We start from the raw sequence: 57,671 nt of genomic DNA on the forward strand, positions 1-57,671 counted from the left end.
GTAATAATCGGAATAGGAATAGCTACCACAGTGATATTGATACCGCGGATAGCAGCAGCAGGTACGGGACAATATCTGTCAACACCTTTTACCGTAAACGAATGGGGCTGGGTGCGGGCGGCTGCAACTGGGGGGGTCCAACAGAATTTAAAGCTGTCTGCTTTAGGGCCCTGAATACCGCGTTGGGCCAATACATAATTACGCACCCAGGTGGAATTAGCCATCACAGGACTGAACTGACCCGGATTATTCCATGTTAAATCGGTGCTATCAGCTAAGATAGGGGCGGGTGTGGCCAGTAAGTTTGCCTGGTCTTCAGCTACAATGTCCAAACAAATCTGTTGGCCTGCACATACTGAAAAACTTTGACCCGTTTGCAAGGTGCCATTACGGTATACTTTTATTTTGGGCACTAAATTTCCGGTGCATAACATGGTTTGAAACTGCACATCACGTCTGGTGACACCAACAACCACCCAGGTATTACCCACCCGTTTCCACTGGGTTACTTCTATTACTAAATTAGATACCCATACACCCGATGGTCTGAACATCACATCGCCTGTTAAGGGGTCAATACGTATACCGGCAGGATAAGGGGCGTTGGCATTGGGTGCACCTAAATAGGCAAAGGGGTAGCCTGCACTATAAGGTGGATTGTAACTTACGGGAGAACCTGGACTTTGCATAGATTGTCCGAAAGCATAACTCAAGGAGTCTCCATCAGGGTCTATTGCGCCTAAATTATATATAAAATCTACACCCGCACATACTAAGGCTGCCGCATCATTGGTAAAGGTAGGAGCTGAGTTACAAGGGGTCTGGCAACGGTCAATCATAGAACCGCAATAAAAATTGCCCGGCATAAAATTGGTTATGGCCTGATTACGACAACAAAGACTAAAACCCAATGCTACTTTACAGCATGAAGCCGGAATAGCGTTTAAATTAACATTACCCACAAAAGTATAAACCTCAATACCGGGAGCAAAAGTGCCCGCTGTACGCGTATTACAATTTTTACAAATGGTTTTTACAGAAGTACAGGTCTGGATTATATCAAAACCATTGGGCATCGGTTGAGCATCTAATGTAAAAGTACCAAAATTAACACCCATGCAAGAAGGATCAGCTCCCGTAATGGTATTATTGAAACCACAACAAGAGTTAGCAGTAGTACAGCCAGATGTGTTACCATTTGGAACTGGCACATCACAAGTATAACAAAATGGCGCTCCAGCACAATCGCGGTATACTTTTAATAAAATTTTATAGACGCCTGGGGTAGATGTACACTGGTAGCTTAAATCACTTCCCACTATATGATCAGCAAAGGTGGTCTTCGTTCCAAAAAGAAAAAACAAGCTCGTTAATAAAAGGGCAAATTTATAATTACAGAAAAGAGTATATATTTTTTTCATCAGTCTGAAAATTTAATTAAACAAACTTAACATTACGTTTGCTAAAATTTTTCTTAACAAATAAACGAAAAAAAATCTAAATATAATTTTGTCTAAATTTCCTATTGTTGTTACGAATTCCAACTTTTATGAAATTAATTGACCCTGAATCAAAGCAAGAATACAATTGTAACTCACCTATATGGATATCTCCGGCAAATAACCTGTTATCCATTGAGTTTGATGCAGCGTTTAATTTGGATGCTATTAAAAAAAAACAGTCCAATTTATGGCGATATGAAGATGCTATTGCTATTGACCAAAAGCTGGGAATAGTGAGTATGCAGGAAGGATTCACCCCTCTTGAGCCTATTACCATTAATAAAAAAAAAGTATATATTAAACATGAACAATTGTTTAGTACAGGCAGCTATAAGGACCGAGGAGCAACAACGCTTATCAGCAAAGTGAAACAATTGGGTATAGACATGGTAATACAGGATAGCAGCGGCAATGCAGGCTGTGCTATTGCTGCTTATGCGGCTAAAGCCGGAATAAACTGCCATATTTATTTGCCTGAAAATACATCGCCCAATAAAATTGCACAAATGCAGGCTTATGGGGCCACAATAGTGAAAGTACAAGGAAACAGGGAAGATACAGCCAATGCAACATTAAAAGCAGCAGAAAAAACTTACTATGCAAGCCATTCTTACAACCCCTGGTTTTTTGAGGGGACTAAAACATTTGCATTTGAAATATGTGAACAACAAGGATGGAAAGCGCCTGATGCCATTGTGCTTCCTGCGGGAAATGGAACACTTGTTATTGGCTGTTTTATTGGCTTTAATCAACTGGCTAAAGCAGGTATTATTACTAAAATTCCTAAAATTATTGCTATACAAACGCAAGCTTGCAATCCGTTAAGTATTATGTTTCATAAAAATTTACCTGAACTGCCTTCTGTTGAAAGTACGGCTACTTATGCCGAAGGTATTGCCATTGCTAAACCCATAAGAGCAAAACAAATTGTATCATCGGTTAAGGAAACCAAGGGTACATTTATTTCTGTTAACGAAGAAGAAATAAAAACAGCGTGGACAGAGATGGCTCGTATAGGTAACTATATTGAACCAACCAGTGCAGCCACCATTGCAGGTTTAAAACAATATATAAAAAATAATGATGATGAATTGGTCGTATCATTATTTAGCGGACACGGCCTAAAATCAAAACCTCTTTTCTAAACACGGGAAATGGAAATATGAGTTATTGTTATGCTAAAAAAATAGGTTGTCAACAAGTTATAAATTGCTTCTTATATAACTAATTCAACTGGCAATAAAATTGTGTTATCAATTATTTACAAAAAAACGTATCATGCAACTGTAATAATATGTTAAATAAACTAATCAATATATTAAATAATTTAAGCACGGGAACAAGAACGGCTATAAGTTATTTTACCATTATATTCTTTACGCTATTGGCGAGTATTACTGCAATTCTACTACTTCAATACAGTAAAGGTATTGACGAAAAACTATCAAAAAGTTTCAACCCGGCCATTAATGCGGCTGAGGATATACACTCACTGATAGATGAGAGCAACAGGCTTTGTTACTCACTCATTACGCAGCCTAATAAAGACATCAGACTTAAACTGGAAAAAATTATTTCGAAGCAGTACAAATCGAAAAAAATATTTTTATTGGAATTATTTCAAGAGCCGGAACTGCAAAAATCGAAAGTACTTTTTAATACGGCTGATGCCAGTTTTATCAAAATAATTGAAAAGCAAAAACAACTCCTTATAAAAACTAAAGACAGTATTGATATTGAAGGCGCCAAAGCCCTGCAATTAGAAATAAAAGACGATATAGCCGCTTTGCAACCGGTAATAGGAGAAGTAGAATTAAAGGTAATTGATGCCAGTAGAGAAATTCAATTAGAAAAATACGAAAGCTACAGAACCTTGCGGTTTGCATTATTAGCAATGATGGTGGTAGTAGTTATGGTGGCAGCTATTTCACTGTTAATTACCAACGAAACCATTGTAAATCCTGTACGTCAGGTAAGCGAGGTACTTAATGTAATGGGCAAAGGCGATATTGTTAAGTTTGAAGTTACTACCCGAAGAAAAGATGAAATTGGAGACATGATTGAATCAGCTCAAAATTTATCTTTAGGCATGAAAAACAAAGCCGATGTAGCCTATGCAATTGGTAAAGGCAATTATGAAATAGAAGTCCCCTTACAAGGCAAAAACGACAAGCTTGGAAAAGCATTGTTAGAAATGCGTGACAACCTTTTGCAAAGTAAAAAAACAGAAGAGAAAAACTTAAGAGAACTTGAGTTGTATACTAAAAACTTAGAGAAAAAAAATAAAGAACTTGACCAGTTTGCATACGTAACCTCACACGATTTAAAAAGCCCGCTAAGAGGTATAAACAATCTGGCTGAATGGATTGAGGAAGACATGGGAGACACTATGAGTATAGAAAGTAAAAAATACTTTTTAATGCTTAGAGGCCGTGTTCACAGAATGGAATCGCTTATTAACTCACTTTTAAAATATAGTCGTGCAGGAAGATCAAGCAATGAGTTAGAGCTGGTAAGCAGTAAACAAATATTACTCGAAGTACTGAAAAGAATCGCCCCTTCGCCACGTTTTGCTATTTACCACGATGATGCGCTACCCACACTATACGCCAATTACAAAGAAATAGAGGATGTTTTTTTTGAATTGCTAAGTAATGCAGTAAGGTATAATTTTAGTGCAGAACCTGTAATAAACATAACTTATAAAATAGAAAAACCTTTTTATGTTTTTTGTGTGGCTGATAATGGTTCCGGCATTTCACCTGAATACCACAAAAAAATATTTACCATATTCCAAACACTGGAAACACGCGACAAAATAGAAAGTATGGGAGCAGGACTGGCTATTGTAAGTAAAATAGTAGAGGAAAATGGTGGTTATGTATGGGTAGAATCTGATGAAGGATTAGGTGCTAAATTCTACTTTAAATGGCCTATTCCAAAAGAAAGTGTAAGCTAATTACGCAGCACTAAACTTTATTAAATCCATTACCTTTTTAGCTTTCTCTTTCAATAAATCAATGTTATCAGCCATTAAAGTTATATGGCCCATTTTACGCATTGGTTTACTTTCTTTTTTATCGTACAAATGAATATAAACGCCTTCTATAGCATGTATTTCATTTAAATTATCCAATTTATAATTACCACTAAAATCTTTGTCGCCTAATAAGTTTATCATAGCTGCAGGCCTCAGTAAATTGGAGCTCCCCACAGGTAATCCAATTAATATTCTTAACAATTGCTCATACTGCGATGTATAACAAGCCTCAATGGTATGGTGCCCTGAATTATGTGCTCTTGGTGCAATTTCATTCACCAATATTTCATTGTCATCGGTTAAAAACATTTCCACTGCAAACAATCCGGGGCTATTAAATTTTTCAATTGTTTCAATAGCTATTTGTTTAGCTTTATCAGCAATAGTATTGCTAATTTGAGCAGGAGAAAACAAAAACGTAACTAAATTAGCTGTTGGATCAAACTCCATTTCTATGGCATCATATGCTACTGTATTGCCATGTGTGTCTTTAGCAACTATAACAGCTATTTCTTTTTGGCAGGGAATAAACGCTTCTAACACACAAGGGGTATTAAAAGGTATTTTGCTCAAATCAGCTAATATAACTTCGCTTGTTAGTATAGTTACACCTTTACCATCATAACCATCAGTTCTGGTCTTAGCAACAAACTTTGCGGTACCCAATGTTTTAATAGCTGCGGGCCACTCGTCTACATTGTTAACCAATACGTAAGACGATGTAGGAATATTATTGTTGCTATAAAACTGTTTTTGTAATCCTTTATCCTGTATAACCTGAAGCACTTTAGGCGAAGGAATAATAACTTTTCCTGCTGCTTCTAACTTCAACAATGCTGTAGTATTAATATGTTCTATTTCAAAGGTTAAAACATCGCTGTTATTGGCCAGTTCAATAATTTTATTTTCATCGTATAAAGAACCTTCAATAAAAATATCAGCCAAATTATAACAAGGGCAATCGCTTGAATTTTCTAAAATAGCAAAATTAACATTGAGTCTCAATGCCTCTTCTATCATCATTCGCCCTAGCTGCCCTCCTCCTATAATTCCAACTTTTGTTTTAAGTCCATTCATAGCTGCAATAATAAATTAAATACTTTTAGCACTTAAAACTTGTTTATAAAAGTTTTCATAAATAGGAACAATATTATTGATATCAAACTCCAGTGCGCGTTTAAGTGCATTGGCTTTAAATTCCAGCAACCTTTCTTCATTCTCTAAAATATAAATACCTTTCTGAGCCATTGTTTCCACATCGCCAACAGTAGCCATAAATCCGGAAATTCCATCTTGCACCAGTTCTGGTATACCACCTGCTAAACTCGCTATTACGGGAACCTCACATGCCATTGCTTCTAAAGCTGCTAATCCAAAACTTTCCGTTTCACTCGGCATTAAAAATAAATCACAAACACTCAATATTTCTTCTACCGGGTTCTGTTTACCTAAAAACATAGTACTACCACATAAATCTAACTCACGGCACAGTGTTTCTGCATTATGGCGCTCAGGACCATCTCCAACCAACAGTAATTTTGATGGAATATGCTCTCTGATTTTTCCAAATATTTTAACTACATCTTCTACCCTCTTCACTTTTCTAAAATTAGAAGTATGCACTATTAATTTCTCATTCTGCGGAGCAATAGCCATTTTAAAATGCTCTTTTGCCTGTTTTTGAAAACGGGTAACATCTATAAAATTGGGTATTACTTCTATCGGTTTCTTCGTTTTAAAATGCTTGTACGTATCCTGTTTTAAAAAATCAGATACTGAAGTTACGGCATCTGATTGATTGATTGAATACGTTACTACCGGCTCAAAAGCTGCATCTTTACCCACTAAAGTAATATCCGTTCCATGCAAAGTAGTAATAACAGGAATATGAATCCCTTCTGTAGCCAATATATGCTTAGCCATAATAGCAGCAGATGCATGTGGAATAGCATAATGTACATGCAATAAATCCAGTTTTTCAAATTTCACCACATCAACCAATGTACTGGCTAAGGATGTTTCGTAAGGCGGAAAATCAAAAAGTGGGTAAGTACTTACATTTACTTCATGGTAAAAAATATTACTCATAAAGTAATCCAGTCTGGCTGGTTGTTTATATGATATAAAATGAACCTGATGTCCTCTCTGCGCTAAAGCTTTTCCTAATTCTGTTGCCACAACACCGCTTCCACCATAAGTTGGATAGCAAACAATTCCTATTTTCATTAAAATATTTTTCTATTTAAATTAAAAATACAAATGTTGCTTAATTGTTTGGATTTAGAAATTTTTTTTACTGATATAAGTTTTTATTCTATCAAACAGCTCCGGCCATAAACAGACAAAAGCCCCATAAACAGACTGTTTATGGGGCTTTTGTTTTATACTTTCACTCATTACATCACTGCAACTTCTTGTAAATTAAATTTATAACCAATTCCTCTTGATGATTGGAAGAAAACAGGATTTTTAGGATCTTCTTCAAAATACTTACGTAAATTCAGCATAAAATTATCAACCGTACGGGTATTCGGAATTACATTATAATCCCATACTACCTTTAAAATATGCTCTCTGCTTACTACTGTGTTTTTGTTTTCAATCAGTAATTTAATAAGCAGTGTTTCTTTTTTGGTTAAATCAATTTTACCGTCAATTCCTTGTGCCTGATGGCTATCAAAATTAATCCAATTACCTCCAAAATGAAAAATATTAGGTAATGCTCTTTCATTGGCTTGCATCTTGTCTCTTTTGTCAATCAGTTTTTTTATTCTTAACAAAAGTTCCTCTAAATCAAACGGTTTTGTCAAATAGTCGTCTCCACCTTTTTTCAAGCCTTCAATACGTTCAGCAGGAGTATTTTTTGCTGATAAAAATAAAATAGGAATATTTTGATCATGTAATCGAATATTCTCGCATACCATGTAACCATCCATTTCAGGCAACATAATATCAAGAACCACTAGGTCAAACTTACGTTCCCTAAATGTATCAATTGCTTTTTTACCATCTCCAACAGCAATTACATGGTAATTTTCCAACTCTAGGTTAAGCTTTAATGCATGTTGTAAATTTTCTTCGTCTTCTACTAAAAGTATATTGTTCATAATCTAAGGATTTATATTTTTTATAACTTTAATTATATATACGTATTATACGTTAAAAGTTACTTCAAAGTTTGTTCCTTTAGGTTGATTATTTTTTACTTCAATAGTTGCATGGTGTAATCTTAAAAGATTTTTTACTATAAACAGGCCTAGGCCAGTTCCTTTGCTTTTGCGGGTTTGTTCATCACCAACTCTGAAAAATTTTCCGAAAAGTCTCTGTTTATCAACATCTCCAATACCAATACCAAGATCAGATACGGAAAATAATACATGCTTAGAATCAGACTTAAGCAGTACTGTAATGTTTTCGTCAGAATATTTTTCAGCATTAGAAATTAAATTTATTACCACGCTTTCCAATGCAAATTCGTCTCCATTAATATACACTTCCTGTTCAATATTTTTGATAATGCGGTTTTTTAAATTGCGAGGAGTAGCATATTTATCAATAACGGCATTTAAAAACTCACTGAGATTCATCTCTTTAAAAACCGGCTCATATTGCTTAGTTTCCAATTGAGCTGAAAGTAATAAATTGTCAACCAAGTATCTAAGTCTATTTACATCATTAATGGAATTGGTCATGATTGTTTTTTGCTTATCCCTCTCCAAATCATGTTTGAGCAATGTTTCCAGATAGAGCTTAACAGAAGCTAAGGGCGTTTTTAACTCATGGGTAACGGCTAGCAAAAAATTGTTTTGTTGTTTGTTTAATAAAATGCTTTTTTCAAAAGTTTTATAAACCCACATAATGCCCCAAATTAAAAGCACAATCATTACAATACCTTCTGTAACATACATCCACTTTTTTTTGGTTAAAAGCTTAGCAGCAATACTTACTTCTTTTTCTAATTTAATGTAAGCTGATTCTTTAGGCCTTATCATATAGCCATTAAAAGGCGTAATGGTATCAATAAAAACAAGTTCCAACCTTGGAAAAGCCTTTTTAAAATAACCTTGCATTTGCGTGGTATCAATAAAAGCATCTTCCTTTAACTCTTCGCCCATTTCTACTGTTGCTTTGTAGCAAAGTATTTCATCTTTTTCTACTTCTAACTTCGCATTTTTTACCGTTAATGCATTAATTTCTTCGCTGCTGCGTATATGCGCAAAGGCCCACCAGCCAAAAGCAGCAACAATATACACTGATAAAAAAATGAATATTAGGCGAGGCTTATTCATAAGTTAATAAAAAATAAATAATTGAAGATTGATTATAACTCCCAAATGCTTTTACGCTTAGGGTTAAAGTATTTTTTTATATTAAGCCAGAAAGCTAAAATTAAATACACCAAAATAGGCGAAGCAGCAGTAATAAACGAAGTATAAATAAAATACATACGTATAATATTGGAGTTTATACCAAAGCGTTCCCCAAGGTAACTACACACCCCAAATATATTTTTTTCTACGTAAAACTTTATTCTATCCATTTCTTTTTGTACGCTCAATATAATAAGATACAGGCTTTATCTGCAAGCAAATAAAACGTTTTTATTTTAATTTAATATTACTAATTTCTGGTATGCCTCTTCTGTTTTACCTTGGGCTTTTACCTTAACTTTATAAATATATACTCCTTTTCCAATCGGGTCGCCAAAATCATCGCGACCATCCCAGCTTATATCGCTAAAATGACTTGTTGCCGCTATTATATCTCTTTGCATTGATTTAATTAACTTACCTGAAACGGTAAATATCTGAATCAGAACCTGCATATCTTGCCCGGCTTTGTTATGGTCAAAATGGAAAGCTGTATTAGTTGTAAATGGGTTCGGATAATTTAAAACATTAGCCAAAGCCAGTTTATTATCGCTGGCTACTACAAATTCAATTTCTGCCTCTCCTACATTATTAAAAATATCGTACGCCTGAAACTTTATTTTATTTTGGCCAATAGGTAAGTTTTTATAGCTATAATTTACTACACCATTTTGGTAAGTATTTAATTCTGCTCTATAAAAATCGTTCATAATAATGGTATTAGAATTATCCTTATTCATAATAGCATTTAAATCTCTGCCTACACCCCTGCTGGTTGTATTTATTCCATTCTCATCATAAATTTTAGCAATAAACAATGCATTTTGTGGTACAGTTCCACCATTCACAAATTTCTCATCGTTCATGTAAAGTTGTATTTTAGGACCTACATTATCGCTCCAGGCAGTATCATAGGTACCACCTATTAATACTTTTCCTTCATAGCCGCTGGCATCTGTTGTATCATTATTAGCATAATAACTTATTTTTCCAAAACCATATTGATACGAAATATCTTTTGGTACAATGAAGCTAAATGTAAATTTACCATTGCTTACTGTTGCCGCTCCTTTGTATATAATATTGTTTTGTAAATTAAATAACTTAACCGATTTATCAGGGTCGTTATCTATAATAGGGTAAGTAGATTCTTTATCGAAAACTGTAGGATAAACAACTCCGTTAAATGAACTCATTAAATTGTTATTTTGATCCAAAACCTGGCCTGTAATAGTAACTTTACTCAATGCTTTTACGGTATCAGTAAATGTTTCAATTAATTTACCATTTACCGTATTGGTTTTTACCACATATTTAGGCAATGCCAATTGTAACATGGGGTCGCCCAACAGGGTAAAGTTTCTAGTATTATAAAAATTGGCAAAGTTATTTTTAGTCTGCATCATTAAATCGCCAAAAGTTTTAGGATTTAAAATAGCATTAGAGTCCAAGCCAATTTTTGAATTAAACACAGCATTTAATCCGTCATTAGCACCCCAGCCGGCATACACCAACCTAACAGTAGTGAACAATGAAATAGGCCCGCCATTTGGATTAACCAAAGCCAACTCCCCAGCTGCTAATCTTAGTGGGTCATCAAATCTGCTAAACTCGCAAGTAGCTGTCATTAACAAAGGCATATTTTCTTTTACATTCCAACTGTTTATTTCATCAACTGATAATATGCGCCTAGCACTCCAACCCACTTCGCCTCCGTGCCCCACATAATTTAAAACCAAACTACCTTTGTTAACAGCATTGGTTATAGCCGTATTTACTTGCGGAAATCTTTTACCTCCGGCAGTACGTGTTGGCTCAAACGAGTTGGTATATATTTTTTCTATATTAAATTTCTTAATTGGTTTTATATAGGTAGTCGAAAGGGTTTCGCACACCGTTAAAAAATTAATTAAATTGTTATCGTCAAATTCATCATCCGCAACAAACGTTAACCTATTTCTCCAGTCGCCAAAACTACTTTTAGTCTGGTAATAAATTACTTTATCAACCACGGCTTTTGCCTGGTCTGTTTCCTGTACCGGCATCCTTCCTATGCCAATATCCAACAAATCGCCCGCTCCCGGATTAATTAAAAAATTGCCTTCATTATCGTCTAAACATACAAAATAATCATCCGTACAATAAGCACCAGGGTCAGTACTATTAAACTCTTCGTAAGTTGGAATATAATTGGTGTTTACGTAACCTGTTTTAGTTTTAGCCCAATTGTTTTTATAATCATAGCTGGCTCTTCCAAATAAAGTCACATATTTTAGTCTTTCGCTCTCTGCCGTATACTTTTTATAAAACATGCGTAACATATCTCTAATGGCTGTAATATCCTGCGCACCACTTCCAAACTCAGTATATATATCGGCTACATTAATAACATGAATTTTGAACCCATTTTTTTGTGTATGGTAATCAGCTAAACGCTGTGCTTCGTTCATAAATTTTTCATGGGTAATAATTACTCCTTGTGCCGCACTTAATCCGTGTATGTTTTGGTTACGTACTTTGCCTATATATGCAGGCTGTACATAATTACCTCCATCAAAAGCAATAAACTTTCTTAAACTATCAGCCTCCGCACTAAAACTAAACTCCAGATTATTTACATCGAAATTACCCTGTATAGCAAAAACCTGCGTTGGGTTACTTACATCCCAAATGGTTAAATTACGTGATGAGTTAATTTTATAAAGCGCTACTGCATTAGGTGCAATAGCATTCTTATCAGTAAAAACAACCTGTTTACCTGTATTTTTCAGATTAGCTCTTGCATTGACTGTGTAGTAATCAAGCCAACCTGTTGCACCTTGTGCTACAGAACCGTTGTAAGTATAATTAATATCTAACCTGCCTGAAGTAGTTTTAAAAGTAGCTTGCTTACTGCTTAAATCAGCATATACGCCATCGTAACGTAAAGGAATACCGGCACATGATTGCGATAATATAAACTGATTATTAATTTGAACATCGAAGGTTTGGCCTTGCGATGACCTGCCGGCTACTGATGAAGTAAAGGTAATAGCGGTTGAGGTATCAATATCATTTATAATATTGGTAAAGCTTCGTACTGGTTCTTTGTTAAACTCTTCGCCATACCAGTTTCTTCCTGTTTTTACAAAATTAACCAGGTCTTCTTCGTGGTGTTGGTTTACATCGTAAGTGGTAGTGGTATAACTAGGATTTAATGCGGAAGGAATACTGGTAATACGTTTTCCCACACCATTGGCAATTGTTAAATAAAAATAAGTTGTATCGCAATACAGGTTTGGCTTTGCAATAAATGCACCTGTGTTTTTATTAAATGACCAAACATCCTTTTGGTCTTGCCCATAAAACAAAATAAAATCTCCTTGGTTAAATTTACCGTCCGATTCACCTTGTACCAAAATAGCGTTCTCCTGCAAATCATCATACCTGAATACTGAATTTTGCTCAGGTAACATGCCTGCACCGTTGCCATAAATTTTTATATTTCTTGGATCAATACCATCTACGTTAATACCCATACTTTTTAAAAAAGTATAATCTATACGGTGCACAGCATTATTCATGGTAGCTATTCTGTACCAATTTCCTTGTGCTAAAACAGAATTAGCAGCAAAGCCTGCTTTGCCAAAAGCTTTAGGCAATTCCATTTCATCGTTCGTTTCTACCTCAATGGTAAATGAAACAATTTTTTGTAAAGTATTACCTGCTTTTATATACGGAAGTACTTTTACAAATAAGTAGGCTTGCCCTCGCTCAAAACCGATAGAAAATTCCGCTTTAACTTCCGTAATTTTAATGTCATCTAAATGATTATTATGAATAATTTCATTTTCTAAACTCAAAACTGTTATCTTTGAGTTAATAATTTTAGTACCGCATTTTCCTATTCTATCGGCATAAATTGGAACTAGATTTTGACCTCTTTCGTAGACAGCACCAAGGAATTTAGTTTGTGTTTGCCCCTCAATATTAGTTCTGGGGCTTACCCATTCGAGATTTATATTTTTTTTAATTTTTATGGCAAAAGCCTGAATACCAAAAATAAAAACCGCTGCTAACGATAGTAGTACTGTTTTTTTTTTAATTTGATAGAATAAAAATTGCATATAAAATGTGAAATTAATTATACTTGAAAACTTGTAATTGTAAAAAGTAAGGAACGACAAACATACTAAAAAAGTATTTCAAGCATTAAATAATTAATAATTTAACTTAATAATTACCGAGGGTAAAATTAAAAAAATGACCATAAAAAAAACTGTATTGAACAGATTACTTACATTTTTAATACTAACCATATTAGGTGTAAGAGCATTTGCTCAAGATCCACAGTTTTCACAATTTTATGCCAGCCCAATGTATACAAATCCTGCCTTTGCAGGTTCCAGCAATGTAGGTCGACTTGTTTTAAATACCCGTAACCAATGGCCATCTATTACCGGAGCTTTTAGAACCGTAAACGCCAGTTACGATGAACATTTTGATGCGATAAATGGTGGTTTTGGAATACAAGCCCACTATGACGAACAAGGAACAGGAACTTTAAGAACTGTTGGTGCCAATATTACTTATGCCTACCAAATACCAATTACTAGGAGTTTTACATTGAGTCTGGCTTTGCAGGCCGGTTTTATGCAAAAAACGGTTGATTTTACTAAATTTTTATGGTTTGACCAATTGGGTATAAACGGATATAAAGGGTCAACTGCTGAGCAACTGCCAAATGAAGGAACCGCCAATGTAGGGCCTAATTTTGCCGCAGGACTTTTGGGCTATTCAAAAAACTTTTATTTTGGATTTGCTTCCCACAATATAACTGAACCCAGCCAAAGTTTTACGCCAAGCATTAATGCACCTATTTACAGACGTTATACCGGCCACTTGGGTTATGTATATGCCATGCGCGAAAGTATTAACAAAAAGAAATCGTCCTACTTATATCCAAATGTAATTTACATGCAGCAAGGGTTTGCTCAAAACCAATATAGCCAGTTAAATATAGGTTTGTATGCGAGTAAAGGCAGTGTTGTGGGTGGTGTTTACTTACGCCAAACGAGTGTTAATACGGATGCATTAATCTTTATTTTTGGTATAAGAACCGAAAAAGTAAAAATTGGTTTCTCTTATGATGGTACCGTTTCAACGGCAAGAGCAGGTGCTACCAATTCTTATGAAGTTTCTTTAGCATTTGAGTTACGTAAAAATGTAAGAAGAAAAAATCCTAGACCAATGCATTGTCCGGATTTTTAATAAATTTGCTACATGGCTTTTTCGCTACCTAAAATTTTCATTACTTTTTGTTTTTCAATGCTTTTAGTTTCATTAAAAGCGCAGGATCCTCAATTAAGTCAATTTTACGCTTCGCCCATTTACACCAATCCCGCCTTTGCAGGTGCAGCTAAAAAATTACGCATTACATCCAATGCGCGTAACCAATATACCGGTTTAAGCAAAACATACAGAACAGTTGTTGCTTCGCTTGATGCTTATATGCCCAATATGAAAAGTGGTATAGGGCTTTTGGCTTCTGGCGACCAAGCAGGCGATGGTTTTTTAACTACTGTAACTCTAGGTGCTACTTATGCTTATAATTTAGCTATTAGCGGTAGTTGGAGTGCTAATTTTGGTATAATGGGCGAAATAAGACAACGCTCTTATGATTTTAACAAATTTGTTTTTGGCGACCAGTTAGACCCCGTTTTGGGTAATGTCAAATTATCATCAGAAAACCCGGGACAAGAAAAAATTGTTTACCCTAACTTTGGTGCAGGTGTTTTGTTATACAACGAATATTTTTACGGAGGCTTTGCTGTTCATAATTTATTAGAACCAAATCAATCATTTTTTTTAACCAATTCCGATAATACTGCTCTTTTATTGCCAAGGCGTTATACTGCACACACAGGAGCCAACATTGTATTAAAAAAAGCGCGTTACGAAGAAAACAGGGTTATTCTTTCTCCCAATATTTTATTCATGAATCAGCGAGAGTATTACCAGGTTAACTTAGGTACTTATTTAAGAAAACAATCGCTTACCGTTGGCTTATGGTACAGGCAAACCAGCCGAAATGCAGATGCTATTATTTTATTGATGGGTTTGCGCTTAAAAGGGTTTAGAATAGGCTACAGCTACGATATAACTGTTTCAAATGCCAGAACAGCCACAGTAGGCAGCCACGAAATATCAATTGGTATTGACATCAAAACACCTAAAAAAACCAGATCGCGTTACGGTAAACCTTTAAACTGCCCGGATCTTTAGTTTTTACTAAATAAACACCTGCTTTATTTCAAATTTTTTAAAAAACTTCCGTTTACTGCTTAAAATCAAATTGTATTTTTAAATGAAATGTTTGTTTTATGCCAGTAAAAATTATTTTTGCACCACAAAAAAATCGATTTAATCAATAAATTATGTCAAAATCAGGAGTTGTAGCTCAGGTAATCGGACCTGTTGTAGATGTAAGTTTTGCATCAAGCAACGAGTCGTTACCTAAAATTTTAGATGCGCTTTATATTACAAGACCCGATGGTTCGCGTCTTATTTTGGAATGTCAAAGACATTTAGGCGAAAATATGTTACGTGCAATTGCTATGGAAGCCACAGACGGATTAGTTCGTGGTATGGAAGTAGTTCCAATGGGGCAACCTATTTCAATGCCGGTTGGCGAGCAAATTCGTGGTCGTTTATTCAATGTAGTAGGCGAAGCTATTGATGGTATGAATGCAATGGACCAATCAGAAGGAACACGTTCTATTCACCAAAATGCTCCTCGTTTCGAAGATTTATCTACAGCTTCAGAGCCATTATATACAGGTATTAAAGTAATCGACTTAATTGAGCCATATGCAAAAGGTGGTAAAATTGGTTTGTTTGGTGGTGCTGGTGTTGGTAAAACAGTATTAATTCAAGAGTTAATTAATAACATTGCTAAAGCATACGATGGTTTTTCAGTGTTTGCAGGTGTTGGTGAGCGTACCCGTGAAGGAAATGACTTATTACGTGAGATGATTGAATCAGGTATTGTAAAATACGGTGATGAATTTATGCACGGAATGGAAGAAGGCGGATGGCCTTTGGATAAAGTAGATTATACTCAATTAAAAGATTCAAAAGCAACCTTTGTTTTCGGACAAATGAATGAGCCTCCTGGAGCACGTGCACGTGTTGCATTATCAGGTTTATCGGTAGCGGAATATTTCCGTGATGGTGATGAAAAATCAGGTGGACGTGATATATTATTCTTCGTTGATAATATTTTCCGTTTTACGCAAGCAGGTTCTGAAGTATCGGCTTTATTAGGTCGTATGCCTTCAGCAGTAGGTTACCAACCAACATTGGCTTCGGAAATGGGAGCGATGCAAGAGCGTATTACTTCAACTAAACGTGGTTCTATTACTTCAGTTCAAGCGGTATATGTACCTGCTGATGATTTAACTGACCCTGCTCCTGCTACTACATTTGCCCACTTAGATGCTACAACAGTATTAAGTCGTAAAATTTCAGAGTTAGGTATTTATCCTGCGGTTGATCCTTTGGATTCAACTTCACGTATCTTAACTCCTGCTATTGTTGGCGATGAGCATTACAATTGCGCTCAAAGAGTTAAATTAATTTTACAACGTTACAAAGAGTTACAGGATATCATTGCTATTCTTGGTATGGATGAGCTTTCTGAAGACGATAAATTAACCGTTTCAAGAGCAAGACGTGTTCAACGTTTCTTATCTCAACCTTTCCACGTAGCTGAACAATTTACCGGTTTAAAAGGTACTTTAGTTACAATTGAAGAGACTATTAAAGGTTTTAACATGATTATGGATGGTAAATTAGATCATTTACCGGAAGCAGCATTTAACTTAGTAGGTACTATTGAAGATGCGATAGCTAAAGGTGATAAAATGTTAGCTGAGTCAAAATAATTTTAACAGTTTTCGGTTCTTGGTTTTTAGTACTTAGTTTCTGTAACTGGTTTTAAAAACTAAGTACCGGGTACTTAAAACGAATAATTAAAATATATGCAATTAGATATAATTACAGCCGACAAAGTGTTATTTACTGGCGAAGTAGAATCAGTTACTTTACCTGGTAGCGATGGAAAATTTCAAGTATTGAAAGACCATGCTCCCATAATAAGCAGTTTGGATAAAGGCAATATAATTATTACAGGTAAAGAATGTGGCAGACAAGAGTTTGTTATTTATGGCGGTATTGTAGAAGTGTTGGCTAACAAAATTGTTGTTTTAGCTTAACCATTAAAATATAATTGCTCAAAAACCCGATTAGCTTAAAAGTTAATCGGGTTTTTTATTTCATTTTAAATTGAAAATAATGAGGTAAAGCTTGAATAGTAAATTGTTGGGCTACCATGGCTTCCCCATCTAAATGGGCTCTTATTGGTTTATCGGCCTCTATAAAAAACTGTGTAAATGTATTTTGCTTAACAAATACGGGCGCTTTTACAACATGCTTCCCTTTCTCAATATATGGCAGATAAAGAAGTCGTTTAACCAAAGAGGCTTTGGTTACAAGCATTAAGTTTAATAATTTATCGGTAATTAAAGCATTAGGCGTTACATAAAAACCTCCTCCATACCTTTTGCCATTAGCTGCACTTAACATAAACAATGGACCGTTGTAGCTAAAATTATCTGTTGTTATGGATACTTGGGTTTCTTTATATACAAACAACAATGGAATAACGCTGGCCATGTAAGCGAGTTTTCCCTTTAAATATTTTTTTGCATATAAATGATGTGCAACTTCTCCGTCAAAGCCAATACCTACGCCATTTAAAAACAACTTTTCATTGCAAGTACCTGCATCAACTGACTGTATTTTTCCAAAAATGGCTAAATCAATCTGTTCAGTTAAAGGGCTGTTTCCATATAAACAATACGCAAAATCGTTACCTGTTCCGCAGGCGATTAAAGCTATGGGTATGTTAATTTGCTTAAACCAGTTAATGGTATAATTCAAGGTACCATCGCCTCCTAAAATAATTAAATCGGTGAATCCATCTAAGTTTTCGGGTAAATCATTTTCAAAAACGATATATAAAAAGGAATGGGTATTTAAAGTGCTTTTTAGTGCCGACAAAGCAATATATACATGGCCTTTGCCTGATTTAGGATTGATTATAATGGCAAATTTTTTATCCATAAACTATTACTGTTTTACCTGCAACTAACTCTTTATTTGTATTTTTCAAAAATAAACTTACTTTTGAAGCATATTTAAAAGTAATTGAAGAGAGGGCAACAGTCCTCTCTTTTATTTTATATGGACATAATAGAACAAATAAAAACTTGGAGTAATGATTTTTTAGCTGCACATTTATTTGTGGTTGATGTAGAGTGGAAAGTGGGTAGCAAAAAAATTAGTGTTTTTGTTGATGGTGATAATGGAGTAAGTATTGATGAGTGCAGGTTATTAAGTAAACACCTTTCGGGCCACTTAGATGAAATTGATTACAGTGACGGAGCTTATATTTTAGAAGTATCATCGCCAGGGGTTGACAAGCCATTGAATTTTTTAAGACAGTACACAAAACATGTAGGTAGAGAGTTTAAGATAATCTTAAACCAAAACACTGAATTGTTTGGGCGACTTGAAAAAATTGAAGGAGAAACACTTACCTTGCATTTGAAAGACAACAAGAAAGCTTACATAGCAAAAGAACCTATATTTAAGACTATTGAATTTGGCGATATAAAAGAAAGTATTGTTCAAATTAGTTTTAAATAATTTTATAGCAATTAAACAGAAAAAATAAATATACATTATGCATAGTGCAGGACTTATAGACTCGTTTGGCGAGTTTAAGGAATTTAAAAACATTGACCGTGCCACGTTACAACGTGTGTTGGAAGATGTATTTAGAACCATGTTGCGCAAAAAATTTGTTACCGATGATAACTTTGATGTTATTATAAATGACAAAAGTGGTGACTTAGAAATTTGGCAAAACAGAACCATTGTACACGATGGTGAAGTGGAAAATCCACGTACACAAATTGCTTACAGCGATGCTATCAAAATTGAACCTGATTTTGAAATTGGCGAGGATGTAACGGAAGAAGTAGGAATGGCTGTATTCGGAAGAAGAGCTATTTTATCGGCCCGCCAAACATTATTAGGTAAAGTGCTTGAGTTAGAGAAAGACGAATTGTACAAAAAATACAAAGATAAAGTGGGTGAGATTGTTACCGGTGAAGTTTATCAAATCTGGAAAAAAGAAATAATGGTTCTTGACGAAGAAGGCAATGAATTATTACTTCCTAAAACTGAAATGATACCTGCTGACCATTACAAAAAAGGGGAATCAATCAGAGCTATTGTATTAAAAGTAGAAATGCACAATGGCAGCCCTCGTATTATTTTATCAAGAACATCGCCTGTATTCTTAGAGCGTTTATTTGAATTGGAAGTACCTGAAATTATTGATGGTTTAATTAATATCAAGAAAATTGTTCGTGAGCCGGGTAAACGTGCTAAAGTAGCTGTTGAAAGTTACGATGACAGAATTGATCCAGTTGGTGCTTGTGTGGGTATGAAAGGTAGCCGTATTCACGGTATTGTACGCGAATTACGTAATGAAAATATTGATGTAATAAACTACACCAATAATTTACAATTATTAGTTACACGTGCTTTAAGCCCTGCAAAAATTACCAGCATAAAAGTAGAAGAAACTGAAAAACGCGTATCTGTATTTTTGAAACCAGACCAGGTAAGTTTAGCTATTGGTAACGGTGGTAATAATATTAAGCTTGCCGGTAAAATGGTAGGTTACGAAATAGATGTTTACCGTGATAGTGCTGAAGAAGAAGGTGACGATATTGATTTGGATGAATTTACAGATGAAATTGATACCTGGATTATTGACGAACTGAAAAACATTGGGCTTGATACTGCTAAAGCGGTATTGGCTATAAGCAATGAAGATTTAGTACGCAGAACAGAATTAGAAGAAGAAACAGTTGCTGAAGTGAAGAAAATACTTCAAGCTGAATTCGAATAAGCTTTTAATCATAGCTAATTAAAAGAGCCATTAACTTTTACAGTTAATGGCTCTTTTTTTATTCATTAAGTTAGTCAAGTGTATTACTCGTTAAAATATTCTTTCACCAGTTTGGCTTTTGCTGCACCAATAATATTGGTTAATAAATCCATATCAGCTTCCTGAATTTTCTTTACTGATTTAAGCTCTTTTAACAGCATTTTAGCCGTTTCCGGGCCTATTCCTTTTATGTTCTCCAATTCGGTTACAAACGTGTTTTTACTGCGCCTGTTTCTATGGTTGGTTATACCAAACCTGTGTGCCTCATCGCGCAATTGTTGTATAATTTTAAGTGTTTCTGATTTCTTATCAATATACAACGGAAACTCATCTTCGGGATAATACAATTCTTCTAACCTTTTGGCTATGCCTATAACAGGTATTTTGCCGTATAAATTTAGTTTATGTAAGCTTGCAATGGCTGAACTTAACTGCCCTTTTCCCCCGTCTATAATAATTAAATTGGGTAATGGCTGTTCTTCCTCTAACAAACGTTTGTAGCGCCTGTAAATTACTTCCTCCATGGTTGCAAAATCGTTTGGCCCTTCTACTGTTTTTACGTTAAAAATGCGGTAATCCTTTTTACTTGGTTTCGCATCTTTAAATACTACGCATGCCGACACCGGATTTGTTCCCTGTAAGTTACTGTTATCAAAACATTCTATATGGTGTGGCAGGTCTTTTAAACGCAAATCGTTTTTCATTTGTGTTAGTATACGCTCCACTTTTAAATCCGGATTTACCAGTTCATATTTAGCCAGCTTATCCTTTTTGTAATACAATGCATTTTTAAGTGAAAGCTCCAACAGCTTTTTCCTGTCGCCTAACTTAGGAGTGGTTATTTCTATTTTATCATCGCTCCAGTCTAAATCAAACGGAACTATAATTTCTTTGCTGGTACTATGGTATTCATCGCGCACTTCGGCAATAGCCAAACTCAACAGTTCAGCATCGCTTTCCTCCATTTTCTTTTTAACCTCAAACGTTTGGGTTTGAATAATAATACCATTGGAAACTTTCAGGTAATTAATAAAGGCAAACTTCTCATCGCTTACTATGCTGAATACATCTACATCATTTAAAATACCTGTTACTATGGTTGATTTGCTCTGGTAATTTTCTAATACATCTAACTTTCTTTTATAACGTGCGGCCTCTTCAAACTTCAAATCCTTAGCCGCTGATTGCATCAGGTTTTTTAAATGTATTTTTACTTCACTTAAGTTACCACGTAAAATACTTTTTATGTTTTTTATATTTTGGTTGTATTCCTCTTCGCTCATTAAACCCACACAGGGTGCTTTGCAATTACCTATATCAAACTCTAAGCAGGTTTTAAATTTTAACTCTTTAATATTTTTATCGCTTAAGTTTAAGGTGCAATTGCGTAAGGGGTAAATGGTTTTAATTAAATCTAAAATGGTATGCATCATACCGCCCGAAGCATACGGACCAAAATACTCGCTTCCATCTTTTATGGGATTGCGTGTTGGAAAAATCCTGGGGAATCGTTCGCGCTTTACACAAATAAAAGGATATGTTTTATCGTCTTTAAGGTTGATGTTGAACTTAGGCTGAAACTTTTTAATAAGCGAGTTCTCCAGCAACAACGCATCTATTTCTGTTTCAACTAAAGTAAAATGTATATCAACAATACGACCCACCATCACAGCCGTTTTGCGGTTTTCGTAATGGTTTTTATTAAAATAGCTGCTTACTCTTTTTTTAAGACTCTTGGCTTTACCAATGTATATAAGATTGCCTTCTTTATCGAAATACTTATAAATACCTGGTGTTTCGGGAAGCGAACTAATAATATCTTTTAAATGTGGCGTATGCATTACTTAGCACAAATGTACCTTTATTTAAAACAAAAAGCACTTAGCTTTCTATAAAACTAAGTGCTTTTCTGTGTTCATTAACCCAATACAAATGTGTTTATCCATTCATAAACTAATCAGTTACCTGGAACATAATAGGTATAATCATTCTCACTGATACTTTTCTTTTGTTTTGCATACCTGCGCTCCAATCGGGCATACTTTTTATAACACGAATGGCTTCTTCATCGCAACCAAAACCAATACCTTTTAATACAGTTGCATCTTTTACTTTTCCATCTTTATCTACCACAAATGAAACCAATACTTTTCCTTGTACATTGTTTTGCAATGCTACCGGTGGGTAATTAATTTCTTCGCCTAAATACTCATACAAATCGCCATTAAATTCCGGCATTTGCTCCACTCCTTCCATAAAAGTTCCATCTTCGTTACCTTCATTATTACCAGCAAGACTTTTCCCTCCGGTAGGTAAAGCTGAAGAAGGTCCTGAAGGATTACCAATTGGTTCATCTATCAAAGTACTACGCACAAATGAATCCGAAGGAACTATTCTTGCCTCTGCATCGCGCCTTACATGGTAATTTCCATTATCAGCATTTTTTGTAGCCTTTGGTTTATACATTTCTTCTATCTGTTCTTTATCTTTTTTAGCAGGCATCACAATTACAATTACAGTATCACCTGCATTAGCTTTATCAATAGGATTAACAGTAACCACATCACCATGCAACTGGTTGTAGATAATAGAGAACAAAATAATAGCAACAGGGGTAATAAATGTAATAAGAAAGCTACGCTTTAAATTAGAAGGATACTCTTTACGCAACACATAAGCTCCGTAGGCTTTGTTTCTGTTTTCAAACACTAACTCATCTAGGTTATTGTTCGGTTGATTAAGTATGTTCATGGTTACAATTGATTTGTTACTAGCAAGTCAATTATAAAACGTAAAAAGTTGAGCGTATTTTATTACGTGACGGAATTATTACATTGAGGTTTATTTTTTACCTGCAATGCGTTTCATTCCCAGTTGGGCTAATTCGTAATCAGGATTGTATTTTAATACAAACTCATAGTTTAAACGGGCATTTTCGTAATCGTTTAAACCCTCATAGCAAAGCCCGCGCATGTAGTAGGCTGGTAAATAATCGTTAGCCATACGTACACACATATCAAAATTAACAATGGCTTCTTTTAAAAAATTGGTTTCAAAATTTATATAGCCTACGTTATAATAGCATTGAAAATAATCGGGATTATATTTAATTACTTTTTTGTAATCAATTAAAGCCATTTTGTATTCTTTGCGTTGTTGCCAAAAAGTAGCCCTTGCAAAAAAAGCATCAGGTGCATTGGGCCTTATACGCAAAGCTGCATTAATATATTCCAGTGCGGCCTTGTTACCTTGTGCTAACATCAGTGTAGCCAAAATCATGTGGCTATCGTAATCGTTATTATCCAACTCTATGGCTTTTTGAAAATTACTAATGGCTCTGGCTGTATCGCCAAGGTCTTTTAAGTTAATGGCACGTAAATGATAAGCATATCCGTTGTTTTTATCGTTGGCCAATATGCTATTGGCTAGGTTTATTGATTTTTGGTGCTCTTTGGTAATATAATATAAGTCGGCCAGTTTAATTTGTGCATCTACAAAATCCGGTTTTAAGGATATGGCTTTTTCGTAGTTTTTTGCCGCCAGTATGGTCTTATTCAAAGCATAGTTAGCACGTGCTGCCATAAAAAAATACAATGGATTAAGTGAGTCTAAGGTGCAGGCATCGTTAAAATCTAATGCGGCTCTGTCCATTACTTTGGCATTATAGTATTTTGTACCTCGGTCGTAATACAACTCTGCTTTACTGGGATTATTCAATATTTCGTTCGATAAATCCTGTGCCCCTGCTTTTATGGCTATGGAATCAATAGAGCTACTTGTTTGTTTGCTATTGTTATTAGCGCACGAAGCAATGAGCAGTATATTGAGTAAGAAAATAATGGTTTTGTTATGCATAAACTTTTGTTTGGTAATTCAATGAGATACCTCATTTTACAAGTCGCAAAAAAACATAACTTTGTTGCACTAAAAAATAATCTTTTCCATTACCTAAAATTGTAACCCTAAAAACGTCATGCCATTTTACCATAAACAAGGACAAATACCCCCTAAACGTCACACACAATTTAGAAAACCTGACGGCAGTTTATATTCAGAAGAACTTGTTTCAACTGAAGGTTTTAGCAGCTTATACTCGTTGGTATACCATTGCCATCCGCCTACGCTGGTTAAAGAAATTGGCGAAGCATACAGTATTGCACCTAAAGCGGCTATTGAAAAGAACTTACAAAACCGTAGTTTTTTAACTTTTAAAACTGCTCCTGTGGACGATTATTTAAAAAGCCGTGTATATACACTTTTTAATAACGATGTGTATTTGGCTTCGGCTGCGCCACGCAAAAGCATGACTGATTATTTTTTTAAAAATGCGGATGCTGATGAGGTAATATTTATACACGAAGGAACGGGTATTTTAAAAACGGTATACGGGCAAATTCCATTTGAATATGGTGACTATTTGGTAATACCTCGTGGAACTATTTACCAGTTGCATTTTGAAACGGAACAAAACAGGTTATTCATTACGGAGTCTTTCTCTCCTATTTGTCCACCAAAACGTTATTTAAATAAACACGGACAATTACTAGAACATTCACCATACTGCGAGCGTGATATAAAATTACCTGAGCTGAAAGAAACTTTTGACCAAACAGGTGATTTTAAAGTTTTAATTAAAAAACAGGATATGATTTTCCCTTATACCTATGCTACGCATCCTTTTGATGTAATAGGTTGGGATGGTTTCCAATATCCTTATGGTTTTAGTATTCATAATTACGAACCAATAACAGGCCGTGTGCACATGCCACCTCCTATTCACCAAACATTTGAAGGACACAATTTTGTAATTTGTTCTTTTGTGCCTCGTTTATATGATTACCACCCGCTTTCTATTCCTGCGCCTTATAACCACAGTAATGTAGACAGTGATGAGGTATTGTATTATGTGGATGGCGATTTTATGAGCCGTAAACATGTGGAACGTGGAATGATTAGTTTACATCCGAAAGGAATTCCGCATGGCCCGCACCCGGGCACGGTTGAAAAATCGATTGGTAAAACGGAAACGAAAGAACTGGCGGTAATGATTGATCCTTTTTATCCTTTAAAAATAACGGAAGCCGCTATGCAAATGGAAGACCCCGGTTATTATAAAACCTGGGTTGAGTAATAGCACTTACGGTAGGGAATAAACAAACAGTAATGAAACAATAAAATCTTTCGCAATTGTAAATAGCCATTATATTTGCCTGCGAAAAGTGAATAGTTAAATTTAAAACAGACTTATAGTCAATACAATATAAACATGAGTACCGTAGAACAAACAAAAGAAATGTTACCAGAAACCAGCGATTTTCTTCCATTACACGGAACAGATTACGTAGAGTTATATGTAGGCAATGCTAAACAAGCAGCCCATTTTTACAAAACAGCCTTTGGTTTTCAAAGTCTTGCTTATGCCGGACCTGAAACGGGTGTAAAGGATAGAGCCAGTTATGTATTGGTGCAAAATAAAATGCGCTTAATGTTGACTACTCCTTTGCGTTCTGATTCACCTATTGCTGAACACCACAAAAAACATGGTGATGGCGTAAAGGTATTGGCCTTAATGGTTGATGATGCTTACGATGCTTTTGAACAAACTACCAAACGTGGTGGGGTAACTACTTTGGAGCCAAAAACCATTAGCGATGCCAATGGCGAAATACGCATGAGTGGTATAAAAACGTATGGCGAGGTGGAGCATTGGTTTATTGAACGTAAAAACTACAAAGGTGTATTTATGCCGGGTTTTGTTAAATGGGAAAGCGCTTACAACCCTGAGCCAACAGGTTTATTATACGTTGACCATTGTGTAGGCAATGTAGATTGGAACCAAATGAATCCATGGGTTTCGTTTTACGAAAATGTAATGGGCTTTAGAAATATTCTTTCGTTTGACGACAATGATATCAGCACGGAGTACTCTGCTTTAATGAGCAAAGTAATGAGCAATGGAAACGGTTATGTTAAATTCCCTATAAACGAGCCTGCTGAAGGTAAAAAGAAAAGTCAGGTAGAAGAATACTTAGAGTTTTATGAAGGTGAAGGCGTACAACATATTGCCATTGCCACTTTAGATATTGTTTCGACTGTTAAACAATTAATGGCACGTGGTGTTGAATTTTTAAAAGTACCAAGCAGTTATTATGACGATTTGTTGGACCGCGTAGGACCTATTGACGAAGATATTGAATCATTAAAGGGGTTGGGTATTTTGATTGATAAGGACGATGAGGGTTACTTATTACAATTGTTTACCAAACCGGTAGAAGACAGACCTACTATGTTTTTTGAAATTATTCAACGTAAAGGAGCAAAAAGCTTTGGTAAAGGTAATTTTAAAGCTTTGTTTGAAGCCATTGAACGCGAGCAAGCCAATAGAGGCAATTTATAAAACAGCATAAAACATCATAGTTTATACTACAAAAGCCACCTTAAGGGTGGCTTTTTTTATGTAGATTAAAGCCATTTAATCTACTAAATAGCTCATTCACAAACAAACAACTCCATGTTAGGCAATTTGTGACTATTTTTCTATTCATTTTAAGGGTATGCGTTTCCTAAAGTTGGGATTTAAAGGCTAACGGAGGCCTAACAACCTAAAAATAAGACACCTATCGCTCTTGAAATCAAAAACCCCACAGGTGTAGGGTTTTCCACATGTTATAAACTTTATTGTGCTGATTGTTAGTATTCCATGGTAATTTGACAAAAAATTAAAGCCTGTTTACTTTTTCAAAGGAAGTTTAAGCATTAATTTAGCAGTCAGAAAAAGAAAGATATTTTAATGAATACAACAGACGATAAACCTATTATTTTAAGCAAACGCAAAAACATTCAAACTGTTATTGATTACTGTTTAGAACAAAAAATAAGTTTCAGTGCAAACCCACGTGCTATTAGTATAGATGAATGGGAAGTAGAATTAAACATAAGCAGTATTAAAGCAGCTATTGCTTTAGGTATGTTTGTTCGCGAAAACAAATTAGAGATGTATGGCATGGGTGAAATTATTAAACCTAAAACCAATGCTCCTGCTAATACCAGCAAAAAAACTGAAACCAAAGAAGTAACTACTACACCTACTTTAAACGATTTAGTAGCGCCTTCGCCAGCGGTTGAGGAAGCTCCGGCTCCACCAACCCTTACCTTCGACTTAAATACTAGTAATAACTAATAAGCAATTATTAAGTTGTTGCCATAAACGTTTAAGTGTTTCCCTTTTTGCAAGTTAGGGAAAAGATTTAATTGATTAACAAAACACGGGCACATGCAAGAGTGCCCGTTTTTGTTTTATAAACTTCTGTATTTTATAAGCAAAAGCTTAAACTTGCACTTTGCATTACTCCATGAAAGATTTAAAAAAATACTATATTATACCTGCTACTCCTGAAGAAGTTTATCTGGCTTTAACCGTTGAATCGACCATTATGTTATGGACTGGCGATAAGGCTGAAATGAAAGCTGAACCGGGGACTGAATTTTCTATGTGGGATGGAAGTATAGTAGGTAAAAACTTAGAGTTTGTACCCGGCAAAAAAATAGTACAGGAATGGTATTTTGGGGAGGATAATACTACGCCCTCTATTGTTACCATTATACTACACGAACACAAGCAAGGTACTTCGGCCGAGTTAAGGCACACCAATATTCCTGACGAAGATTTTGAAGATATACAAGACGGTTGGGACTTTTCTTACTTTGCTGATTTAATTGATTTTTACGAAGAGTAGTTATTACTCAATCTAACTAATTTTATTGGTAAGCAACGAACTCTGCATAGTATACAATGCAGCTATACAAATTATTTATTTTGGTGTAAAAAAAATAGGATACTACCCAAAATTTAAAATACATTTGGAAACAAAAAAACACTTTTTTCATGCAAACCGATACGATACTTATTATTGGCTCAAACGGGCAAATTGGAACTGAACTTGCCGAAGCACTACGCGAAATTTATGGAACTGACAACGTTGTATGCAGCGATTTAAAAAAACCTGAACACACTCCCGGACCGTTTGAAATAATTGATATATTGGATAAGGATGGTGTTTATGCCATTATTAAAAAATACAAAGTAACGCAGGTTTATTTGCTGGCTGCTTTATTAAGCGCTACTGCTGAAAAAAATCCAAAGTTTGCATGGGACTTAAACATGCAGGGCTTATTTCACATACTGGATGCAGCCAAAGAGGGTTTAATTAAAAAAGTATACTGGCCAAGTTCTATTGCTGTATTTGGCCCTACAACGCCAAGTATATTAACACCTCAATACACGGTAATGGAACCTAATACTATTTACGGTATTAGTAAACAGGCTGGCGAGCGTTTTTGCGAATACTATTTCCAGAAATACAATGTTGATGTACGCAGCATCCGTTACCCGGGTTTAATAGGCCATAAATCAGCACCGGGTGGTGGCACTACTGATTACGCAGTACATATATACCACGAAGCCATTAAAAACGGTAAATACACTTGCTTTTTAAATGAGCACACTACTTTACCTATGATGTATATGCCTGATGCATTAAAAGCAACCATTAACTTAATGGAAGCTCCGGCCGAGCAGGTTAAAATACGCAGCAGTTATAATGTAGCGGGTATGAGCTTTAATCCGTTGGAAATAGCAGCAGCTATTCAAAAACATATTCCTTCATTTACCATTGACTTTGCGCCTGACTTTAGACAAGCCATAGCTGATAGCTGGCCAAAAAGCATTAACGATGCAGAAGCTCGTGCGCATTGGGGATGGCAACCTGATTTTGATTTGCAAAAAATGACGGACGATATGATGTTGAACTTAAACAAACTATACAGTCAATCTCATTAAACAAGATTTTATAAAAGAAAAAGGCTATCTGATTGGATAGCCTTTTTTATGTTTATTACTTTGCCCTTTTCATAGGAAACTGCATGGCTTTTTCTTTGCCTTGCTGCTTGCCGCTTATTTCGGCCACCAATGAATCGTTGGTTATTTTGGTATAGGTAATTTTTTGCGGGAAGTCGTGCGCGGGGTTTTCAAATACTAAACTATTATTGTCTGATTGGGTTAATTTAAACTCAATAGGAAGTCCACCGTTTTGGCCGGGAATGGTCGGTGCATAAAATATCTCTTTACCCGTTTGGTGTAAACTAATAAACTCGGTTGAAGCGGTATCTTTTCCCATTATAAAATAACTGGCACCAAGCAAGGTGGAGTCATTTTCTTTTTTCCATACTTCAGAAGCGTTTCCTTCGCTTGATTTATTTTCCCAATTACCAATTAACCAACTGGCTTTCTCCAACTCGGTATAAGTGGTTGCTTGTTTATTGTTTGCAGTGTTACAAGCTGCTATTGCCAGTAAAACAATAAGGGAACTAATGGTGTGTTGTACTTTTTTCATATCATTCATTATTTGGTTACAATATTACGGACTGCAATTACAATTAATACTTTTTTTAAAAATTGTAAAATTGCGACAGCTTATTCGGTACCTGTAAACAGGGTTGACATTTTTAAATCATCGGCATAAAATTGTTTGGGGCTTAAACCGGTAAACTCTTTAAAGTCTTTTATAAAATGTGCCTGATCATAATAGCTGCTTTCGTGTGCCAATGAAGTAAGGCTGGTAAATTGTTTGTTGGCTAATATTTTTAAGGCGGCTTGTAGTCTGATAATTTTAGCCAGTTGTTTTGGACTTAAACCTATTACTGAAGCAAATTTACGTTCCAGTTGTCTTCGGTTTATTTGTATATGGTTTGATAATTCCTCAACCGATAGCCGGCCATTTAATTGCATGATTACTTCTACGCTTAATTTTGCCACTCTGTCAATAGCAGCGGGTGTAATTAACTGTTGCAGTAGAAAGCTTTCTATTATAGCTATTCTATCTGTATGGCTTACAGCCTTCAATATGTTCTGTTCTAACTGTGTACCGCTATCGCCAAATAACTCGTGTAACGGAACGGCTCTGTTTTCCATAGCACTAATGGGTAAAGTAGCAAAGGGCATAAACCCATCGGGTAAAAAACGTACCGCAAAAATGCCTGTTACACCCGTAGGTTCAATAGCTAAGGAAGTAGTTATCTGCCCAAATACAAAACACCTGGGTTGCACAACAAAGGTTTCGTCTGTTATATATTGCTTAAACAAATCGCCATCATGAAAAATCATTTCCATGCACCCGTCCGGTACTATTTTTTGTTTAGTTGGCTTTGTTTCTTTGGGAGCTTCTAATGTCCAGTAAGATTTTACAAAGTCTGCCAAATCGTTATGGGGTGCATGGGTATTGTAATCCATATACAAACTTCCTGTTTATTCTATTAGTAATTTACTGTGTACTGTTTTTTCGTTTAACTGCAGGTGTACCATGTATACTCCTTTGGTTAGAAAGCTTACGTTAAGTGTGGTGTTTACCACATCGGTATCTAATACTTTTTGTCCGTTTAAGCTGTATATAGTAATGTGTTGTACGGGTAAATCTTTACTAAAGTTTATTATACCTGCTGATGATGGATTAGGAAAAAACCATTGCTGTGGCTCATTGCTTACTTCTTGTATACCGGTAGCGGCCACCCTGAATGTAGCTATATTGCTCCAGGCGGAAGCATAGGGTAAAATAACGGTACGCACCTGCCAGTAATAGGTAAGCCCCGGTGAAAGGTTATTGATAATGGCTTTGTTTTGGGTAGTAGTTAACGGGCTGCCGGTAAATGTTGGGCTATTGCCATACATATATTCATAACGCTCGGCATCGGTATTGGCTTCCCACTGTAAAGTAACCTGTGCGGGGGTAAGCAAGGTAAAATTATCGGGCACCAACTGCTGTGGTGGCACTAACAAAACAAGTGTGGTAAACGAAAACGGAACGGACCAGGCACCGGGTTGTGTTCCATTCATACCTCTTACTCGCCAATAATACAAAGTAGAAGGCTGCAAGCCTGAAACTGTAATTTGATTGGTGGTATTGGAGCCAACAAGCGGATTACTAAAATCGGCTGATACATCTGTTTGAATTTCGTAAACAGTTACATTGGCTACTGCTGTCCATGTAAGTATTAAGCCTGTATAAGTTTGTTTAATGGCTCCATTGGCAGGTAATGATAATACGGGTGCCAAGGGTGCAACAGGTGCAACTTTGGTGGTAAATTTATTTTCGTAATACCAATCGGTTGTATCTGCTTTATTAAAGCCTCTTACGCGTAAAAAGTAACGGGTACTGTAAGCCAAACCATTTAAGTTTTCGCCTGATACATCGCGGTTGTTAATATACCTGTTAATGGGGTTGGTGTATAATGAGTCGGTTGATACCTGGTAATGAAAACCCCTGATACCTGTGGGTTGACTCCAACTGATATAGGTTGGGTTAACAGCTACATTTTGTTCTCCATTGTAAGGTGTATTAATATATATAGCAAAAGGTGATGTGGTAAACTTAAGCGCAGGTGTCCATAACGAGGTATCTTTGGCACTGCGTGCCTGCATTTTCCAATAATATACCTGGTCAAATAATAAATCGTTGGTAGCAACTCTATCGGCTAGCTTATTGCTATCTATTATCATGAGCTGGTTGCTGTTAAATAAGGCGGATGTGTCAACCATTACGCGGTAGCCTGTTAAGTGGGAAAGATTGGTCCAACTTAATACAGGATTGGTTAACTGACTGGTGCTGTTGTTTTGTGGTGTTAACAGGAAAGGGGCTGCCATGGTACGTATATTCCTGTAAAACCAGTCGGATGTATCGACCTCGGTAATGGTACGAACTTTTACATAATAAAGGGTATTAAAATATAAATTACGCAAAGCGCCATTGGCATTTTTATTTAGCGTATCGCTTATCAATACGGGTGAGTTAAATAAGGGTGTGGTATCGGCCATTATTTCGTAGCGTTTTACTCCCTGCATATTAAACAAGGTAAAACGGGCTGAGTCGGGGCGAATAATGGTATCGGTAGCTGCAGGATATGACAGGGAGGTAGGGCCGGATTTGGTACTTATAGTAATGGTACGCCAGGCTGAAGTATCTTTTAAGTGCCATACGCGTATATGCATATAGTAGTTTTTTCCGTAGTGTAATAAAAAGGGTGTGGTGTTTGTTTGCTTCTTGCTGATACTATTTACCAATAAGGGCGAGTTAAAAGCGAGCGATGTATCAAACTGCGTTTGGTACCAAATATTGGTATCGTTGGCTAAACTTGTTATGGCATAAGAACTGGCAGTTACACTTACATCGTACACCCCACTGCTAATACTGCTGGTTGGCAATGCCAGTGTGGTAAACTTAAATGCTTTTGAAAACGGAATGGTATCGGTTACGGTATAGGCCATACCGCGTACATAATAATTGCGCCCAAAGTACAATTGCCTTACGGGCAAACTTTGTGTATTTAAATCGTTGAATACCGTATCGGTTAATACGGGTGAATCAAAGGTAGCCGTAGTATCGTACTGCACACGTACTGTGCCGCCTATTTTTTTAAAATATACCGTTAAGCCTATATTGGTATTGGTGGCATTCATACTTGGGGTAGTTACCTCAAAGGAGTCGATGGTTTTAAACGACCAAGTGGCAGACCATACAGAAGTATCAGTATTGTTACGTATAGAACGCATTTTCCAGTAATAGCGGGTATTGAAGTAAGCACTGTCTAAATAGGTTATCCATACATTGCTTACTTTATTAAACAATACGGGGCTGTTAAAGGTGGCTGATGTATCGTACATGAGCTGGTATTTCCACCCCGCACCTGTGAGCATGGTACAGTTTAAATAGGTTTTCAAATCTACATCAATAGCATTGTTAGCAGGGTTTGTTAAAGCCGGTACCTGGGCAGAGGCTTTAAACGCCAAAGCCATTAACAGGCTTACTATACTGAGTCGTAAATAAAATAACATACTGTTTTACTATTTGTTGGGATTAATTTTCTTTAACAAATATAAACCTGCCCGAGTGCTAAACAAGTCAAACTATTGTAGAACAACGTAAAGACGTTGTATGCAACGTCTATACCAATAGGCAAAACAAACTATGCTTATAAAACAAAGCCAGTTTTTTGTAGTGTAGAATAATAAAATACTTTTGTGAATAGGAATGAAAAAACAGACTAATCCCACCCGATAGTGAGTAGATTGGTCTGATGAAATCAAACATATAAGTTATTCCCAATTTTAAGACAACAGCAATGAGAAAGAATAAAATATTAATTTGCTTAACAATTTTAATACCATTTTTGACAGGATGTTTTGTTGGTGCTGGTACTCATGGTTCTTTAAAAGGATATCAATACTCGACAACAAAAGATAAATTGGATAGTGCGGTTATGTTTGTTATAAAAAACAATCCGAACATTTATAGAAACACGAATAATGTAAATTACATCATAGACCAAACTGACGGGAAAAACGATACTATTATTGATAACTATTATAATGATGGTAAAAGTTATTTGACTATAAAAATCAAAACCGACAAAGGACAAAACGAATATACATTTCGGTATTATGGTGGCGAGGAAGATTGGAAAACAGCAACAACATCTGAAATTTTTATTTGCTACGCTTATGACGAACTTAGAAAAGGAGGCAGTGAAGGCAACGGAGGTATTGATAGCAAAACATTAAAACATTTAACAGAAATTTTCGAAAAAGAATTGGTAAGCAATATTGACAAACAATTAAACTTGACACACATTAATACTAAATAGAAAACTGAGCATATAAAACAAAGCCCATTTTTTGTAGTGTAGAATAATAAAATACTTTTGTGTGTAGGAATGAAAAATCAGGCTAATCCACCCCATATTGGGTAGATTGGTCTGATAAAATAATACATATATATAAGTTAGCGGTAATAGTATGACGACCGTGCAAACTCCAACATTTTGACAATTGAAACTGACAGACTACATACAAAATCTATTTGGGACTGAGCGACACGTTTTAGAAAACGACAGGACTAAACTCATTGACAAAATGAGAAAGCTCTACAAGTTTTTAGAGACCGACTTTGGTTACACTTATACGCTTGACAAAGAAACAGACAAGTATCCTGGCGGACCGAAGTATTACATCAACAAATACACTAACCTTAAAGCACAGCGACAAATAGAAATTACGTTGCATCGCAACAGCACACCACTTTACTTTTACCTAAAGCGACTTCATGATAGCATTGAACCTTCATACTCGGACAACGACAACTGTTATGCTTTTTATGAGATTGACATCTATAATGGCATTGACAATCACGACAGACATCACCCGTATTTACCGCCTGATTACGAGCTTACTAATGTTAAAGTCGGACTTGAGATTTTAAAATCAATCCCAAACATTCTAAAGGGAACTGACTGGTTTGACAGAAACAGACTGGACAAAATATTTCTTGAAACCAAAGGTTATAAATCGGGACATTCCGACAATTCAACTTTTGCTTTAATTAAAAAGACATTTTCATTTTTAGAGACTGACCTTGACTTTAAAATCGTTTACGATTACGACAAGTTAAGACCCTTTGAACAAGACCTTGGCGGACATTTGGTGTATAGTAACGACAAAATCACAATTGGTTTTTCCGTTGACTTTCGTGACCAAGACTTTTCAGTATACTTGCTTGACACTAAAGACTACGACATAGATAACTTTTGGCAAATCGGAGAACGAGTTGGTAACGGTGGGACAACAGAAAAAGAATTTATACATGCAAAGAGACAACTTGACGCACGGATTAAGAACTACTACCGCTAACAAGGTGTTTGCGATAGCGGGGGTTCCGTGCTTCGCAGACACATTTGTGCAAGGTGGAAGTTCAGTTCTCCGAATGAACTTTAGTGCTAAAAAACCCCGCCATCGCAAACCCCCGAAACGTTAACCGCAATGTAAAAACACATGAAACAAACACTAAGTCTTGTATTACTAATTTTTATCTTGAGTTGTTCAAATAATCAAGACAATAGTAAACGATACTCTGATTTGAAGAACGTTGATAACGACAGTTTGTTCTATTTTTTAATAAATGGGACCAAAGAAGAATATAAGGTTAGCAAGAGTAATATTAACTTAATTTATGATTTAGGAAAACTACAAAAATTCATTAATGAGTATGAGAAGAATCCTCAACATAAAATACAGAAGAAACTTGAAATCACAGGTGAAGGAATTGGGAATACATTTTACTCATTGATAAAAAAACAAAAAGATGGATTCTTGGTGACTCATTTAATTTACCAAAATGATCCGGTTATTTGGTGTGATTCATTAATAATAGATGATGCCGTATCTTATAGCTGGGATGACGACCCCTTGTTCTACAAACTCAAACCCTATTCTACATTTTCTATTGCTTGTTCATACGCAGATCGATTTATAAATGATCCTATTGACATTTCATCGGAATCCTACAGAGAAAATTACACCAATATTCCTAACGAGAATGATACTGCATATTGGGACAAATATTTGCGTAACTTTAAGGGTAGAACAATTTACAAACTATCTCTTGAAGATGGAGGCACCTGGATTTGGGACATTAGAAAGAGAAAATTTATTGATTTTTTTGAACCTTAATAGATGTGCTGCTGTTATACGCCACAGGCGTGCGCTAGCTGAGCAACCTTTGTGCGACATTGCGAACTTCAAACTTTTAGCTTAAAATTGACGATAGTAACAACCAAAGACAATGAAAATTCATACCACAATGCCCGACAAACTTGCTCCCCACTTTGAGAGGGAACTGACCGAGGCGAAAGATGCTTTCAAGTCACGGCATTTTCAGGTTTCATGGCGACACCTTGAAAGGGCACATATCTTAGGACAGCCGTATCCTTTGGCACACACTTACGTTCATCTCAAAATGTTGGACTTTGGTGTTCGGACAAAAAACTTTGCCGAAGTTCTTGGACAAATACCCCGACTAATTTTCGGTGGAGTAAAATCTTTTGTTGGTGAAATTCCGGTAGGTAATACTGGTGGTGCAAATGTTCCACCACTGAAACCAATGCAAATACCAGACGATTTACAGCAAATCATTCAACAAGCAAAAAGTAAATAGTAATCAATTTTAATTCGCTGTTGGTGCATGCCTGTGGCGTGAACCTTATTAAAGCGGAGCAGGTAAATATTGCAGGCGAGGACGCCTGCAATGGCAGTGAATAAAAAGACGTTGCACTGCAACGTCTCTACGGGTAATAGTTGTGGTTGGTAAGGACACCAACCACACGTAAATATTATATAGCTATTTAAGCCGGGAATAAGGTGCTAAGGTCACCGGCCAGCAATAATTGCGGTATGGGAGTAAAGCTGGTAAACGGACCTGTTCCGGTGGGCCTGTCAAATACCAGTACCATATCATAACGCGGTGCCGGCCACGGACCGGCAGGAACGGGCTGCTGCAGTGTTGACTGTTGTGTACCTGTTTGCTTCATTAGCTGGTGCACTATACAGTCAGTTCCGGGAGTCTTAGGTAAAATATCCTGGTGTTGCCATGAAATAAGCACCGTTCCTGAAAGAGTAAGCACGTGAGTTACCATTTTCTTAAAATCCTTTTTCTTAAAAGATATATTCACCTGACCGGAAGGTAAGTTCATTTTAGCCGCTAAAGCGGATATGGTTTGGTAAGGGCGCTGGCTGGGTTCATCTCCATCTTTCTTCACCGCAGGGTCAGCCGCATAAATAAAATCAGGTTTGGCAAGCTTTGCATGTTGAAATACATTGTTAGTAGGGTAAAACAAGTTGGCAATGCCCCCTGCCCGCTCCCAGCCCATGGTAACAAGCGAGGTTTCATCTGTAGTACCTACCGCGTTAATGCCGTTGTACTGTACTCCACCATAAGGTCCGGGCTTTTCGGCATGGCGGATAATCATAATTTTTGTTGGTCCCATTGTATCTTTGGTTTAAATTTTGTTTACGTAATTGTTTAGTTGGCTAGTGTCAACTCAAACGTATTTATAAAAACGTATGGAAACAAGAGCCTGCTTTTGGGTGTTGGAATTAGCTTGACCACAACAACCCATAAAAAATGAATTGAAACTACTGAAAACAAAACAGATAAAAACAAAAAGCGGTGTTGTACCATAAAGTATGCTGTTAAAAAAAGAGTATTTATACTATGAAAAAAGGGTATTTATACTACGGGTATTAAAAACCCCTTTTTCTGTAACCTGTTTTAGTATACAGCAACGGTATTACTGACAATCTGAGACTAAAAAGTTGCTCCAAGGGGATAGCTGGAAGCGCTCAGATTATAAATTATTGCATATCATAATAATTGTATTATCTCTGTGTGGGGTAAGCAATTCATTGCTTAATTCAATAGTGCTTTTAAATGCAAAATGCTATTCAACATTTTGCAAATCTAAAATGACAATCTTCCGGTCTTTCTTTGCTTCCTATTTTATTTTGCAACGGGCATTTGCTTCCATCAAACATAATTGCTTTATCAGTGGCTATAGCACGCTTAATCTCTGCAAATGATTGCGCAAGATATAAGCATACTTCTTGCTGATGATGATAGGGATGATTGTCTGCTTTTTAAAGAAGCATTAGAGGAGCTTCCTATCCAAACTGTACTCACAACAGTGCATGACGGGGAACAACTCATGCAAATACTCACCAAAAATACGGACAAACTTTTTCATATTCTTTTTCTCGACCTCAACATGCCACGCAAAAATGGTTTCACTTGTTTAAAAGAAATAAAAGATAATGACCTGTTAAAGCTGCTTCCTGTAATTATTTTCTCTACATCATATGATGAGCATATTGCTGACTTGCTTTATAAAGAAGGAGCAACTCATTACATCTGTAAACCCGCTCATTTTTCTGAGCTAAAAAAAGTAATTCAACAGGTGCTTACACTGGTTACTGAAAATAACAGTTTGCAGCCCTCCAAGAAAAATTTATTCCTCATCAGTTAAACGCCATTCGCTTTGATATGAAAGCCCCTTCAATAACAAAAAAAACACCCGTTAGAAAAGAAATCAAAGAGAAATCTTTTCCAGTAGTTGCCATTGGTGCATCGGCAGGTGGATTGGAAGCTATGATGGAATTGTTAAAAAATCTTCCGGCTGATACAGGTATGGCATTTATTTATGTACAGCACCTCAGTCCAGATCATAAAAGTTTGTTAACCGAAATTTTGTCGAAGAAAACAAAAATGAAGGTGCAGGAAATTGACGACATGGATAAGATAGAGCCCAATAATGTTTTTGTCATTCCATATAACAAAGGAATTGAAGTAACTGACGGACACATAAAACTAATTCCACGCTCGGAAACCAGTGTAGCTATCTCCATTGATATACTTTTTACTTCACTTGCCGAGGCTCAAAAAGAAAGGGTTATAGGCATTGTTCTTTCGGGCAGCGCAAGCGATGGAACTGTTGGTATAAAAGCCATAAAGCAACAAGGCGGCTTAACATTTGCGCAAGATGATACTGCAAAATTCACCAGCATGCCTCACTCTGCCATTTCATCGGGCGTGGTTGACTTTATCTTATCGCCAAAAGACATAGCACTTGAACTAGCACGACTCAGTAAACACCCGTTCCTTAAAAACAATGCCGTTAAAGTTGGCAATGAAGAGTTAATTGACAACAGCGACCCTGATTTGAAAAATATTCTCGGCCAATTACTTCAAGCCACCGGTGTTGATTTCGGTCTGTATAAAATGAATACCATCAAGAGGCGTATTATACGCAGAATATTGTTGTATAAAATAAAAACATTGAAAGCCTATGCAAAGCTGCTCACTCAAAAAAATGAAGAGATTGATATTCTTTACCAGGATTTATTGATTAATGTAACCAGTTTTTTCCGCGATACGGATACACACAAATATTTAAAAGAAAGTCTTTTCCCTAAGTTGCTTAAAAGAAAAAAAGCGGGAGAATCTTTGCGTATATGGGTTGCTGCTTGTGCCACAGGAGAAGAAGCCTATTCTATTGCTATGATGTTGCTCGAAATTCAAGGTAGCACAACAACAAATATACCTGTTCAGATTTTTGCCACAGACCTCAGCGAACATGCAATTGGTAAGGCTCGTGTGGGTATATACACCAAGCAAGAATTGGAAACTGTTTCACCGAAACGAATTCAGCGTTTTTTCACCAAATTGGATGGCAATTTTCGTGTAAATAAAGCGGTGCGCGATATGTGTGTATTTGCTCCACATAATATATTACGAGATCCTCCTTTTTCGCGTCTTGATTTTATCAGTTGCTGTAATCTGTTTATTTATTTTGATACTGCTGCTCAAAAAAAAGTAGTCAATACATTTCACTACGCTTTAAATAAAGATGGTTTTTTGATGCTTGGCAAATCAGAAAACATCAGTCAGTCTGCAAATCATTTTACGGGCGTCAATAAAAAATATAAAATATTTGCTCGCAAAATAAATTCAGGTACACCTACGTTACCTGCCGTTTCACCACGCTTTGCCCAGCAAATTTCATCGGAGAAAATTGTTGCGGTAGTTAACCGAAATAAAACACCCAAAATTACTCCTGTTCATCGTAACGGGCTTGACAGTGCAATTGATGGCGTTCTTGTTTCTGAATTTATGCCTGCAAGCGTTGTTGTTAACCACCAAATGGATATAGTGCAGTTTAGGGGCACAACCGATTTATTCCTTACTCACCCTAAAGGTAAAGCCACTTTTAATATTTTAAAAATGGCTCGACCTGAAATTGCTTTTGAATTACGCAATGCTATTTCAAAAGTGCTAAAAACCAAACATCGGTTCCGCAAAAGCGGCATTGAACTCAGAATAAATTCTGCAATCAGAATTATTAGTGTAGAAGTGGCTCCGCTTAACATAGAGTGGGATGAACCATTGTTATTAATTCTTTTTACGGAGCACGAACAAATAGAAGTTTTTTCGCAATCGGTTAAAGGTGTAAAAAGTAATTCACTTGCTAAAGACCGTAGAATAAAAAAATTAGAAGAGGAGTTAGCATCTGCGCAGGCTGATGCGTTTTTACTCTCGCAGGAGCAGGAGGCATTTACCCAAGAACTGCAAAGTGCCAATGAGGAAGTTGTTTCAAGCAACGAAGAATTACAAACGGTAAATGAAGAATTGGAAACATCCAAGGAAGAAATAGAATCGGCAAATGAAGAATTGACCACCACTAACCAGGAATTACAAACACGGAACGACTTGCTTATTGAATCGTATGAATATTCGGAAGCAATCGTGTCTACCATGCATGAACCAATGCTTGTGCTTGGAAAAGACCTTCGTGTAAAATCGGCCAACAAAGCATTTTATAAAAAATTTGGTGTTACACAAGAGCAGACAGAAGGGGTGCTTTTATACCACTTAGGAAACAAACAATGGAATATTCCTGCACTTAGAAAATTGTTGGAAGACATTATTCCTAAAAATTCTCAATTCCTTAATTACGAGGTAAAACACACTTTCCAGCACATGGGTGAAAAAATAATGTCGCTCAATGCAAGCCGCATTATTCAGAAAACACACCGCGAACATTTAATCCTTCTTATCATAGCTGACATTACGGAAGTAAGACAGTTACTAATAGAAAAAGAACTGAGAGAGAAAAAAATAATCAATAAGGAAGCCAGCGAGCGTAAAAAAGAAAAACTACGATTAGAAAAAGCCGTTGGTGAAAGAACACAGGAATTAAAAGAATCAAACGAATTACTCGCAGATAACAACACCGCACTTCAAAACATGAATAAAGAGCTGGAATCATTTACCTATGTTTCCAGTCACGATCTGCAAGAGCCACTGCGAAAAATACAAACTTTCGCAAACCTCCTGCTCGAAAATGAAAATCAACAATTATCTACTAAAGGCAAAAATCATTTACACCTTATACAGAATGCAGCTGAACGAATGCGGCAACTCATCAGCGATTTATTGGCCTTTTCACGCATTAGCGTAGCCGAACGGAAATTTGAAAGTACTGACCTTAACATAATTGTTGAAGATGTAAAAGCTGAGTTTAAAGAAATTATTGAACAGAAAAATGCCGTTATTGAAGTAACAGCACTATGCACAGTAGAAACCATTCCTTTTCAGTTTCGTCAGCTCATGCACAATCTTATTGGTAATGCACTCAAATTTTCAAAACCCAATGTGCCACCACACATAACAATAAAGAGCAAAAACATTAAATACAGCAAACTTAACAGCAGTATACACCCCACGTTAAAAGAACACTGCCATATTACTATTACTGATAATGGAATTGGATTTGAAAAGGAGTTCAGCGAAAAAATATTTGAAGTGTTTCAACGCTTGCACAATAAGGACAAATACACTGGTACTGGTATTGGACTTGCTATTGTAAAAAAAATAGTGAACAACCACAACGGGACTATTAGCGTAAGGAGCAAACTGAATAAAGGAACTTCATTTGATATATATATTCCTGTTTTGCAAAAAGCATAAACAAACTTCTTAAGTATTTCAGTACATGCAAATATGAATAGAATGGCACCTAATTTCGGCATCCAATTATCGAACCATAGTTTGTCTAACTCCATATTTTAGTTTTGCTTCCCTTCAAATGACGGTATACTAACACAAAAAATAATTGACAGTTTTTTCAATCAGTAATTTGTTTCTTTTTTTGTGGTAATATTTGCTATTCTGACGGCCTACCAACTTTTACATTTGTGCTATAATTAAAACTACAACACAATGAAGGAAAGTAAAGTTTGGTTAATAACCGGTGCAGGCAGTGGTATTGGATTACAAATTGCAAAAGCGGCACTTGCCGCAGGTAATAAAGTTGTTGCTACAGGCAGAGACTCAAGTAAAGTTTTTAAAGCAATTGATTCTCCTACTGATAATCTACTGGTGGTAAAAATGGATGTAACAGATCCAAAAGAAATTGAGGCAGGAGTAAATTCAGCCATTGAAAAATTCGGAACAATTGATGTGCTTGTTAATAATGCAGGTAATTTCTACGCAGGTTTTTTTGAGGAGTTAAGTCAAAGTCAGGTAGAACGCCAAATTGCCACCAACTTATTTGGGCCTATGAATGTAACAAGAGCTGTTTTACCTGTTATGAGAAAGAACAAATCGGGGCATGTCATATCTATTTCATCCACTGCTGCATTGGTTGGTTATGAGCTATGTTCAGCATATGCTGCATCCAAATTTGGATTAGAAGGATTTATGGAATCTTTACAAATGGAAGTTGCGCCATTTGGTATACATACCACCATAGTAGAACCGGGGTTTTTCAGAACAAACTTATTGGAACCATCTTCAACAATCTGGTCAGAACTTCAGGTTGAAGATTATACTGAACGTATTGCTGTACTAAAACCATGGTGGAATAGCATGAGCGGACAACAAGGTGGTGACCCTGCAAAGTTAGCAGCAGCATTACTTAAAATTGCGGGTGAAGATACTCCCCCAAAACGCTGGATGGCAGGAGCAGATAGTATTGCCGAAGCAGAAAGAAAGGCGAATGAATTACAAGAACAGGCAAATGCTTATCGTGAGTTATCTTCATCTTTATCATACGAATAGCACAGTCTCATAAAGTGCTTTATGCTATTTTAAATAAAAAAATGTTTATTTTTATCAATGATATTGTTCAAAGACTTCAAAACATTCAATGAATATATAGGTCTACCAACACCTTTATATAACGATATTGACGTTGGTTACTACGACCCACCGAACATGCTTTCAAAATCGGACCCTATAACAATTGACTTTTACAGAGTTTCATTTAAAATCAATTTTGTTGACAAAACAACACCCAACTCAAAGCCTGTTAATGCTGTGTTTTTTAGCAGCCCTGAAATGACTGGAGGATGGGATATAGAACCTACTTACAAGGGAATGTATGTGCAACTGTCAAAAAAAATCATTGAAGAAAACAGGTTCATATTCAAGAATTATCTTGACTACGGACTGCATGAGCCCCTGTTTTTAACAGACACCGAAATTACAGAGATTACTACTCTTTTTGAATTAATGATAAAATATTACAATAAGGATAGGGAAAATTTTGCGGTGTTGCTCTCGTATGTTAATGTGTTGATTTCATTAGTAGAATCTTTTTATAAAAGACAATTTTCTACCGATCCCAAGCAATACAATCGAATTGTAACCGACTTTCAACAAAGTTTGAAAGATTATTACAACCAGCCTGTAACCCAGCTTCCTAATGTTCAGTATTTTGCAGATAAGTTGGGATTAACACCCAACTATTTTGGAGACATCATTAAACACTTTACACATAAATCTGCCATTGAAAACATCCACGAATTTGTGATTAAAAAAGCAAAGGAGTTGTTGGAAAAGAATGCGGAGATGAATAGTACCGAAGTGGCTTACGAATTAGGTTTTGAATATCCTAACTACTTCTCCAAATTCTTTAAAAAGCAGGTCAATCTCACACCTAAGCAATACAGATTGCAAGCAATCAAAAACTAAATTCAAAAACGCCTTCATCGAAAGGCGTTTTTCATTATCAGTAATTTGTTTCTTTTTTCGTAGTAGTATGTTTCCTGCCGCTGTATTACGAACTTCTAATTTTGAAGTATCATTAAAACATTCACAATATGGAAAATAATCAATCTCAAAAAGAAGGTGGAAGTTCAAGACGAAACTTTATTCAACAATCTGCGGTTGCAGGACTGGGTTTACTATTTACCCCTAATTTGTCTGCATCTAATAATTTATCCGACCATAAACCGAATAAGGTAAAAGTAGGCGATATGGGTACGAGAAATTTGGGGAAATTAAAAGTGTCTGCATTAGGGGCAGGTTGTATGAGCATTAGTGCCAATTATGGTGCAGCAGCAGATAAAAATGAAGGTATAAAAACTATTCGTAAAGCTTATGAAAAAGGCATTACATTTTTTGACACTGCCGAAGTGTATGGTCCGTATACAAACGAGCAATTGGTAGGAGAAGCATTAGCACCATTTAGAAACAAAGTATCAATTGCAACAAAGTTCGGTTTTGATATTGGTGGACCGCAGATTGCTTTAAATAGCAAACCCGAGCATATCAAAAAGGTCGTTGAAGAATCGTTAAAACGACTGAAAACCGACCACATAGACCTTTATTATCAACACCGTGTTGATCCGAATGTGCCAATAGAAGATGTTGCTGGTGCGGTAAAGGATTTGATTGGAGCAGGTAAGGTGTTACATTTTGGTTTGTCGGAAGCAAGTGTAAAAACTATTCGTAGAGCCCATACTGTGCAGCCTGTTTCAGCTATTCAAACCGAATATTCTTTTATGGAAAGAAGTGTTGAGAAAAATGGTGTATTGGCAATTTGTGAAGAGTTGGGAATTGGATTCGTTCCGTGGGGACCGATTGGTATGGGTTATTTAACGGGTAAGCTTAATGCTCAAACTAAGTTTGATGATAAATTAGACCTACGTTCAACTTTTGACCGTTTCACTCCAGAAAATTTAGCGGCAAACATGCCTATCGTAAATTTGTTAAACCGCTTTGCCTCTAAAATAAATGCAACCGCTTCTCAAGTTGCTTTGGCTTGGCTGATGGCACAAAAAACTTTTATTGTACCCATTGCAGGTACAAGAAATATTCCTCATTTAAATGAAAATTCAGGAGCAATTGATATTCAATTGACCACTGTCGAGTTGCAAGAATTAGAGACTGAATTTTCAAAGCTAAAAGTATATGGGGGCAGAATGAACGCAATGCAAATGACATTTTGCGAATAAAAATATAATTTAAGGAATAAAGATACATGGAATCTCAGAAAAAAGTATTGCTTATAAATACACACTTAACCTATCCCAACTGGACAGAAGGGACTTTAAACAATTCATTTATACAAAAAGCAAAAGACTTCTTTGAAACAAAAGATTTTGAAATTTTAGAAACAAAAATTGAAGATGGCTACAATCCAGACGAAGAAGTTGAAAAACACTTGCAGACAGATATTGTAATTTTACAAATGCCTGTAAACTGGTTTGGTGCACCTTGGATTTACAAAAAGTATGTTGATGAGGTTTTTAACAATGGACTTTTTAGTAAATCATTCTTGACCGGTGACGGCAGAACCAATGACAACTCAACAAAACAATACGGAACTGGTGGACTTTTACACGGTAAAAAGTTTATGATTTGTGCCACTTGGAACGCCCCAGCAGAAGCGTTTGACAATCCTGTTCAACAGTTAATGCAAGGAAAAAGTACAGCAGACCTTTTTCTAAACATTACAAGCAACTACAGATTTTGCGGATATGAAATTATTAAAGACTATAACTGCTTTGACATTTTCAGAAAGAAACCAACACCCGAAGATTTTGAAAACTATGCAAAGCATTTAGCAAGTGTTTTCAATTTAGAGAACATAACGATAACAGCAGCTAACCTTGGTTAAATACAGCATCCCTCTAATTAAACAGACCCTTGTAAACAGGGAGACTCAACTGAAGATAAAATGTCTACAAAAAATAAAAGCCGCGACTAACACGGCTTTTATTTTTTGTAGAGGACAAGGGACAAAAGTCGAACCTTGAAACGTTATTAAAAGACTTAAATCTTATAAATGATGATAATAAAAATACACGCCACAGGCGTCCGCTAACAATGCTTATGTGTTTATGTATGAACTTGACGCAGAAAACCTCTTTTTTGGCGTTTTTACACCTGATTGTTTTATACTTAATTAGTACTTTTGGATAATAATAAAAACTAAAAATTATGGCAACTATTAATCCTCACATTAACTTCAACGGAAATGCAGAAGAAGCATTTACTTTTTACAAATCAGCATTTGGCGGAGCGTTTACAAACGTTGTTCGTTTCAAAGATCTTGCAAGCACTGAACATCCCATCTCGAAAGAAGAAGAAAATAAAATTATGCATATTGCTTTGCCTATTGGTAATTGTATGCTGATGGGAAATGATGTTCCGGAATTTATGGGACGAACAAATGAAAATGAGAACAGAAGTAAAATTGTAATAGCTGCAGAAAGTAAAGAAGAAGCAGATAAATTATTTAACGGACTTTCGGCAGGCGGGCAAATCGAAATGCCTCTTGATGAAAGTCCATGGGGTTCCTATTTCGGTATGTTCAGAGACAAATATGGTGTTGAATGGATGGTAGACTTTACCGAAAAAAAATAACGGAAAAATATAAACGAATCAACTTAAAACAAAAATGCCCGTAACTTTTACAAGTTACGGGCATTTTAAAAGTAGAGGACAGAGGACAAAAGTCGAACTTAGAAACTCTATTTGAGGATTTAAACATATTGAATAATGAACTTTTAAAAATAAATAATCAACTTTGAAATATTCATACAAAATACTGAATCCCCTACTCTACTAATTTCTGTATTTCTTAGGTTGTTATAAGTTGGTAGTGTCAAAATACTGTCTAGCAAAGTCAGAAATACGTTTGTGTCTTTCTATAATTTCAGTTTCAGTCCATTGAGTTTTTTCTCTAATTTCGGTGTAACTTGATAGAGCAGTGTCTTGAAATAGTTCACTTTTCTTGTCAAATGATTTGTTACCAAACCTACTATTTTGAGTCTGTGTCAATAAAGCCAAGTTACCAGCAAGTTGTAAAAAGTTCTTTTTAAACTCTTCGCTATATTTTTCGTCTGTCGGGTTTTGCGGTTTGATATGTTCAATAGTGTAACTATTGTAACGGTCTTTATCCAATAATGCACCCGAACCCTTGTCAGTTCTTATACTATTTTCATATTGCCATAAAACAAACTTGATTGTATTGCGGTTGTAATGCCATTTTTCGTTGTCAAAATAGTTTGTGATTACATTTTTAAACCTATCTCCGTCATTCCAATACCACTTAAAGCCTGTTTTTGTGGCCTTTTTAATATCTTGATACAAATTGTTAATGTTGTAATTAACATCGGGATTGAAATATTGCTTTGAATAATCGGGTAAATAGTCTGTGCGATAATCACCTAGTTTGAGTTTGAAGCAAAGGACTTCCAATAATTTCAAAATCTTTTTGAACGTGTCGCCTTTTACTTCTCCTTTGTAGAAAAGTGTCAGCAAAACCAGTTTCCAATTCGCTTCGTTGCCAACAAAGAAAAGGTTTGTAATGTCCGATTGATTTTTATTACTCACAATACTTTTAGCACTATGAGTTAAAACAACAAAGTTTTCAAAAAACAACTTTATCCATTTAGTTTTATTTTCTTCTTTATTTAATTTTTTCTTTATCGCTTCAATGTTACCGTCAATGTTGAAAAACAAATTACAGTAATTGTCTAAAAGTTCATTTTCTGAGAAGTAGCCCTCAACTGCTTCAATATATCGGTATGATATGGAAATATTGCTTTGAATTTCTGCAATGTCATTATTTGCTTGATTGTTGTTTGTACTTTGAATATAAATTTGGTGCATTAAATATGCCTTGATAATTTCAAATCTTGAAAGTTCTTTACCACGATTGTTTTGATATTCAAAAACCTGTGTCGCCTCAACTTTGTTAGTAATATAAAATGTGCTGATTACTGCATTTTCTAAAGTCTGCTGAATTAAGTTTAAGTTCTCTGTCGCTAGTTTACTCAATTCTGTTTCAAAGAAGTTAAAGGCTTTAATTATTCTTTTTTGTGAAATTGTTTCGGTGTCGTCAATGGCTGATACCAAATGTTTTTGAGTAACTTTTTTGAAAATTACTTGGTCTTCATCAATAGTTTTGAAAACGTCTGTCAAATAGATTTCTCTGATGCTGTCAATATTTTCGCCTTTTATAATTTTGATTTTGGCTATTGCAGAAAGAAACAAAATTATTGTTGTAAGTCTTTGTTGTCCATCAATTATAAAAAGAGTGTTTCCGTCCTTTTCAAAAAGGAATTGTCCCAAATAATATTTCTTTCCTTTTTGTTCTAAAAGGTCGTCAAGGAATTGAGAGCATTGTTTGTCACCCCAACTGTAAGCACGCTGATAGGCTGGTATTCTAACGTAGTCTGAACTTTTGAAAAGTTGTTGAATATTTTCAGCAACTTTATTTTCAAGTGCCGTTTCTGTTTGATTATTCATTATGCAGTTCTTGTTTTTTTACAAATTTTTCTTAAATATAAATTTAACTCATTTTTTTCCTGAACGTCAAATAATTCACACCATGCACGCACCACGCACACAAAAAGCACACTACATGTTTTACTAGCTTTATTATTTAGATACCATGTTAAAACTACTCAAAACTTTCGTTCTTATGAGTTTGGGTAATACAAAATACTTATCTGTCAAAAATAGATATACAAATCTTTTGGGGTGCTTGCTCTAATAAATCTTTCCTTTTGTGATGGAGTTGTTTTAAGCTATACCCAAGTGGGTAAACTTCTGCATTACTTGACATTTTAACATACTTTTTTTCACTCCATGCATAAGTACCCTCTATTAAATACTCGCAGTAATTCTCTTTATTAAATATAAATGTATTATCCCCTAGCTTCGTATTATAATACTCAATAAAATTGCTTAAATAAGTCCTATCAGTAAATATAAATTGCCCTGTTACACTATCTCGTTTCCATAAATCAAGTAATCGACATTCAACATGCTCACTTTTCCCATCATTATAAGAAATTATAAATGTGTTTTCATCAACTGCAATAGCTTTTTCTAATAAGCCCGAATTAAAAAAATATTCAGAGCCATACCTCATAAAGCTAGACATTCCTTTTTTATATTCTTTTCTTACCAGCGTAGAATCAAACTTGTTTTTAAACGGTTTAAAATCCTTTACGGTTTGAAGTAAATTAAGCCCTGTATCATATATATCAAAACTATAATTATAGTTTTGTGCTACTATAATGTTTTTCTCTAATAAAGTAATTGGTTCTATTGAAATATGAGTTAACTCTATATTGGTTATGTGTGGGTGTATAGCTTTAATTATTTTATGGGTTTGTAAATCCATTAAAGCAATTTCGGTTTTTACAACTTCATGGAATGGATTTGTTGAATTGTAGGCTTTTGTTAATATTAAACGCTCACCGTATAGTTTTAAGTTTTCGTATTTTATGTTAATGTCTAAATCATGTTTAGTTAGTTTGTTATTAGTGTAGTTATAATGAAACAAATTATCTTCAATTAATACTACTAAATTATCTTGGTTAACATCATAATCATTTATTATTAACCTATCATCTAGCATAATATCATTTAGGTTTGGTATAATAATATATTGCTTAGTAATACTTTTAGTATTCACGTTTATTTTAGTTAAATAAAACGTGTCTAAATGCAAGTTTCTATCATAATAATTGATATAAAAAGTATCGTTCTCAAGCCTTGTTTTTATTTTACTACTTCGTGCATCTGAACCCAAATCATTTAAAAACAAAATACTATCTAATTTAGCCATTTCTGTAAAATGTCTAATATTAGACTGCCCAATTGATAGTTTAGATACTACTATAAAAAAAACAAAGCAAAATATATAGCTTTTAAAGTTTCGCATTCACGGTGTTTATATTAAGTGCTAAAATAATAAATTAGGTTTTTAAAGTGCAGAGAACAGCAAAAAAGCGCAAAATTGTTCAAAAAATGGCAATTATAATCCAACACATCCGACTTTGGCGGTGCTGTGCATTAGAAAACATATAGTAACTGAAATAACCACTATAACCGATATTGGCTAGGGTGGTTAAACGGTTTTTTTAAGTGCAAAAAGCAGCAGAAAATGGCAAAAAAAAGCAAATTCATACCACTAAATCATACTCCAACACATTCAACCTTGGCGGTGTTGTGCATTAAAAATATATAGTAATAAGAGTTACCACCATATCCATTATTGGCTAGGGTGGTTAAATTGGTAATTAACCGATTAGTTACCGATGGTTAACCAGTAGTAACCGCTAAATAATACCCCACCACATCCAACCTTGGCGATGCTGTGCATTAGAAAACATATAGTAATAGAAATTACCACCACATCCGACTTTGGCTAGGGTGGTTAAATGCTAATTAACCGATTAATTACCGATAGTTAACCAGTAGTAACCGCTAAATAATACTCTAACACATCCGACTTGGGCGGTGCTGTGAATGAAAAGCATATAGCAACTGGAATAGCCACCATATCCAATATTGGCTAGGGCGGTTACATGATATTTAACCGATAGTTAACCAGTAGTAACCGCCAATTGTAACCGCTAAATAACACCCCAACACATCCAACCTTGGCGATGCTGTGCATTAAAAACATATAGTAACTAGAATAACCACCACATCCGATATTGGATAGGGTGGTTAAATGGATTTTCAAGTGCAAAAAACAGCAGAAAACGGCAAAATTTGGCAAAAAACGGTAAATTCATACCACTAAATTATACCCCCACCACATCCGACTTTGGCGATGCTGTGCATTAGAAAACATATAGTAACTGAAATTACCACCATATCCAATATTAGCAGGGTGGTTACATTATAATTACCGATTAGTAACCGATAGTTAACCAGTAGTAACCGCCAATTGTAACCGCTAAGTAATACTCCAACACATCCGACTTTGGCGGTGCTGTGCATTTGAAAACATATAGTAATTGGAATAACCGCCCCTATCCGATATTGGCTAGGGTGGTTACACGGTTATTAACCGATTAATTACCGATAGTTAACCAGTTGTAACCGCCACTTGTAACCGCTAAATAATAGTCCAACATATCCGACTTTGGCGGTGCTGTGCATTAAAAACATATAGTAATTGAAATAACCACTATAGCCGATATTGGCTAGGGTGGTTACACGGTTATTAACCGATTAGTTACCGATAGTTAACCACTAGTAACCGCCAATTTAACCGCTAAGTAATAGCCCAACACATCCAACCTTGGCAGTGCTGGTCTTAAAGACATATAGTAATAAGAGTAACCACCATATCCGATATTGGCTAGGGCGGTTACATGGCTATTAACCGATTAGTTACCGATAGTTAACCAGTAAATAACCGCCAATTGTAACCGCTAAATTATATCCCACCACATCCGACTTTGGCGGTGCTGTGCATTGAAATATATAGTAAATGGAATAACCACTATAGCCGATATTGGCTAGGGTAGTTAAACGGATTTTCAAGTGCAAAAAACAGCAGAAAACGGCAAAATTTGGCAAAAAATGGCAAATTCATACCGCTAAATTATACCCTAACACATCCGACTTTGGCGGTGCTGGGCATTAGAAAACATATAGTAACTGAAATAACCACTATAACCGATATTGGCTAGGGTGGTTACACGGTTATTAACCGATTAATTACTGATGGTTAACCAGTAGTAACCGCCAATTGTAACCGCAAAGTAATAGCCCACCACATCCAACCTTGGCGGTGCTGTGCATTTGAAAACATATAGTAATTGGAATAACCGCCCCTATCCGATATTGGCTAGGGTGGTTACATGTTTGTTAACCGATTAGTTACCGATGGTTAACCAGTAGTAACCGCCAATTGTAACCGCAAAAAATATTCCAACACATCCGACTTTGGCGGTGGTGTGCATTAGAAAACATATAGTAAGTGAAATAACCACCATATCCGATATTGGCTAGGGCGGTTAAACCGTTTTTCAAAGTGCAAAAAATAGCAAATTCAGACCGCTAAATCATGCTCTAGCACATACAACCTTGGCGGTATTGTGCATTAGAAAATATATAGTAACTGGAATTACCACCATATCCGATATTGGATAGGGTGGTAACATTATTATTAACCGATAAGTTACCGATAGTTAACCAGTAACCGCCAGTAGTAACCGCTAAATAATACCCCACCACATCCAACATTGGCGATGCTATGCATTAGAAAACATATAGCAACTGAAATTACCACTACATCCGATATTGACTAGGGTGGTTACATGATAATTTACCAATTAGTAACCGATAGTTAACCAGTAATAATCGCCAATTGTTACCGTTAAATAATAGTCTAACACATCCGACTTTGGCGGTGCTGGCCTTAAAAACATATAGTAATAAGAGTAACCACCATATCCGATGTTGGTTAGGGCGGTTACATTGCTATTAGCCGATAAGTTACCGATAGTTAACCAGTAGTAACCGCCAATTGTAACCGCTAAATAATATCCCACCACATCCAACTTTGGCGGTGCTGTGAATTAGAAAACATATAGTAATAAGAATAACCATTATATCCGATATTGGCTAGGGCGGTTACATGGCTATTAACCGATTAGTTAACGATAGTTAACCAGTAATAACCGCCAATTGTAACCACTAAATCATACTCCACCACATCCAACTTTGGCGGTGCTGTGCATTAAAAATATATAGTAATTGAAATGACCATATCTGATATTGGCTAGGGTGGTTAAACCGTTTTTCAAAGTACAAAAAACAGCAAAAAAATAAAGTTTGCAATGGTAGGTGCTTAGCCATGTTACAAAAAAGAATAGTTGAGATGTATTTGTTTGATGGTAATTATACAGCCTCTATCATTGCATGGGTTAAATAAATACTTACCTTATTGTTTACTTCTTCTAATTCTAAGTTATAGTATATAGCGAGTGCTTGCAATCTGCTTAATACTTCTTTATCCGATACTTTTAATACTACTTCGTTTGGACTTATAGTAGCATAATCAATATGGTGGTTACTTATAATATCAATTATTTTGGTAATAACGAGTAGTGTTTGTTGGCTAATAATTTGGTCTAAGTTTACTACTGCTGGTGCTATAACATGCTTATTAGTTTCATTAATTAGTTTTACATAATTATTTACCACTTCATTAAACCTTAAATCTGTTCTGTTTTCTGCATAAAATTGTAAGCTAAAGCTTTTCATTTCAAGGTTAATGGTTTCATAAGTATATATTAAATCCATTTCCCACTTTTCATACTCTTCTAAGTTAACTAACTTATGCGAGTCAACCATACTCATTAGGTCAACTATATACGATAAATGCTTTTCCGTATAAGTTCTTCGGGTTATGGCTTTCTTTTTATTTTCCAGCTCTTGTTGCTTTTGTTCGGTTATAAATAGCAGAAGCAAATCGTTATATTTTTTATTTTGTTTTATTTTATAGCTGTTTGTTTTAAATGATAAAATCATCATAAATGCAAAAAGCAATAAACATATGGCGGTGCCACTTATAAAAACTAAACTAACTGCGTTGCTGATGCTTAAATCCATAATGGGTTAAATAATTGTGTAAAGCCAAAAATAGTGAAATATTAGCCGCTATTCCAAATAAATCATTCAGCATCCAAAACAAATTATTCCATTCTGTTGGTAAACGATTGGCATACATAAATGAACTCAATGTTATAATATAATAAGTTGAAAAAGCGAGTATTACTAGTATTTCATATAGCTTAGCTGTTTCAAACGTAAGCCATTTATAAGCATGAAAAATACACATACACACTATAAAAATACTTTGTGTTACTTTGGCTTCTGACGGGTACAAAGCAGGGTTTTTAATGGCAGCATAAAGCATATATATACTTGTGCAAAACCAAATTATTAAATAAGGTAATCGGTATTTATTAAACTTAGGTTGTGCTGTAAAATACAAGCAGATTAATAATAGCTCTAAAACACTATGAATGCTTGGTAATAATGGATTGCTATAATGAAATTTATTAGCATAAAAAGAAGTGATTTCACCTAAAACAGAAAATAAAATAATAATGGCTAGTAGCTTTACATCTTTTAATAAAAAATATTTAAACCTACCAACGGCTAAAACAGCCGCTGGTAGTATTGAAAAAATAGAAATATATTTTATAATTAAAAACACTAACTAAGAGTTTAATGGATTAGCAGATGAACAACGACTTGGACAAGGTACAGTATAATTAATAGCTAATTCCAACATATCATTTTCTACCGAATTAGCCGCAACTATAATAGGTTTAATATTTCCTTCTGCGTCTAATCCGTTATATATACGTAAACCTTTTGCACCCTCTTGGCTTAATAATTGTTTTATCCACTCTTCGCCTACAAAATTGGCTATAGGTTGGTTAGGAAATGTAGCTCTAAAATTTTTAGTTAATTGGGCTGCATCTTGAATGCTAATAGGTGCGCCCTCGTTTCCGTTAAATGACATAATAATAAATGGTTTTAAGTGAGTGATTAATTGTTTTTTTTATCTTTTATAATTGTCTTATGCAAATGGTGTAAATCGGCAATTATGGTTTTTAGCTCTGCTAATTTGGTTACTTGGTTTAATGGGTTATTTACCCAATTAGGGTCAAGTAAAGTAAGTTGTTCCTCTAACAGCCTATTGCGTTCCATTTCGGCTATTAGTTTTTGTTGTAAAGTAAGCAGTTCATTGTTATCAGGACTTTTAAGTATAGTACCATTACCTGTAATCAACCAGTTTAAATCTATTTTCTCAAACTTATTTGCAATATCCAATAAAATATCAACTGAGGGTTTTTTGTTTGCATCCCTTAGGCGGTTTATTTTTTCGCTTGAGGCATAGGCAAGGCCATTTATAGCAAAATCGTTTATATTTTTATAGCCGTGGGTTTCAGCTATTTGTAAAATACGCTCAAAAAAACTGCTTTTTTTACTCATAGGTAGTTTAAATATACAAACATGTTTGTATAAATTTGATTTTACTTATTTAGCAAGCAATATAAGCAAACAAAAACAGCAAAAACAAATTTCAACCCAACTATATAAGCCCCTTTTAGTGCTTATTAAAAACACTTTTTGCAAAAGCGGCTTTGTAAAAACTACTTTAAAAGGGCTTAAACTTAATACCGTATATTAATTTAACCCTTTATCATACTATGAAAAAACTAAGTATAGCCCCTACCTTTTTAAGCCCCGAAAATTATATGATAGCCAAACTACCCATAGCTATTGATAACCATTATGTACTACAACCCTTAACACGCATTATTAGGTTAGAGGCCGATACTTATTGTACTAAAATTGTTACCACAGACAAAACCTATGTGATAGCTAAAAATCTAGGACATTACGAAAAACTATTACCCGAACACTCCTTTTTAAGGGTGCATAACAAACACATAGTTAACCTTAACTTTATTCATATAATTAACTGCAAAGGACACTGGTGTGTGGAGTTGGTAGATAAAACAGTACTCCAAGTATCGGACAAAAAACAACAACTGCTACTACAAAAACTAGGCATAAAAAACGAACCGTTAGCTGCCAAAGCCCAACCATAATCTAACGCTACCCATCGGTTGGATTTTTTAGTTTAATTGTTTACTTCCGTTTTACTTTGAATGTGTTAATTAAAACCAAACACAAATGAAACACCTAAACAAAACAAACCCTTGGCTAAGTCGTATTAGCCAAACATGGGCTTTTAGTTTAAAAGCCACTACACTACTTTTACTTATGTTTTGCATTACTACCAGTAAAGCCCAAACTAACCCCTGCGGTTGCACCCCTACCAGTACCGTTTATAGTTATACATACAATGACCCAATAAATTGCCCAAATGGTTATATTGATGTGGAATTTACGATGGTACAATGTGGCAGCAGCATAGGCATTTTGTTTAACCAAGCGGTAGGTTATAACCCCCTTGCTGCTTATCCTAACAATTTTTATCCTTGTAATTTTCAAGCTGATTACAAAGTTGCCCAAGATAAAATTCTAAGCATGTATGGTGCAGGCAATAATATTACATTTACTTATTCGGCTGCTTGCAATGCCGTAGTTGAAATGAATTATGGCAATATAACTTGTTACACCTTTCCGCTAGAGGGGCCTCAAACGGGCCAAGCTATACCTTATAACTTAGGTATAGTTAACCAAACGGTAGAGTGTACGGGGGTATCGTGCTGCACCACCGAGTGGATTTTTAACGCAACAACCAACCAGTACCACCAAGCCCCTAATTACCCCGTGGTTAATTGTACCAACTCAAGCCCTGTATTACTTGCTACTTACAAAATGCAGTGTTTAGATAGAAACGGAGTACAACAAAATGTAAAGGGTACGCCAGGAAGAGTTATAGCCCCTTGTTATTCGTTTTGCGACCCAGTGAGTGCTGCGGTTATGTTAAAAACAAACATAAACGATAAGTTTCAACCTATACCAGAGCAAACCAATATAACACTTGCACCTATTCCTGCTACCAGTGCCGTTACTTTTTCAGATACTAAAAACATCAACAAAATTACTGTTTACGATGTAGAGGGTAAAAAAGTATTGGAGCAAAATACCTTTGAGGGCAATAGTATTGATATAAGCCAATTAAAAGCAGGCGTACATTTTGTACATGTATTTTTTAACAATGCCTCGCTGCGTACCATTAAAATCATAAAAGAGTAATTACTACATTTTGCCTTTTAACTGTAAAAACAAGCCTGTATAGGCTTGTTTTTGTTTTTTGTATTGTATATTCGAATGAAGTAATTTTTATATGAAACTAAAATTATACACCCTATTGTTTATGCTCTATTATTTGTGTAATTGTATAAACACACAAGCCCAAGTAAACCGTAGAGAAGAGCGTAAAAATGTACCTTACCGAGCTAACTACCAACGCATGGTAAGCAGTGCTTGCGCCAACCATAGTTTAGAAATAAAAGAAGGTTATATATGGGCATGGGGTAATAATAACTATGGGCAGTTAGGCGATGGTACTAACCTGCAACGCAAAAAGCCAGTACGCATTAGTACTTATAACAATTGGGTATTAATAAGCACAGGCGGCAACCATAGTGCGGCCATACAAGCCAACGGTACTTTATGGACATGGGGTTATAACAACTACGGGCAGTTAGGTACTAATACTTTTTTAAATAAAAACATACCCACCCAAATAGGTGCTGATAGCAATTGGATAAGTGTAGCTTGTGGCAACGATTTTACCTTAGCCATAAAAGCCGATGGTACTTTATGGGCATGGGGTAATAATGACAATGGGCAGTTAGGCAATAATACTTTAGTCAGTAAAGACGTACCTACCCAAATAGGAGTAGCTACCAATTGGGTAGCCATAGGCGCAGGTTATGCACATAGTATAGCCGTACAAGCCAATGGTACTTTATGGAGTTGGGGTAGTAATAATAAAGGGCAATTAGGTATGGGCAATACTAATACTTATACTAGCCCTACCCAAGTAGGAAGCGATAGTATTTGGGTAAGCATAGCCGCAGGGTATGAACACAACATGGCTATAAAAGCCAATGGTACTTTATGGACTTGGGGAGCTAACGATTCAGCCCAATTAGGCGATGGCACATTTCAAAACAAAACCATACCCACCCTTATAGGTACTCAAAGCAATTGGGTAAGTATAGCTGCGGGTAAATACCAAAGTTTAGCCATACAAGCCAACGGTACTTTATGGGCTTGTAATAGCACCTATACTATACCCACACAAATAAGCACTGCCAAAAATTGGGTAAATATATTTGCAGGCCATACCCACAGTATAGCCCTGCAAGCCAACGGTACTCTATGGGCTTGGGGTACTAATACCTTTGGGCAAATAGGCAACGGTACAAACCTTACCGCCACAAACCCAACAGTAATAAGCCAAGCACCAAATGGCTGGCTTATGGTTAGTGTTGCATCTAATAGCAATAGTGGTATAGGTACTAGTATGGGCATAAAAACGGATGGAACTTTGTGGGCTTGGGGCAGTAATTTGAATGGACAGTTTGGCAATGGTACTTTAGCCGCCAGTAATTACCCTATACAAATAGGTACGGCTAGCAATTGGGTATGTGTAGAAATAACTCAATCATATACCATAGCCTTACAAGCCAATGGTACATTGTGGAGTTG

General features: G+C 35.6%; 49 protein-coding genes (1 of these 49 running past the window's edge). 27 read left to right on the top strand and 22 right to left on the bottom strand.

Features of this window, described 5'->3' with window-relative positions; all coding sequences use genetic code 11:
• Positions 1–1,421: hypothetical protein (locus V4538_00005; protein MES2379390.1), on the bottom strand; the 1,421-nt coding region annotated here is incomplete at its 3' end.
• Between the two features lie 128 nt (positions 1,422–1,549).
• Here V4538_00005 and V4538_00010 point away from each other — a divergent pair.
• Together V4538_00010 and V4538_00015 are read left to right on the top strand one after the other, a co-directional pair.
• A complete protein-coding gene (locus V4538_00010; protein MES2379391.1) occupies positions 1,550–2,647 on the top strand; it encodes a threonine synthase in 1,098 nt (365 codons plus the stop codon).
• A 149-nt stretch (positions 2,648–2,796) separates the two neighbouring features.
• Positions 2,797–4,461, top strand: a complete 1,665-nt coding sequence (locus V4538_00015; protein ID MES2379392.1) for an ATP-binding protein — start codon at positions 2,797–2,799, stop codon at positions 4,459–4,461.
• Here V4538_00015 and V4538_00020 read toward each other — a convergent pair whose 3' ends face one another.
• The 6 genes from V4538_00020 to porU form a co-directional block, all read right to left on the bottom strand.
• Positions 4,462–5,619: a 5-(carboxyamino)imidazole ribonucleotide synthase gene (locus V4538_00020; protein MES2379393.1), complete on the bottom strand. Its 1,158-nt coding sequence runs from the start codon at positions 5,617–5,619 to the stop codon at positions 4,462–4,464.
• A 15-nt stretch (positions 5,620–5,634) separates the two neighbouring features.
• Positions 5,635–6,768 carry an N-acetyl-alpha-D-glucosaminyl L-malate synthase BshA gene (gene bshA, locus V4538_00025; GenBank protein ID MES2379394.1) on the bottom strand — a complete coding sequence of 378 codons (1,134 nt, stop codon included), beginning with the start codon at positions 6,766–6,768 and terminating at the stop codon, positions 5,635–5,637.
• A 170-nt stretch (positions 6,769–6,938) separates the two neighbouring features.
• On the bottom strand, positions 6,939–7,649 hold the full coding sequence (locus tag V4538_00030) for a response regulator transcription factor (GenBank protein ID MES2379395.1): 711 nt from the start codon (positions 7,647–7,649) through the stop codon (positions 6,939–6,941).
• Between the two features lie 45 nt (positions 7,650–7,694).
• Entirely contained in the window at positions 7,695–8,831 is a 1,137-nt protein-coding gene (locus V4538_00035; protein ID MES2379396.1) for a HAMP domain-containing sensor histidine kinase, read from the bottom strand.
• 32 nt (positions 8,832–8,863) lie between these two features.
• A complete protein-coding gene (locus V4538_00040; GenBank protein MES2379397.1) occupies positions 8,864–9,082 on the bottom strand; it encodes a PspC domain-containing protein in 219 nt (72 codons plus the stop codon).
• Between the two features lie 66 nt (positions 9,083–9,148).
• The gene (gene porU, locus V4538_00045) at positions 9,149–13,018 is read right to left on the bottom strand and encodes a type IX secretion system sortase PorU (GenBank protein ID MES2379398.1); all 3,870 of its coding nucleotides are present in this window, start codon (positions 13,016–13,018) and stop codon (positions 9,149–9,151) included.
• 136 nt (positions 13,019–13,154) lie between these two features.
• Between porU and V4538_00050 the strand changes: the two genes are divergently transcribed.
• The 4 genes from V4538_00050 to atpC all read left to right on the top strand — a co-directional run bounded on the left by V4538_00050 (position 13,155) and on the right by atpC (position 17,167).
• Positions 13,155–14,162, top strand: a complete 1,008-nt coding sequence (locus V4538_00050; GenBank protein ID MES2379399.1) for a PorP/SprF family type IX secretion system membrane protein — start codon at positions 13,155–13,157, stop codon at positions 14,160–14,162.
• A 12-nt stretch (positions 14,163–14,174) separates the two neighbouring features.
• Positions 14,175–15,176: a type IX secretion system membrane protein PorP/SprF gene (locus V4538_00055; GenBank protein MES2379400.1), complete on the top strand. Its 1,002-nt coding sequence runs from the start codon at positions 14,175–14,177 to the stop codon at positions 15,174–15,176.
• 152 nt (positions 15,177–15,328) lie between these two features.
• The gene (gene atpD / locus V4538_00060; GenBank protein MES2379401.1) at positions 15,329–16,837 is read left to right on the top strand and encodes a F0F1 ATP synthase subunit beta; all 1,509 of its coding nucleotides are present in this window, start codon (positions 15,329–15,331) and stop codon (positions 16,835–16,837) included.
• Positions 16,838–16,933: 96 nt separating this feature from the next.
• Complete coding sequence (atpC, locus tag V4538_00065) at positions 16,934–17,167, top strand: ATP synthase F1 subunit epsilon (protein ID MES2379402.1); 234 nt, start codon at positions 16,934–16,936, stop codon at positions 17,165–17,167.
• Between the two features lie 55 nt (positions 17,168–17,222).
• Here atpC and V4538_00070 read toward each other — a convergent pair whose 3' ends face one another.
• Entirely contained in the window at positions 17,223–18,077 is an 855-nt protein-coding gene (locus V4538_00070; protein ID MES2379403.1) for a YegS/Rv2252/BmrU family lipid kinase, read from the bottom strand.
• A 120-nt stretch (positions 18,078–18,197) separates the two neighbouring features.
• Between V4538_00070 and V4538_00075 the strand changes: the two genes are divergently transcribed.
• Both V4538_00075 and nusA read left to right on the top strand, forming a co-directional pair.
• Positions 18,198–18,662, top strand: coding sequence for a ribosome maturation factor RimP (locus V4538_00075; protein ID MES2379404.1), 465 nt, complete (start codon positions 18,198–18,200; stop codon positions 18,660–18,662).
• A gap of 37 nt (positions 18,663–18,699) precedes the next feature.
• Positions 18,700–19,938 (top strand): transcription termination factor NusA, encoded by a 1,239-nt coding sequence (gene nusA, locus V4538_00080; GenBank protein ID MES2379405.1) that lies wholly within the window; start codon positions 18,700–18,702, stop codon positions 19,936–19,938.
• A gap of 83 nt (positions 19,939–20,021) precedes the next feature.
• On the opposite strand, the gene uvrC is transcribed toward nusA, so the two are convergent.
• The 3 genes from uvrC to V4538_00095 form a co-directional block, all read right to left on the bottom strand.
• Positions 20,022–21,818 (bottom strand): excinuclease ABC subunit UvrC, encoded by a 1,797-nt coding sequence (gene uvrC / locus V4538_00085; GenBank protein ID MES2379406.1) that lies wholly within the window; start codon positions 21,816–21,818, stop codon positions 20,022–20,024.
• 112 nt (positions 21,819–21,930) lie between these two features.
• The gene (locus tag V4538_00090) at positions 21,931–22,728 is read right to left on the bottom strand and encodes an energy transducer TonB (protein MES2379407.1); all 798 of its coding nucleotides are present in this window, start codon (positions 22,726–22,728) and stop codon (positions 21,931–21,933) included.
• 90 nt (positions 22,729–22,818) lie between these two features.
• On the bottom strand, positions 22,819–23,832 hold the full coding sequence (locus V4538_00095; protein ID MES2379408.1) for a tetratricopeptide repeat protein: 1,014 nt from the start codon (positions 23,830–23,832) through the stop codon (positions 22,819–22,821).
• A 118-nt stretch (positions 23,833–23,950) separates the two neighbouring features.
• On the opposite strand from V4538_00095, the gene V4538_00100 reads away from it, so the two are divergent.
• From V4538_00100 to V4538_00120, 5 genes are all read left to right on the top strand, one after another.
• Positions 23,951–25,108 carry a homogentisate 1,2-dioxygenase gene (locus tag V4538_00100; protein ID MES2379409.1) on the top strand — a complete coding sequence of 386 codons (1,158 nt, stop codon included), beginning with the start codon at positions 23,951–23,953 and terminating at the stop codon, positions 25,106–25,108.
• Between the two features lie 135 nt (positions 25,109–25,243).
• The gene (hppD, locus tag V4538_00105; GenBank protein MES2379410.1) at positions 25,244–26,374 is read left to right on the top strand and encodes a 4-hydroxyphenylpyruvate dioxygenase; all 1,131 of its coding nucleotides are present in this window, start codon (positions 25,244–25,246) and stop codon (positions 26,372–26,374) included.
• 393 nt (positions 26,375–26,767) lie between these two features.
• On the top strand, positions 26,768–27,157 hold the full coding sequence (locus V4538_00110) for a hypothetical protein (protein MES2379411.1): 390 nt from the start codon (positions 26,768–26,770) through the stop codon (positions 27,155–27,157).
• Between the two features lie 172 nt (positions 27,158–27,329).
• Positions 27,330–27,713, top strand: a complete 384-nt coding sequence (locus V4538_00115) for an SRPBCC domain-containing protein (protein ID MES2379412.1) — start codon at positions 27,330–27,332, stop codon at positions 27,711–27,713.
• Between the two features lie 149 nt (positions 27,714–27,862).
• Entirely contained in the window at positions 27,863–28,816 is a 954-nt protein-coding gene (locus tag V4538_00120; protein ID MES2379413.1) for an NAD-dependent epimerase/dehydratase family protein, read from the top strand.
• Between the two features lie 55 nt (positions 28,817–28,871).
• Here the strand turns inward: V4538_00120 and V4538_00125 are convergent, their stop codons facing one another.
• From V4538_00125 to V4538_00135, 3 genes are all read right to left on the bottom strand, one after another.
• Positions 28,872–29,369 (bottom strand): DUF6265 family protein, encoded by a 498-nt coding sequence (locus V4538_00125; protein ID MES2379414.1) that lies wholly within the window; start codon positions 29,367–29,369, stop codon positions 28,872–28,874.
• Between the two features lie 80 nt (positions 29,370–29,449).
• The gene (locus V4538_00130; GenBank protein ID MES2379415.1) at positions 29,450–30,265 is read right to left on the bottom strand and encodes a helix-turn-helix transcriptional regulator; all 816 of its coding nucleotides are present in this window, start codon (positions 30,263–30,265) and stop codon (positions 29,450–29,452) included.
• Between the two features lie 15 nt (positions 30,266–30,280).
• Positions 30,281–32,860: a fibronectin type III domain-containing protein gene (locus V4538_00135; protein MES2379416.1), complete on the bottom strand. Its 2,580-nt coding sequence runs from the start codon at positions 32,858–32,860 to the stop codon at positions 30,281–30,283.
• Positions 32,861–33,147: 287 nt separating this feature from the next.
• Between V4538_00135 and V4538_00140 the strand changes: the two genes are divergently transcribed.
• The 4 genes from V4538_00140 (at position 33,148) to V4538_00155 (ending at position 36,014) form a co-directional block, all read left to right on the top strand.
• Positions 33,148–33,669, top strand: a complete 522-nt coding sequence (locus V4538_00140; GenBank protein ID MES2379417.1) for a hypothetical protein — start codon at positions 33,148–33,150, stop codon at positions 33,667–33,669.
• Between the two features lie 268 nt (positions 33,670–33,937).
• Positions 33,938–34,711, top strand: a complete 774-nt coding sequence (locus tag V4538_00145; GenBank protein MES2379418.1) for a hypothetical protein — start codon at positions 33,938–33,940, stop codon at positions 34,709–34,711.
• Between the two features lie 141 nt (positions 34,712–34,852).
• The gene (locus V4538_00150) at positions 34,853–35,530 is read left to right on the top strand and encodes a hypothetical protein (GenBank protein ID MES2379419.1); all 678 of its coding nucleotides are present in this window, start codon (positions 34,853–34,855) and stop codon (positions 35,528–35,530) included.
• A gap of 112 nt (positions 35,531–35,642) precedes the next feature.
• The gene (locus V4538_00155) at positions 35,643–36,014 is read left to right on the top strand and encodes a DUF3703 domain-containing protein (GenBank protein ID MES2379420.1); all 372 of its coding nucleotides are present in this window, start codon (positions 35,643–35,645) and stop codon (positions 36,012–36,014) included.
• 187 nt (positions 36,015–36,201) lie between these two features.
• Here the strand turns inward: V4538_00155 and V4538_00160 are convergent, their stop codons facing one another.
• Complete coding sequence (locus tag V4538_00160; GenBank protein ID MES2379421.1) at positions 36,202–36,843, bottom strand: hypothetical protein; 642 nt, start codon at positions 36,841–36,843, stop codon at positions 36,202–36,204.
• 588 nt (positions 36,844–37,431) lie between these two features.
• On the opposite strand from V4538_00160, the gene V4538_00165 reads away from it, so the two are divergent.
• The 7 genes from V4538_00165 (at position 37,432) to V4538_00195 (ending at position 46,064) form a co-directional block, all read left to right on the top strand.
• Positions 37,432–37,878: a response regulator gene (locus V4538_00165; GenBank protein MES2379422.1), complete on the top strand. Its 447-nt coding sequence runs from the start codon at positions 37,432–37,434 to the stop codon at positions 37,876–37,878.
• A 17-nt stretch (positions 37,879–37,895) separates the two neighbouring features.
• Complete coding sequence (locus tag V4538_00170) at positions 37,896–41,378, top strand: CheR family methyltransferase (protein MES2379423.1); 3,483 nt, start codon at positions 37,896–37,898, stop codon at positions 41,376–41,378.
• A gap of 252 nt (positions 41,379–41,630) precedes the next feature.
• Complete coding sequence (locus tag V4538_00175; protein ID MES2379424.1) at positions 41,631–42,470, top strand: SDR family oxidoreductase; 840 nt, start codon at positions 41,631–41,633, stop codon at positions 42,468–42,470.
• Between the two features lie 57 nt (positions 42,471–42,527).
• A complete protein-coding gene (locus V4538_00180) occupies positions 42,528–43,385 on the top strand; it encodes a helix-turn-helix domain-containing protein (GenBank protein ID MES2379425.1) in 858 nt (285 codons plus the stop codon).
• Positions 43,386–43,513: 128 nt separating this feature from the next.
• Complete coding sequence (locus tag V4538_00185; protein ID MES2379426.1) at positions 43,514–44,650, top strand: aldo/keto reductase; 1,137 nt, start codon at positions 43,514–43,516, stop codon at positions 44,648–44,650.
• A 26-nt stretch (positions 44,651–44,676) separates the two neighbouring features.
• On the top strand, positions 44,677–45,315 hold the full coding sequence (locus V4538_00190; protein MES2379427.1) for an NAD(P)H-dependent oxidoreductase: 639 nt from the start codon (positions 44,677–44,679) through the stop codon (positions 45,313–45,315).
• A 323-nt stretch (positions 45,316–45,638) separates the two neighbouring features.
• Entirely contained in the window at positions 45,639–46,064 is a 426-nt protein-coding gene (locus V4538_00195; protein ID MES2379428.1) for a VOC family protein, read from the top strand.
• A gap of 225 nt (positions 46,065–46,289) precedes the next feature.
• Here the strand turns inward: V4538_00195 and V4538_00200 are convergent, their stop codons facing one another.
• The 7 genes from V4538_00200 to V4538_00230 form a co-directional block, all read right to left on the bottom strand.
• Complete coding sequence (locus tag V4538_00200; GenBank protein ID MES2379429.1) at positions 46,290–47,954, bottom strand: DUF262 domain-containing HNH endonuclease family protein; 1,665 nt, start codon at positions 47,952–47,954, stop codon at positions 46,290–46,292.
• Positions 47,955–48,153: 199 nt separating this feature from the next.
• Complete coding sequence (locus tag V4538_00205) at positions 48,154–49,284, bottom strand: hypothetical protein (protein MES2379430.1); 1,131 nt, start codon at positions 49,282–49,284, stop codon at positions 48,154–48,156.
• Positions 49,285–51,790: 2,506 nt separating this feature from the next.
• Complete coding sequence (locus V4538_00210; GenBank protein ID MES2379431.1) at positions 51,791–52,009, bottom strand: hypothetical protein; 219 nt, start codon at positions 52,007–52,009, stop codon at positions 51,791–51,793.
• Between the two features lie 349 nt (positions 52,010–52,358).
• Complete coding sequence (locus V4538_00215) at positions 52,359–53,072, bottom strand: hypothetical protein (protein ID MES2379432.1); 714 nt, start codon at positions 53,070–53,072, stop codon at positions 52,359–52,361.
• On the bottom strand, positions 53,044–53,682 hold the full coding sequence (locus tag V4538_00220) for a hypothetical protein (GenBank protein ID MES2379433.1): 639 nt from the start codon (positions 53,680–53,682) through the stop codon (positions 53,044–53,046). The genes V4538_00215 and V4538_00220 overlap by 29 nt, the downstream gene beginning before the upstream one ends.
• 3 nt (positions 53,683–53,685) lie before the next feature.
• Positions 53,686–53,994, bottom strand: coding sequence for a hypothetical protein (locus V4538_00225; GenBank protein ID MES2379434.1), 309 nt, complete (start codon positions 53,992–53,994; stop codon positions 53,686–53,688).
• Positions 53,995–54,020: 26 nt separating this feature from the next.
• Positions 54,021–54,467: a hypothetical protein gene (locus V4538_00230; GenBank protein ID MES2379435.1), complete on the bottom strand. Its 447-nt coding sequence runs from the start codon at positions 54,465–54,467 to the stop codon at positions 54,021–54,023.
• A 218-nt stretch (positions 54,468–54,685) separates the two neighbouring features.
• Between V4538_00230 and V4538_00235 the strand changes: the two genes are divergently transcribed.
• The 3 genes from V4538_00235 to V4538_00245 all read left to right on the top strand — a co-directional run.
• Positions 54,686–55,090, top strand: coding sequence for a LytTR family DNA-binding domain-containing protein (locus tag V4538_00235; protein MES2379436.1), 405 nt, complete (start codon positions 54,686–54,688; stop codon positions 55,088–55,090).
• 85 nt (positions 55,091–55,175) lie between these two features.
• Positions 55,176–56,207 (top strand): T9SS type A sorting domain-containing protein, encoded by a 1,032-nt coding sequence (locus V4538_00240; protein MES2379437.1) that lies wholly within the window; start codon positions 55,176–55,178, stop codon positions 56,205–56,207.
• A 91-nt stretch (positions 56,208–56,298) separates the two neighbouring features.
• Positions 56,299–57,671: the beginning of a T9SS type A sorting domain-containing protein gene (locus V4538_00245; protein MES2379438.1), read on the top strand. It continues 2,290 nt past the right edge of the window; only the first 1,373 of its 3,663 coding nucleotides appear in the window; its start codon is at positions 56,299–56,301; the stop codon falls past the right edge of the window.

The sequence above is a fragment of the Bacteroidota bacterium genome (genome assembly GCA_040388375.1).
Taxonomy (GTDB): domain Bacteria; phylum Bacteroidota; class Bacteroidia; order UKL13-3; family UKL13-3; genus JAAFJM01.

Excerpts from the sequence above, each read along its gene's own strand:
- V4538_00010 (MES2379391.1), top strand. The coding sequence starts at position 1,550 with ATGAAATTAATTGACCCTGAATCAAAGCAAGAATACAATTGTAACTCA.
- V4538_00015 (MES2379392.1), top strand. The coding sequence starts at position 2,797 with ATGTTAAATAAACTAATCAATATATTAAATAATTTAAGCACGGGAACA.
- V4538_00020 (MES2379393.1), bottom strand. The coding sequence starts at position 5,619 with ATGAATGGACTTAAAACAAAAGTTGGAATTATAGGAGGAGGGCAGCTA.
- bshA (MES2379394.1), bottom strand. The coding sequence starts at position 6,768 with ATGAAAATAGGAATTGTTTGCTATCCAACTTATGGTGGAAGCGGTGTT.
- V4538_00030 (MES2379395.1), bottom strand. The coding sequence starts at position 7,649 with ATGAACAATATACTTTTAGTAGAAGACGAAGAAAATTTACAACATGCA.
- V4538_00035 (MES2379396.1), bottom strand. The coding sequence starts at position 8,831 with ATGAATAAGCCTCGCCTAATATTCATTTTTTTATCAGTGTATATTGTT.
- V4538_00040 (MES2379397.1), bottom strand. The coding sequence starts at position 9,082 with ATGGATAGAATAAAGTTTTACGTAGAAAAAAATATATTTGGGGTGTGT.
- porU (MES2379398.1), bottom strand. The coding sequence starts at position 13,018 with ATGCAATTTTTATTCTATCAAATTAAAAAAAAAACAGTACTACTATCG.
- V4538_00050 (MES2379399.1), top strand. The coding sequence starts at position 13,155 with ATGACCATAAAAAAAACTGTATTGAACAGATTACTTACATTTTTAATA.
- V4538_00055 (MES2379400.1), top strand. The coding sequence starts at position 14,175 with ATGGCTTTTTCGCTACCTAAAATTTTCATTACTTTTTGTTTTTCAATG.
- atpD (MES2379401.1), top strand. The coding sequence starts at position 15,329 with ATGTCAAAATCAGGAGTTGTAGCTCAGGTAATCGGACCTGTTGTAGAT.
- atpC (MES2379402.1), top strand. The coding sequence starts at position 16,934 with ATGCAATTAGATATAATTACAGCCGACAAAGTGTTATTTACTGGCGAA.
- V4538_00070 (MES2379403.1), bottom strand. The coding sequence starts at position 18,077 with ATGGATAAAAAATTTGCCATTATAATCAATCCTAAATCAGGCAAAGGC.
- V4538_00075 (MES2379404.1), top strand. The coding sequence starts at position 18,198 with ATGGACATAATAGAACAAATAAAAACTTGGAGTAATGATTTTTTAGCT.
- nusA (MES2379405.1), top strand. The coding sequence starts at position 18,700 with ATGCATAGTGCAGGACTTATAGACTCGTTTGGCGAGTTTAAGGAATTT.
- uvrC (MES2379406.1), bottom strand. The coding sequence starts at position 21,818 with ATGCATACGCCACATTTAAAAGATATTATTAGTTCGCTTCCCGAAACA.
- V4538_00090 (MES2379407.1), bottom strand. The coding sequence starts at position 22,728 with ATGAACATACTTAATCAACCGAACAATAACCTAGATGAGTTAGTGTTT.
- V4538_00095 (MES2379408.1), bottom strand. The coding sequence starts at position 23,832 with ATGCATAACAAAACCATTATTTTCTTACTCAATATACTGCTCATTGCT.
- V4538_00100 (MES2379409.1), top strand. The coding sequence starts at position 23,951 with ATGCCATTTTACCATAAACAAGGACAAATACCCCCTAAACGTCACACA.
- hppD (MES2379410.1), top strand. The coding sequence starts at position 25,244 with ATGAGTACCGTAGAACAAACAAAAGAAATGTTACCAGAAACCAGCGAT.
- V4538_00110 (MES2379411.1), top strand. The coding sequence starts at position 26,768 with ATGAATACAACAGACGATAAACCTATTATTTTAAGCAAACGCAAAAAC.
- V4538_00115 (MES2379412.1), top strand. The coding sequence starts at position 27,330 with ATGAAAGATTTAAAAAAATACTATATTATACCTGCTACTCCTGAAGAA.
- V4538_00120 (MES2379413.1), top strand. The coding sequence starts at position 27,863 with ATGCAAACCGATACGATACTTATTATTGGCTCAAACGGGCAAATTGGA.
- V4538_00125 (MES2379414.1), bottom strand. The coding sequence starts at position 29,369 with ATGAAAAAAGTACAACACACCATTAGTTCCCTTATTGTTTTACTGGCA.
- V4538_00130 (MES2379415.1), bottom strand. The coding sequence starts at position 30,265 with ATGGATTACAATACCCATGCACCCCATAACGATTTGGCAGACTTTGTA.
- V4538_00135 (MES2379416.1), bottom strand. The coding sequence starts at position 32,860 with ATGTTATTTTATTTACGACTCAGTATAGTAAGCCTGTTAATGGCTTTG.
- V4538_00140 (MES2379417.1), top strand. The coding sequence starts at position 33,148 with ATGAGAAAGAATAAAATATTAATTTGCTTAACAATTTTAATACCATTT.
- V4538_00145 (MES2379418.1), top strand. The coding sequence starts at position 33,938 with ATGAGAAAGCTCTACAAGTTTTTAGAGACCGACTTTGGTTACACTTAT.
- V4538_00150 (MES2379419.1), top strand. The coding sequence starts at position 34,853 with ATGAAACAAACACTAAGTCTTGTATTACTAATTTTTATCTTGAGTTGT.
- V4538_00155 (MES2379420.1), top strand. The coding sequence starts at position 35,643 with ATGAAAATTCATACCACAATGCCCGACAAACTTGCTCCCCACTTTGAG.
- V4538_00160 (MES2379421.1), bottom strand. The coding sequence starts at position 36,843 with ATGGGACCAACAAAAATTATGATTATCCGCCATGCCGAAAAGCCCGGA.
- V4538_00165 (MES2379422.1), top strand. The coding sequence starts at position 37,432 with ATGATTGCGCAAGATATAAGCATACTTCTTGCTGATGATGATAGGGAT.
- V4538_00170 (MES2379423.1), top strand. The coding sequence starts at position 37,896 with ATGAAAGCCCCTTCAATAACAAAAAAAACACCCGTTAGAAAAGAAATC.
- V4538_00175 (MES2379424.1), top strand. The coding sequence starts at position 41,631 with ATGAAGGAAAGTAAAGTTTGGTTAATAACCGGTGCAGGCAGTGGTATT.
- V4538_00180 (MES2379425.1), top strand. The coding sequence starts at position 42,528 with ATGATATTGTTCAAAGACTTCAAAACATTCAATGAATATATAGGTCTA.
- V4538_00185 (MES2379426.1), top strand. The coding sequence starts at position 43,514 with ATGGAAAATAATCAATCTCAAAAAGAAGGTGGAAGTTCAAGACGAAAC.
- V4538_00190 (MES2379427.1), top strand. The coding sequence starts at position 44,677 with ATGGAATCTCAGAAAAAAGTATTGCTTATAAATACACACTTAACCTAT.
- V4538_00195 (MES2379428.1), top strand. The coding sequence starts at position 45,639 with ATGGCAACTATTAATCCTCACATTAACTTCAACGGAAATGCAGAAGAA.
- V4538_00200 (MES2379429.1), bottom strand. The coding sequence starts at position 47,954 with ATGAATAATCAAACAGAAACGGCACTTGAAAATAAAGTTGCTGAAAAT.
- V4538_00205 (MES2379430.1), bottom strand. The coding sequence starts at position 49,284 with ATGGCTAAATTAGATAGTATTTTGTTTTTAAATGATTTGGGTTCAGAT.
- V4538_00215 (MES2379432.1), bottom strand. The coding sequence starts at position 53,072 with ATGGATTTAAGCATCAGCAACGCAGTTAGTTTAGTTTTTATAAGTGGC.
- V4538_00225 (MES2379434.1), bottom strand. The coding sequence starts at position 53,994 with ATGTCATTTAACGGAAACGAGGGCGCACCTATTAGCATTCAAGATGCA.
- V4538_00230 (MES2379435.1), bottom strand. The coding sequence starts at position 54,467 with ATGAGTAAAAAAAGCAGTTTTTTTGAGCGTATTTTACAAATAGCTGAA.
- V4538_00235 (MES2379436.1), top strand. The coding sequence starts at position 54,686 with ATGAAAAAACTAAGTATAGCCCCTACCTTTTTAAGCCCCGAAAATTAT.
- V4538_00240 (MES2379437.1), top strand. The coding sequence starts at position 55,176 with ATGAAACACCTAAACAAAACAAACCCTTGGCTAAGTCGTATTAGCCAA.